48 protein-coding genes (1 of these 48 cut by a window edge) are annotated in these 57,671 nt (G+C 64.8%); 31 read left to right on the top strand and 17 right to left on the bottom strand.

Translation table 11 applies throughout. From position 1 onward, the window contains the following. Positions 1–2 precede the first annotated feature (2 nt). The 3 genes from LGN10_RS13870 to LGN10_RS13860 form a co-directional block, all read right to left on the bottom strand. Positions 3–605 carry a hypothetical protein gene (locus tag LGN10_RS13870; RefSeq protein WP_226223912.1) on the bottom strand — a complete coding sequence of 201 codons (603 nt, stop codon included), beginning with the start codon at positions 603–605 and terminating at the stop codon, positions 3–5. Continuing rightward, on the bottom strand, positions 602–1,147 hold the full coding sequence (locus LGN10_RS13865; RefSeq protein WP_226094224.1) for a hypothetical protein: 546 nt from the start codon (positions 1,145–1,147) through the stop codon (positions 602–604). The genes LGN10_RS13870 and LGN10_RS13865 overlap by 4 nt, the downstream gene beginning before the upstream one ends. A gap of 204 nt (positions 1,148–1,351) precedes the next feature. Further along, positions 1,352–2,422 carry an AraC family transcriptional regulator gene (locus tag LGN10_RS13860; protein WP_226223911.1) on the bottom strand — a complete coding sequence of 357 codons (1,071 nt, stop codon included), beginning with the start codon at positions 2,420–2,422 and terminating at the stop codon, positions 1,352–1,354. A 75-nt stretch (positions 2,423–2,497) separates the two neighbouring features. On the opposite strand from LGN10_RS13860, the gene LGN10_RS13855 reads away from it, so the two are divergent. Next, complete coding sequence (locus LGN10_RS13855; protein WP_226223909.1) at positions 2,498–4,531, top strand: NADPH-dependent 2,4-dienoyl-CoA reductase; 2,034 nt, start codon at positions 2,498–2,500, stop codon at positions 4,529–4,531. Positions 4,532–4,711: 180 nt separating this feature from the next. Here the strand turns inward: LGN10_RS13855 and LGN10_RS13850 are convergent, their stop codons facing one another. Next, positions 4,712–5,116 (bottom strand): DUF2471 family protein, encoded by a 405-nt coding sequence (locus LGN10_RS13850; RefSeq protein ID WP_059575323.1) that lies wholly within the window; start codon positions 5,114–5,116, stop codon positions 4,712–4,714. 137 nt (positions 5,117–5,253) lie between these two features. Then, entirely contained in the window at positions 5,254–6,147 is an 894-nt protein-coding gene (locus tag LGN10_RS13845) for a LysR family transcriptional regulator (protein ID WP_226223907.1), read from the bottom strand. Between the two features lie 86 nt (positions 6,148–6,233). On the opposite strand from LGN10_RS13845, the gene LGN10_RS13840 reads away from it, so the two are divergent. Further along, the gene (locus tag LGN10_RS13840) at positions 6,234–7,019 is read left to right on the top strand and encodes an NAD(P)H-dependent oxidoreductase (protein WP_226223905.1); all 786 of its coding nucleotides are present in this window, start codon (positions 6,234–6,236) and stop codon (positions 7,017–7,019) included. Positions 7,020–7,029: 10 nt separating this feature from the next. Here LGN10_RS13840 and tssE read toward each other — a convergent pair whose 3' ends face one another. The 6 genes from tssE to tssK form a co-directional block, all read right to left on the bottom strand. Further along, complete coding sequence (gene tssE / locus LGN10_RS13835) at positions 7,030–7,452, bottom strand: type VI secretion system baseplate subunit TssE (protein ID WP_226223904.1); 423 nt, start codon at positions 7,450–7,452, stop codon at positions 7,030–7,032. Then, on the bottom strand, positions 7,449–10,175 hold the full coding sequence (gene tssH / locus LGN10_RS13830) for a type VI secretion system ATPase TssH (RefSeq protein ID WP_226223902.1): 2,727 nt from the start codon (positions 10,173–10,175) through the stop codon (positions 7,449–7,451). The genes tssE and tssH overlap by 4 nt, the downstream gene beginning before the upstream one ends. A 139-nt stretch (positions 10,176–10,314) precedes the next feature. Next, a complete protein-coding gene (locus LGN10_RS13825) occupies positions 10,315–10,800 on the bottom strand; it encodes an Hcp family type VI secretion system effector (RefSeq protein ID WP_059575329.1) in 486 nt (161 codons plus the stop codon). A 96-nt stretch (positions 10,801–10,896) separates the two neighbouring features. After that, positions 10,897–12,672, bottom strand: coding sequence for an OmpA family protein (locus LGN10_RS13820; protein WP_413227147.1), 1,776 nt, complete (start codon positions 12,670–12,672; stop codon positions 10,897–10,899). Then, positions 12,669–13,424: a DotU family type IV/VI secretion system protein gene (locus LGN10_RS13815; RefSeq protein ID WP_226223899.1), complete on the bottom strand. Its 756-nt coding sequence runs from the start codon at positions 13,422–13,424 to the stop codon at positions 12,669–12,671. The genes LGN10_RS13820 and LGN10_RS13815 overlap by 4 nt, the downstream gene beginning before the upstream one ends. Further along, complete coding sequence (gene tssK, locus LGN10_RS13810) at positions 13,424–14,773, bottom strand: type VI secretion system baseplate subunit TssK (protein ID WP_226223897.1); 1,350 nt, start codon at positions 14,771–14,773, stop codon at positions 13,424–13,426. The genes LGN10_RS13815 and tssK overlap by 1 nt, the downstream gene beginning before the upstream one ends. Positions 14,774–15,335: 562 nt before the next feature. Here tssK and tssB point away from each other — a divergent pair. The 15 genes from tssB to tssJ all read left to right on the top strand — a co-directional run bounded on the left by tssB (position 15,336) and on the right by tssJ (position 36,155). Then, positions 15,336–15,848, top strand: coding sequence for a type VI secretion system contractile sheath small subunit (gene tssB, locus LGN10_RS13805; RefSeq protein WP_059575337.1), 513 nt, complete (start codon positions 15,336–15,338; stop codon positions 15,846–15,848). A 73-nt stretch (positions 15,849–15,921) separates the two neighbouring features. Further along, positions 15,922–17,472, top strand: coding sequence for a type VI secretion system contractile sheath large subunit (tssC, locus tag LGN10_RS13800; protein ID WP_226223895.1), 1,551 nt, complete (start codon positions 15,922–15,924; stop codon positions 17,470–17,472). Positions 17,473–17,551: 79 nt separating this feature from the next. Next, complete coding sequence (locus LGN10_RS13795; protein WP_226223893.1) at positions 17,552–19,903, top strand: type VI secretion system Vgr family protein; 2,352 nt, start codon at positions 17,552–17,554, stop codon at positions 19,901–19,903. Continuing rightward, positions 19,903–20,892: a DUF4123 domain-containing protein gene (locus LGN10_RS13790; protein ID WP_226223892.1), complete on the top strand. Its 990-nt coding sequence runs from the start codon at positions 19,903–19,905 to the stop codon at positions 20,890–20,892. Before LGN10_RS13795 ends, LGN10_RS13790 begins: the two co-directional genes overlap by 1 nt. Beyond that, on the top strand, positions 20,889–21,653 hold the full coding sequence (locus tag LGN10_RS13785; RefSeq protein WP_226223885.1) for a DUF3304 domain-containing protein: 765 nt from the start codon (positions 20,889–20,891) through the stop codon (positions 21,651–21,653). Before LGN10_RS13790 ends, LGN10_RS13785 begins: the two co-directional genes overlap by 4 nt. A 124-nt stretch (positions 21,654–21,777) precedes the next feature. Further along, the gene (locus tag LGN10_RS13780) at positions 21,778–22,542 is read left to right on the top strand and encodes a DUF3304 domain-containing protein (RefSeq protein WP_226223883.1); all 765 of its coding nucleotides are present in this window, start codon (positions 21,778–21,780) and stop codon (positions 22,540–22,542) included. A 124-nt stretch (positions 22,543–22,666) separates the two neighbouring features. Further along, entirely contained in the window at positions 22,667–23,452 is a 786-nt protein-coding gene (locus LGN10_RS13775) for a DUF3304 domain-containing protein (protein ID WP_226223878.1), read from the top strand. Between the two features lie 328 nt (positions 23,453–23,780). Further along, complete coding sequence (locus LGN10_RS13770; protein WP_226223877.1) at positions 23,781–25,691, top strand: DUF2235 domain-containing protein; 1,911 nt, start codon at positions 23,781–23,783, stop codon at positions 25,689–25,691. Between the two features lie 65 nt (positions 25,692–25,756). Next, entirely contained in the window at positions 25,757–26,014 is a 258-nt protein-coding gene (locus LGN10_RS13765) for a PAAR domain-containing protein (RefSeq protein WP_226223875.1), read from the top strand. A gap of 3 nt (positions 26,015–26,017) precedes the next feature. After that, on the top strand, positions 26,018–27,319 hold the full coding sequence (locus tag LGN10_RS13760) for a hypothetical protein (RefSeq protein WP_226223873.1): 1,302 nt from the start codon (positions 26,018–26,020) through the stop codon (positions 27,317–27,319). Continuing rightward, complete coding sequence (locus tag LGN10_RS13755; protein ID WP_226223870.1) at positions 27,297–31,085, top strand: ImcF-related family protein; 3,789 nt, start codon at positions 27,297–27,299, stop codon at positions 31,083–31,085. The genes LGN10_RS13760 and LGN10_RS13755 overlap by 23 nt, the downstream gene beginning before the upstream one ends. 8 nt (positions 31,086–31,093) lie before the next feature. Then, positions 31,094–32,677 (top strand): type VI secretion system protein TssA, encoded by a 1,584-nt coding sequence (gene tssA, locus LGN10_RS13750; protein ID WP_226223869.1) that lies wholly within the window; start codon positions 31,094–31,096, stop codon positions 32,675–32,677. A 10-nt stretch (positions 32,678–32,687) separates the two neighbouring features. Then, the gene (tssF, locus tag LGN10_RS13745) at positions 32,688–34,502 is read left to right on the top strand and encodes a type VI secretion system baseplate subunit TssF (protein ID WP_226223867.1); all 1,815 of its coding nucleotides are present in this window, start codon (positions 32,688–32,690) and stop codon (positions 34,500–34,502) included. Positions 34,503–34,567: 65 nt separating this feature from the next. Next, on the top strand, positions 34,568–35,623 hold the full coding sequence (tssG, locus tag LGN10_RS13740) for a type VI secretion system baseplate subunit TssG (protein ID WP_226223947.1): 1,056 nt from the start codon (positions 34,568–34,570) through the stop codon (positions 35,621–35,623). A gap of 13 nt (positions 35,624–35,636) precedes the next feature. Beyond that, entirely contained in the window at positions 35,637–36,155 is a 519-nt protein-coding gene (tssJ, locus tag LGN10_RS13735; protein WP_226223865.1) for a type VI secretion system lipoprotein TssJ, read from the top strand. A gap of 106 nt (positions 36,156–36,261) precedes the next feature. Here tssJ and catC read toward each other — a convergent pair whose 3' ends face one another. Genes catC through LGN10_RS13720 form a run of 3 tightly spaced genes read right to left on the bottom strand, consistent with a single transcriptional unit; the run spans position 36,262 to position 38,663 of the window. Then, the gene (gene catC, locus LGN10_RS13730) at positions 36,262–36,552 is read right to left on the bottom strand and encodes a muconolactone Delta-isomerase (protein WP_059573738.1); all 291 of its coding nucleotides are present in this window, start codon (positions 36,550–36,552) and stop codon (positions 36,262–36,264) included. 43 nt (positions 36,553–36,595) lie between these two features. Then, positions 36,596–37,498, bottom strand: coding sequence for a catechol 1,2-dioxygenase (catA, locus tag LGN10_RS13725; RefSeq protein ID WP_060311418.1), 903 nt, complete (start codon positions 37,496–37,498; stop codon positions 36,596–36,598). A gap of 31 nt (positions 37,499–37,529) precedes the next feature. After that, positions 37,530–38,663: a muconate/chloromuconate family cycloisomerase gene (locus tag LGN10_RS13720; RefSeq protein ID WP_226223859.1), complete on the bottom strand. Its 1,134-nt coding sequence runs from the start codon at positions 38,661–38,663 to the stop codon at positions 37,530–37,532. A 91-nt stretch (positions 38,664–38,754) separates the two neighbouring features. Here LGN10_RS13720 and LGN10_RS13715 point away from each other — a divergent pair, with 91 nt between their 5' ends. The 3 genes from LGN10_RS13715 to LGN10_RS13705 all read left to right on the top strand — a co-directional run bounded on the left by LGN10_RS13715 (position 38,755) and on the right by LGN10_RS13705 (position 42,084). After that, complete coding sequence (locus LGN10_RS13715) at positions 38,755–39,645, top strand: LysR family transcriptional regulator (protein WP_059573741.1); 891 nt, start codon at positions 38,755–38,757, stop codon at positions 39,643–39,645. Positions 39,646–39,995: 350 nt separating this feature from the next. Further along, on the top strand, positions 39,996–41,669 hold the full coding sequence (locus tag LGN10_RS13710; RefSeq protein ID WP_226223857.1) for a methyl-accepting chemotaxis protein: 1,674 nt from the start codon (positions 39,996–39,998) through the stop codon (positions 41,667–41,669). 118 nt (positions 41,670–41,787) lie between these two features. Further along, positions 41,788–42,084 (top strand): hypothetical protein, encoded by a 297-nt coding sequence (locus LGN10_RS13705; protein WP_226223855.1) that lies wholly within the window; start codon positions 41,788–41,790, stop codon positions 42,082–42,084. A 252-nt stretch (positions 42,085–42,336) separates the two neighbouring features. On the opposite strand, the gene andR is transcribed toward LGN10_RS13705, so the two are convergent. Next, positions 42,337–43,299: an anthranilate 1,2-dioxygenase regulatory protein AndR gene (andR, locus tag LGN10_RS13700; protein WP_059573743.1), complete on the bottom strand. Its 963-nt coding sequence runs from the start codon at positions 43,297–43,299 to the stop codon at positions 42,337–42,339. 213 nt (positions 43,300–43,512) lie between these two features. On the opposite strand from andR, the gene andAc reads away from it, so the two are divergent. From andAc to LGN10_RS13675, 5 genes are all read left to right on the top strand, one after another. Further along, positions 43,513–44,784 carry an anthranilate 1,2-dioxygenase large subunit AndAc gene (andAc, locus tag LGN10_RS13695; protein WP_034174903.1) on the top strand — a complete coding sequence of 424 codons (1,272 nt, stop codon included), beginning with the start codon at positions 43,513–43,515 and terminating at the stop codon, positions 44,782–44,784. 14 nt (positions 44,785–44,798) lie between these two features. After that, positions 44,799–45,275: an anthranilate 1,2-dioxygenase small subunit AndAd gene (gene andAd / locus LGN10_RS13690; protein ID WP_006479528.1), complete on the top strand. Its 477-nt coding sequence runs from the start codon at positions 44,799–44,801 to the stop codon at positions 45,273–45,275. A gap of 26 nt (positions 45,276–45,301) precedes the next feature. Further along, complete coding sequence (andAb, locus tag LGN10_RS13685; RefSeq protein ID WP_039344765.1) at positions 45,302–45,628, top strand: anthranilate 1,2-dioxygenase ferredoxin subunit AndAb; 327 nt, start codon at positions 45,302–45,304, stop codon at positions 45,626–45,628. Beyond that, the gene (gene andAa, locus LGN10_RS13680) at positions 45,618–46,838 is read left to right on the top strand and encodes an anthranilate 1,2-dioxygenase system ferredoxin--NAD(+) reductase (RefSeq protein WP_226223853.1); all 1,221 of its coding nucleotides are present in this window, start codon (positions 45,618–45,620) and stop codon (positions 46,836–46,838) included. The genes andAb and andAa overlap by 11 nt, the downstream gene beginning before the upstream one ends. A gap of 107 nt (positions 46,839–46,945) precedes the next feature. Beyond that, positions 46,946–48,232 (top strand): DUF445 domain-containing protein, encoded by a 1,287-nt coding sequence (locus LGN10_RS13675; RefSeq protein ID WP_089465445.1) that lies wholly within the window; start codon positions 46,946–46,948, stop codon positions 48,230–48,232. 48 nt (positions 48,233–48,280) lie between these two features. Here the strand turns inward: LGN10_RS13675 and LGN10_RS13670 are convergent, their stop codons facing one another. Continuing rightward, positions 48,281–48,580: an addiction module antidote protein gene (locus tag LGN10_RS13670; protein WP_059573746.1), complete on the bottom strand. Its 300-nt coding sequence runs from the start codon at positions 48,578–48,580 to the stop codon at positions 48,281–48,283. 3 nt (positions 48,581–48,583) lie between these two features. After that, positions 48,584–48,901 carry a type II toxin-antitoxin system RelE/ParE family toxin gene (locus LGN10_RS13665; protein WP_060163117.1) on the bottom strand — a complete coding sequence of 106 codons (318 nt, stop codon included), beginning with the start codon at positions 48,899–48,901 and terminating at the stop codon, positions 48,584–48,586. A gap of 399 nt (positions 48,902–49,300) precedes the next feature. Between LGN10_RS13665 and LGN10_RS13660 the strand changes: the two genes are divergently transcribed. From LGN10_RS13660 to LGN10_RS13635, 6 genes are all read left to right on the top strand, one after another. Beyond that, positions 49,301–50,941, top strand: coding sequence for an acetolactate synthase large subunit (locus LGN10_RS13660; protein WP_059639075.1), 1,641 nt, complete (start codon positions 49,301–49,303; stop codon positions 50,939–50,941). 29 nt (positions 50,942–50,970) lie between these two features. Continuing rightward, the gene (locus LGN10_RS13655) at positions 50,971–52,404 is read left to right on the top strand and encodes an aldehyde dehydrogenase family protein (RefSeq protein ID WP_059573749.1); all 1,434 of its coding nucleotides are present in this window, start codon (positions 50,971–50,973) and stop codon (positions 52,402–52,404) included. A 232-nt stretch (positions 52,405–52,636) separates the two neighbouring features. After that, a complete protein-coding gene (locus tag LGN10_RS13650; RefSeq protein WP_099317195.1) occupies positions 52,637–54,220 on the top strand; it encodes a Na+/H+ antiporter in 1,584 nt (527 codons plus the stop codon). A gap of 490 nt (positions 54,221–54,710) precedes the next feature. Further along, positions 54,711–55,844: a hybrid sensor histidine kinase/response regulator gene (locus tag LGN10_RS13645; RefSeq protein ID WP_059573751.1), complete on the top strand. Its 1,134-nt coding sequence runs from the start codon at positions 54,711–54,713 to the stop codon at positions 55,842–55,844. Positions 55,845–55,967: 123 nt separating this feature from the next. Then, on the top strand, positions 55,968–57,644 hold the full coding sequence (locus LGN10_RS13640) for a methyl-accepting chemotaxis protein (protein WP_226223852.1): 1,677 nt from the start codon (positions 55,968–55,970) through the stop codon (positions 57,642–57,644). Next, positions 57,641–57,671, top strand: partial view of a chemotaxis protein CheW gene (locus LGN10_RS13635; RefSeq protein ID WP_059573753.1) — the start only. It continues 482 nt past the right edge of the window; 31 of the gene's 513 nt are visible here — the first part of the coding sequence; it begins with the start codon at positions 57,641–57,643; the stop codon falls past the right edge of the window. The genes LGN10_RS13640 and LGN10_RS13635 overlap by 4 nt, the downstream gene beginning before the upstream one ends.

Below are 57,671 nucleotides of genomic sequence, written 5' to 3'. Positions count from 1 at the left end.
GGTCAGATGAAGCGTACGTGTCGGGTTTCTTCCTGCGTGAGCGACAGCGCTTGAGCTGCCGCGTTCATTTCGCGTTTGCCGCCCGGCTGCGCCAGTCTTCTGATTTCGGGCCACACGATCGCGCCGAACAGGATGCGCAGGATCGCACTCAGCACGCACAAGCCGATTACACTCGCGCTGATCAGCGCAAACACGTCGAACATCGAATCCATGCTGAGCGTCACCGCGGATACGATTCCGCTGACCACGGCCGCGGCGACCACGCAAATGAGCATGACGAAAAGATCGGCCCGGGCGCCGGCGACTTTGGCGGGGCGCAGCAGATAAGCCGAACCGTCGGTCATGTTGCGGATGCCGTAGACGATCTGGCGATCCTGGTCGTCGGCATAGGCGACGTTCAATCGATCGCCATCGGCGATGAACAGGCGGGTCGTCCGGTTGGTCCTGAACACGAGGGGGGACGCGAGCGAATCGAGTTGGAGTGTGATTTCCTCGATACTTTGCGTCGTCGCGCCCAGGTTGTTGCTCCAGATCTTCGTCTCGATCGATTGCTGGCCGATTGCCGTCACGCGGCCGGATACGGTCTGCATGTCGTGGTTCGTCATGGGCCGCTCCGCTCCGCGCTGAAACCGGACGGTTCGCCTAGCCAGCCATCCTGGGCTTCGCGTCGCTGCGGCTGGAAGATCAGGTCGGACAAGCCGCCGATGGCGACCACGTTGCCAACCAGACCGACAGTGGCCACGACGGTGGCCATTGCCGAGGTGAACGCCCAACCTGAATGGAGTGCCGCGGCAGCGATACCCAGACTCAGCACGAGCAGGCACGACGACCAGGCAAGCAGCGACAGGTTCCGTCGCTTTTGCGCGCGCACGTCGTACGGCGCGATGGCAAGGTTGCCGCTCCTGATCCACGCGATTCGGCGACGGCCGCGATGCTCGAATGTGCAGGCGCGCACCGACATGCCGGGCCTCAGTTTCTCGATCTGCTTGAATGCTTCTTCATCGACGTCGCTGGCCGTGACGAAGTAGCAGACGTTCTGCATCGTCAAACGGTATGGCGGGTTCTTCCTGACATCGGCCTTGACTCGGATGAGGTTGGTATCGACGCGGTCGATCGTGGCCTCGATCAGGGTGGTGCGATTGGGCATAGGTCGGAGAGGGCGTGGGGCCGCGCGACGTCGTTTTGATGTGGCGCCCATCATACGCCACAGCTTTCGGCGGGCCGTCCGGCATTGCCGGGCGAAAGGTTGGCCGGCGCGTGGCACTGAAATGCGCGCGCAGCCGCACCCGCACCCTGCCGCGAGCGGTCCGGCGTGATTCGCGCACCGGTGCCCGGGTCACCGCTGACGCGATTACCTCGCAGCCGCTTCCCGAAACGCGCTTGGCGTCTGCCCGGCCCAGCGCCGGAACGCGCGCGTGAAATTCGCCGGGTCGGTGAATTGCAGCCGCTCGGCGATCGTTTTCAGGTCGAGATCCGATGCGGCGAGCAACTGCTTTGCGTCGCGAAACCGCGCTTCGTCGAGCAATTGCCGATAGCTCGATCCCGCTTCCTCCAGCCGGCGCCGCAGCGTGCGCGTCGACACGAGCAGCGCATCGGCGAGCGTGTCCGGCCCCGGATAATCGCCGGCTGCGCGCGCCAGTTCCGCCCGCACGCGCTCGACCAGATCGCCTTCCTCCTGCCGCACCTGTGCATATTCGCGTTCCACCTGCACGAGCGCCTGCCGGTGCGCGACTTCATCGGCGAGCGGCAGCGGCCAGTCGAGCACGTCGTGCGCGACCCACAGCGCATTGGCCGCGCAGCCGAATTCGACCGGCGGCAACGTATCGCGGTAGCGCGCGAAATACGCGGGCTCCGGCCACGCGAATTGCAGCCTGATCGGCGGCGACGGGCGACCGGCCCATTGCGCGATGTTCTGCGCGAGCCCCGTCAGCACGAATTCGAACATCACGTGATGCTGCAGCACGGGATTCGCCTGCACGCCGTGCAGTTCGAGCGTCGCGCCGCGTTCGTCTTCCGCATAGGTCAGCCGGTACTGGCGATTGCGCATCCGGAAGTAGCGCTGCGTGACCGACAATGCTTCGCGGATGTCCCGCGCGGTCAGCGTCGCATAGCCGAGAAAGCCGTGCACGGTCGGCTTCAGCAGCAGCCCGAACGCGAGCCCGATGCCCGGATCGCCGCCGATCTCGATCGCGTTGAGCACGAGCCGCCCCCATTGCGACGGCGCGACGCGCGCATCCGGTTCGGCCAGCACCGCGTCGCGCAGGCCCGTGCCGGCACGCACGGCGGCCAGATCGACGCCGCGTGCGGCCAGCGCCTGCAGCAGCAGGCGCGTATAGGCGACCGGAATCGTCGGCCGGCGCAGCCCGAGGCGGTCCTTGCGAGACGGGGAGGTCATGTCGTTTTGGCCGGAAATGACAAGCATTATGGCTGTTTGCCCCCTCACGTTCAAGGCGCCGCCCGCCTACGATGGCAGGCATCGCTTACTGGCCGAATCATCATGACGACCCCCTTTCCCCACCTGCTCGCTCCGCTCGATCTCGGCTTCACGACGCTGAAGAACCGCGTGCTGATGGGCTCGATGCATACCGGCCTCGAGGACAGCCGCAAGACGCTGCCGCGCCTCGCCGAATATTTCGCCGAGCGCGCGCGCGGCGGCGTCGGCCTGATCGTGACGGGCGGCTTCGCGCCGAACGTGGCCGGCTGGACCAAGCCGTTCGGCGGCACGCTGATGACGTCGGCCGCCGTGCGCCGGCATCGCGAGATCACGGATGCGGTGCATGCGGAGGACGGCAAGATCGCGCTGCAGATCCTGCATACGGGCCGCTACGGTTATCACCCGTTCGCGGTCGCGCCGTCGAAGATCAAGTCGCCGATCTCGCCGTTCGCGCCGCACGAACTGAGCGCGCGCGGCGTCGAGCGGCAGATCCGCGCGTTCGTGCGTTGCGCGAAGCTGGCGCGCGAAGCCGGTTATGACGGCGTCGAGATCATGGGCTCCGAAGGCTACCTGATCAACCAGTTCATCTCGATGCATACGAACAAGCGCAGCGACCAGTGGGGTGGTGCGTACGAGAACCGCATCCGCTTGCCGATCGAGATCGTCGAGCGCACGCGCGAAGCGGTCGGCCGCGACTTCATCCTGATCTATCGGCTGTCGATGCTCGACCTGATTCCGGATGGCAGCGACTGGAACGAAACCGTGCAGCTCGCGAAGGCGGTCGAGCGCGCGGGTGCGACCATCATCAACACGGGGATCGGCTGGCATGAAGCGCGCGTGCCGACGATCGCGACGTCGGTGCCGCGCGGCGCGTTTGCGTGGGTGACGAAGAAGATGAAGGGCGAGGTCGGCATTCCGCTCGTGACGACCAACCGGATCAACCGGCCCGAAGTGGCCGAGCAGATTCTCGCGGACGGCTGCGCGGACATGGTGTCGATGGCGCGCCCGCTGCTCGCGGATCCCGAGTTCGTCGTCAAGGCGGCGCAGGGCCGGGCCGACGAAATCAACACGTGCATCGGCTGCAACCAGGCGTGCCTCGATCATGCGTTCAAGAACCGAATCGCGTCGTGCCTGCTGAATCCGCGTGCGTGCCACGAGACGGAGCTGAAATACACGCCTACGCCGCAGTCGAAGCGCATCGCGGTGGTGGGCGCGGGGCCGGCCGGGCTCGCGTGCTCGACGGTGCTCGCGCAGCGCGGCCATCAGGTCGACCTGTTCGACGCGGCGCCGGAGATCGGAGGCCAGTTCAACATGGCGAAGCGGATCCCGGGCAAGGAGGAGTTTCACGAAGCGTTGCGCTACTTCGGCCGGCAGGTCGAGTTGACCGGCGTGAAGCTGCACCTGAACCGCCGCGTCGACGCGAGCGACCTGATCGCGGGCGGCTACGACGAAATCGTGCTGGCGACCGGCGTCGCGCCGCGCGACCCGAAGATTCCGGGGCAGGACGGGCCGAACGTGCTCAGCTATATCGACGTGCTCGCGGGCAGGCAGCCGGTCGGCCGGCGGGTCGCGGTGGTGGGCGCGGGCGGGATCGGCTTCGATGTCGCCGAATATCTGGTGCAGGACGGCGAGTCGCCGGCCCTCGATCTGGACGCTTGGAAGGCCGAGTGGGGCGTGACCGACCCGGCCGCGACGCGCGGCGGCGTGACGCGTGCGCGGGTGTCGGCGCCCGCGCGGGAGGTGACGTTGCTGCAGCGCAAGGCCGCACCGCTCGGCAAGGGCCTCGGCAAGACGACCGGCTGGATTCACCGTGCGACGCTGAAGATGAAGCAGGTGAAGATGATCGGCGGCGTGAATTACGAACTGATCGATGCACGCGGATTGCACGTGTCGTATGGCGAGCAGCGCACCGATCACGAATTGATCGAAGCCGACACGGTCGTGCTCTGCACGGGGCAGGAGCCGCAGCGCGCATTGCTCGCGCCGCTGCAGGCGGCCGGGCGCTCGGTGCACCTGATCGGCGGCGCGGAACTGGCCGCCGAACTCGATGCGAAGCGTGCGATCGATCAGGGGGCGCGGCTGGCGGCGCGGCTGTAACGGGCGTTGCTGCGCCGTTCGCCCGGCGGCAGTCCCCCGGCGGTGATCCGCGGCGGGCGGGGCTTGTCGCGCGCTGCGCCGATGCGTCGAACCGCGGAAGCCGAACCGCGATGAGCGGCCGCGTCGACCGCGCTGCCACCCGACGTGCGGCAGAACGCAGCCGCGCAAGGCCCGCGCGGCTCAGGCCGCTTCGGCCCGTTCTTCCTCTTCCGCTTCGAGCATCGCCTTGACGATCAGATAGACGGCCGGCAGGTCGTCGTCGTCGCGGCGCCAGTCGACCGGCTCCTCGACGTCCGCGGCGACCAGCCGACTGTCGCGCAGCCGGATGAATGCATCGACGACGGCCGGCTCGTTGCGGCTCAGGAAACCGGCATTCGAGAATGCCAGCTCCTCGACGTTCAGCAACGCCTGCCAGCTCATCGTGCGGACGGCGGCCGGGTGGGTGCGGCGCCGCAGGCCGAGCGCCCGCTGGGCAGGGCCGCTGACGACACGCTGCAGATCGACGACCGCCCGCTGCGCGGCGCGCTCGAAATGGACGGGATTGAAGCCGGGTTGCTCGGGATCGAATGCGGATGACTGGAACATGGTCGCCTCACTAAAGACCGTCTCGGGATGATGGAATTCGGGTCAAATGACGCAGAAACACTGTAAATATATACAGTGATCGACCGACTTTCAAGCCCCCGGTGACAGCAGATGTCAGCCGCGTCATGACCGGCGTGTCAGACTGCCGCCGCGATCGTCTCCCGCAGCCATCGATGCGCCGGATCGCGATGCATGCGCTCGTGCCACAGCATCGACATTTCATAGCCGGGCACCTCGACCGGGGCGTCCACCACGCGCAGCGCGGGCACGTCGCGCACCAGCCGTTCGGGCACCATCGCGACGAGATCGGTACTCGCGACGGCCGACATCACGAACAGAAAGTGCGGCACCGACAGCACGACGCGCCGGGCGGCGCCGACCTTCGCGAGCGCTTCGTCCGTCACGCCGAAGAAGCCGCCGCCGTCGGGCGACACGATCACGTGTTCGAGCGAGCCGAACTGCGCGAGCGTGGGGCGCCGCCTCAGCTTCGGATGGCCGGCACGGCCGATCAGGACGTAACGCTCGACGAACAGCGGCAGGCGCCGCATGCCGGGCGGCGAGCCTTCGGTCGTGTGAAAAGCCAGGTCGATGCCGTTTCGTTCGGCATCCTGCTCGATGCGCGGCGGCACGAGCTCGACGACGGCGAGCCGCGTGGCGGGCGCGGTCGAGCGCAGCGTGTGCAGCGCGGGCAGCACGATCGTCGATTCGCCGTAGTCGGTCGCGGCCACGCGCCACGTGTTCGTCGCGGTTGCAGGGTCGAACGGCGTGGCCGGAACCACGGCCCGCTCGACGGCCTCGAGCGCCTCCCGCAACGGCTCGCGCAGCGCTTCCGCGCGCGCGGTCGGCCGCATCCCGCGGGGCCCCGGCAGCAGCAGCGGATCGCCGAACACGTCGCGCAGTTTTTGCAGCTGGACGCTGACCGACGGTTGCGACATGTTCAGTTTCTCGGCCGCCCGCGTGACGTTGTGCTCGGCGAGCAGCACGTCGAGCGTGACGAGCAGGTTCAGATCGAGCCTTCTGAGATTATTCATCGCTATACCTGGGATATCAGGAATTCATTTCAAATATACCGTTGGAGGCAGCATCCTGCAGTCATTCAATCCACGGAGTGACGAACATGAATGTGCTGATCGTGTATGCCCATCCCGAGCCGCGCTCGCTGAACGGCGCGCTGCGCGACTTCGCCGTCGCGCACCTCGAAGCGGCTGGCCACACGGTGCAAGTGACCGACCTGTACGCGATGAACTGGAAGGCGACGCTCGATGCGCACGACATGACCGGCCGTGCACCCGACGATCGCTTCGATCCGGCGCTCGATTCGAAGCGCGCGTTCGAGACGGGCACACAGCGCGACGACATCGCGCGCGAACAGGGCAAGCTGAAGTGGGCGGACACGGTGATTCTGCAGTTTCCGCTGTGGTGGTTCTCGATGCCGGCGATCATGAAGGGCTGGTTCGAGCGCGTGTACGCGTACGGGTTTGCTTATGGTGTCGGCGAGCATTCCGACACGCATTGGGGCGATCGCTACGGCGAAGGGTCGCTCGCCGGCAAGCGGGCGATGGTGATCGTCACGACGGGCGGGTGGGAACCGCACTACAGCCCGCGCGGTATCAACGGGCCGATCGACGACCTGCTGTTCCCGATCCAGCACGGCATGCTGTATTACCCGGGGTTCGACGTGCTGCCGCCGTTCGTGATCTATCGGACGGGCAAGATGAACGCGGCGCGCTTCGACGAAACGCGCGCGGCGCTCGGCCGGCGTCTCGACGATCTGTGGACCACGCAGCCGATTCCGTTTCGCCGGCAGAACGCGGGCGATTACGAGATTCCGGCACTGACGCTGAAGGACGGGATCGCGCCGGGGAAGGTTGGATTTAGTGCGCATCTGGCGCACGAGGGTTGATCGTGCGCGATCACGATGGGTCGATGCGCCGGACGACGTGCAGGCGGCCCGGCGGCTCGAAGTAGGTGCCGAAGCGTACGAGCCCGGCGTTCTTCAGATGGCAGGTCATCTCGAAGCTGACGAGGATGCCGGGATCGCGGTTGTCGACGATCGCGACGTCGATCGCGCGAATGCGCGGTTCGTATTTCAACAGCGTCGCCTCCATCTGCTGCTTGAGTAGATGCGCGGACGCGGGCAATGCCTTGTAGATGTTCGTCAGGTCGGGCAGCCCGTAGTCGGGTAGATGCTTGAGCGCGCCGGCTCGCGTATTGAGAATACGGCGGACGTTCTGCTGGACGCTCAGGCATTCAAGCGTGCGATCGTCGTAGGCGCCGATCGGTTCGCCGCCGATCTGGCCGACCAGCATGTCGTACAGCGACGGGCCGGCGGTCATTGTCGGCTCCATCGTTCGGTGCCGTCGTCGGCGGCCGTCGGTGCATCGACGAAATCGATCGTCAACGTGCCTTCGGCAGTCGCGGACAACGAGATCTGCCGTGGCGCGATGCCCGATGCCATCCGCGCAAGCAATTCGCGGGACACGACGGGCAGCACGCGCTGGTTCAGGAATGCATCGACGCTGCGTGCGCCCGATTCCCGCGATACGCAGTGCCGCGCGATCGAGTCGATCAGATCGTCCGCACACGTCAGTGTCACGCCGTGTTGCCGGAGCAGGCGCGCTGCGATCGTGTCTAGTTTGATGCGCACGATCGACGCGAGCGCCGCGGCATCGAGCGGCCGATAGACGAGCGTCTGGAACCGCGCGAGCAGTGCCGGCTGGAAATGCGCGACCAGTTGCGCGTGAATGACTTCCCGCAATGCCGCCTGCGTGATCGATGCGTCCTCAGCCGTCGCATCGTCGATTTGCGCACTGCCGAGATTGGACGTCATCACGATCACGCAGTGGCGGAAATCGATCTCGCGCCCTTCGCCGTCGCGCATCGTGCCCCGGTCGAATACCTGATAGAAGATGTCGAGCACATCGCGATGCGCCTTTTCGACCTCGTCCAGCAGCACCACGCTGTACGGCCGCCGACGCACGGCTTCGGTCAGCACGCCGCCGCGCCCGTAGCCGACGTAGCCGGGCGGCGAGCCCTTGAGTTGCGACACGGTATGCGCTTCCTGGTACTCCGACAGGTTGATGGTCGTCAGCGCGGCGTCGCCGCCGAACAACAGGTCGGCCAGCGCTCGCGCGGTTTCGGTCTTGCCGACGCCGGACGGCCCGGCCAGCAGGAACACGCCGAGCGGCGCGTGTTCGCTCTTCAGGCCGGCCTTGGCGGTGCGCAGGCTCTCGGCCAATGCCGCGATCGCATCGTCTTGTGCGACCACGCGCGTCGCCAGCGTCGCTTCGAGGGCGAGCAGGTTGCGCAGTTCGTCCTCGACGAGGTTGCCGACCGGTACGCCGGTCCATTCGGCGACGACGCGCGCGATGGACGGCGCGTCGACGTCGGCGGCAATCATCGGCGACTTGCGTTGAACGGCCGACAACGCATCGAGCGCATCCGACACGGCTGCCGGATCGACCATCTGATTCGTTACGTCGCGAAGGGCATGCACGACGCCGACGAGTTCGCGTTCCCGCGTGTACTGATCCAGCAGCCTGTCGGCCGCGCCGCGGGCGGTATCGTATTCCGTGTCGATCGACGCACGCCGTTCGGCGACAGCGGCGATCCCGGCGTGGCGGTCCGCGTCCAGCGCGGCGCGCTCCAGTTCGAGCGCCGCCAGCGTCGCACGCGCCTGCTGCAGTTCCGCGGGCGGCACGTCGAGTGACATGCGCACGCGTGCGGCGGCCGTGTCGATCAGGTCGACGGCCTTGTCCGGCAACTGTCGCGCGGGAACATAGCGGCGCGACAACCGCACGGCCGCGACGATCGCTTCGTCGCGGATATGCACGCCGTGATGCTTCGCGTAGCGGCTCGCGAGCCCGCGCAGCATCAGGCAGGCGGTGTCGTCGTCCGGTTCGTCGACCTTGATGACCTGGAAGCGCCGTTCGAGCGCGGCGTCGCGCTCGAAATACTGCTTGTACTCGGCCCACGTGGTGGCCGCGATCGTGCGCAATTCCCCGCGCGCGAGTGCCGGCTTGAGCAGGTTGGCCGCATCGGCGCCGCCCGTCGCGTTGCCTGCGCCGATCAACGTATGGGCTTCGTCGATGAACAGCAGGATCGGTGTTTCGGACGCGCGCACTTCGTCGATCACGTTCTTCAGGCGTTGCTCGAATTCGCCCTTGACGCCCGCGCCGGCCTGCAACAAGCCGAGATCGAGTGTCAGGATGCGCGTGTCGCGGATCGTTTCCGGCACGCTGCCTTCCACCACACGCAGCGCGAGCCCTTCGACGAGCGCGGTCTTGCCGACGCCCGGTTCGCCGACCAGGATCGGATTGTTCTTGCGACGGCGCGCGAGTACGTCGATCATCTGCCGGATCTCGCGGTCGCGGCCGAATACCGGGTCGATCTCGCCTCCGCGCGCCTTTTCGGTCAGATCGAGCGCGAAACGGGCGAGCGCATCGCCGTCGATCGCGCGCGCCGGCACGTGCGGCGCATGCGGGGCTCCGTTGCCGGTGGTGGTCGATGCCTCCGTCCCGGCGCCGCGCTGACTGCCGGCCGGGTTGGTCTCCCGCATCGATACCGTTTCGTCGCGCGCGTTTTCACACGAGCGCCGCCCGAGCCGGGGCAGCACACGCCTGATCTGCGTACTCGAAACCGACAGCAGCGGCCATGCCCGCTGGGTGCGCAGCACATGCGGTGCGTCGACGATCGCCTGTAGCAGATGCCCGGAGCGAATGGCGCCGTCGCGGTCGTCGGATACCGCCTGCGTCCATGCGTCCTCGATCACCGTGGCGAGCTGCCGTGACAACGCCGGCACGCCGCGCAGCGTGCGCGGCATGCGGTCGATCACGTCGATCAACGCGTCCCATACCGCATCGATATCGAGATCGTAGTGGCGCAGGAGCGCCGGAATGTCGCCGTCGTCCGCTTCGATCAGTTTCAGCACCCAGTGCTCGACCGCGATTTCGTCCGCGAGCCGGGTTTGGCACAGGCTCGCGGCGGCTTCGAGCGCGCGCGTGCAATGGGGGTTGAGGCGGCGAATGAGATGGGAGGCGTCCCGGAGAGGCGGCGTCATGTCGTTAGCGAGTCAGGAAGGGAGGCGGGCGTGCATTCGTCGATGCCCGTGCGAACCAAGGGGCGCGACTGCGAATCGGCGACCGGCGCAGCGGAATCCGGTGCGCGCACGCACCGGATTCCGCCGGCCGGTCAACACGTCAGGAACGTTCGTTCCACGTGTCCTTGTGGATGATGTTGCCGTCCTTGTACGACCACGTGATCGTCTCGTAGCGCAGTTCCACGTCTTCGAGATGGTTGTGCTTCTCGTAGTCGGGGTTCTTGATGTCGAGCATCTTCGGCTTCACCGCGACGATCTTCACGTTGTCGAGCTTCGTATTGAAGTATTCCTTCTCCTTGCCCGCGTCGTCGATCCGATACCATTTGATCTCGACCGACTTCAGCGTCTGGCCGCTCGTCACGGCCTTGTACAGGTACGGCGTCGACGCGTCCGTTTCCTTCGTCAGCATGATCGGCTTGTGCACGCGCGTGCCGGTGAGCTTGCCCGTATTGCCGTCGGTCGGGATGTGCACCCCGTGGTCGAACGCGACCAGTTCGACGCTGCCCTCGCGATCCTGGACGGTCACCGAGCCCTTGATGTCCGCGCCACCGTCGTCCTTGAGCCACATGTAGGCCGGAATTGCCATTTGTTCACTCCTTCTTTTCGTACTGCGAATCGCCGGAACGGCGTTCCGGCGCTGACAAGCCCGAGGCGTCGCCCCGGGACCCAAAAATGTTGCGTATTACCGCGCGGCGCTCGTCGGGACGGCCGGCGGCGTATCGGGAACGAGCGTGATTTCGACCCGACGATTCCTCGCTCGCCCCTGCGGTGTCGCGTTGTCCGCGACCGGCCGTGTATCGCCGTAGCCCTGGATCGCGAACTGCGTCGGCGGGATGCCCGATGCATCGACGAGCCAGTCACGCACGGCCGACGCACGATCGATCGACAGCTTGAGGTTCCGATCGGGCCGACCCCGATCGTCCGTGTAACCGGCGACGAGCACGCGCTTGCCCGGATGAGCCTTGATGAGGTCGAGCGCATCGACCATCGCGCGCGTGGTGCCGGCCTTGAGCCGCGCGTTGCCGCTGTCGAACAGCGACATGCTGTCCAGCGTGACGACGGCGGGCGGCGGCGGGGGCGGTTCGTAAGAGGCGATCGCGTCGTCGAGAAGCGGCAGTAGCTGCGCACCGCGATAGGTGCCGAACGACAGCCGCAGCGGAACGCCGACGCGGGCGTATCGGTCGAGTTGATCGCGGTCCGCTGCAAGAGACAGCAGCGCGTCGCGCTTCGCGGCGTCCTGCGTGACGGGGATGTGGTTGTAGCGCTCCAGATGCGCGCCGACGCGGGCCATCAGCGCTTCATTGTTCCGGGCGGCTGCGCAAATGGCGACGACCGCCGCGCACGCGACGATCGCAATCGCATGCGCGACTGCGGCGACGCGCGGCGATCGCCACGCGCGGCGCGGCATCGTATCGATCAGCGGTTGCGGAAAGGGCCACGGGAGCGGCGACGCCGGCAATGCGGCCGGCGTGATACCCGTCAGCGCGCGCACTTCGCGTTCCCATGGTTTGCCTGGGCCGGACGCCGGGCCGTGATCGATCCAGCCGGCGCCGAGCAGCGGCCACGGCGACGCGGGCTGACGTCGGTCCGTCAGCGTGTCGAACACGAGACGGCGGGTCCATCCGACGATCGATGCGATTCCGGCGGCGCGGGCCGAGAGGGCCGGATTTGCGTCGGCATGGAGTGCGTCCGACTCGGCCGCCGCGATTGCGGTGTCGAAGCCGTGCAGATTCGCGATGGCCGAGCCGGTCGACATGCCGTACCACTGCGCCGCCGATGCGCCGGCGGCAGCCTTCGTCGCCACGCTCGCATCCGACAGTCGCTGATAGACGGCGACGTAGCCCGGCAGCGACGCGCCCAGCATGCGACACGCATCGGCGACGGCCTGCCGGATCACGCGCAGGTTTTGCGACAACGTATCGTCGCTCGCATGGAGGCCGGGCGCGACCGACAGCACGACGCAATCGGGTGCACGGCCGTCCCGCCACTGACGGACGGCGACGGCGAGCCGGGCGAGATCCTGCGGGCGATCGGCGCGCAGCCAGATTGCGCCGTCGCCCACGTGAACGAAACGTGCGCGCGCCGTATCGCGATCGAACAAGGCCGACAGGCCGTCGCCGGTGACGAGCGCGAGCGGCATTTTCGTGCGCAGTGCGACGGGCAGGTCGGCGGTGGCCGCGCCGAGTTGCGCAAGCACGTGCACGTTCCGTTCGCGGGCACGCGTCAGCCGGCGGGAATGCAGCCAGACGACGAGCGCGGAAAGCACAGCGACGCTCGCCGTCAATCCCCACATGACGCCGCGATCGACGGCCAAAACCCATCCGATGATAGCCAGCGCGAGCGTCGCGGAAAGCGTGACGATCGTGCGCAGCGGATAGCCGAGACCCGACAGCGCCGCCTTTGCGGCATCGGATTCGACGTGGGTCGCCACCCGCGGGAGAGGGGTATCCGACGTCACGGCCGCTTCACTTTCTGGACGAGTTGCGCCAGTTCCGCGTCGAGAATGCGATCCCACGCGAACCATGCGAGTATCGCGATCACGCAGGCCGTTCCGGCGATCGCCCATGGCGACAGATGCCTGAGCCGGTCGATCAGTCGCGTGTTCGAACGATCGGTGACGAACCCCGGCCGCACGGCCGACCGTAATCGATCGATTTGCGCGACCAGCGCGGCCAGCAATGCCAGACGCGTTGCCTCGCCCTCGTGGGCGTCCGCCGATGAGCCCGCGCGAGCGGCGTAGCGGCCGCGAAATCCCAGACCGAAAATGGCCGCATAGCATTCGAGCAGATCGACGTTCGGCGAGGGTTCGCGCATCCGGTACTCGAGCCGCTCGTAAATGCGCGTGCCTGCGTCGTGCGTGCCGAACCGGTCGACCTGCAGCGGCCTGGATTCCCAGTTCGCCTTGTCGGCGGCGGGCAGATGCCGCAGCGCGGTTTCATCGATCAGCGCGCATTGCGCGACGAGCAAATCGTCCCGTATGTCGGCGGCAACCCCCTGTGCATCGAGTGCCGTCGCCAACTGCGCGACGAGCCGGGCGCACTGCTGACGCAGCCCTTCCGGGTTGTCGACCTCGCCGCCGCTCGACAGTTGCGCGACGAGCAGTGCCGTATCGCGCAGCAGCGCACGCATCGAAGGCCCGGCCGCGTGGCCGGACGACGGTTCCCGCGCCAGCAACGCGGAATCGTGACGTGTGGAGACGATGGCGTTCATCAGCGCAGCACCGCGTAGAGTTCGATCGATGCGTCGGGAATCGACGCCGGCAGATAGATCTGGCAAGCGCGCGCGGCCAGCATCCGCGCATGGGCGGCGTCGTGCGCATCCAGCGCGAAGTAATGGTTGTCCAGCCGCACCGGAATGGCGCCCGGCACGCGCTGCACGGCCTTGAGCGGAATCCCCGCCACCGCGGAATTGACGATGTGCTCGACGTCGTCCGGCGCACCGATCTTGCACAGGCGCGGGAACTGTTCGACGAGCTCGAACGCCGGTAGCGCCGCATTGACGGACAGGTACCAGTCCGCCGCGCCCTCGACGATCCGCTCGTCAAGGAACCGGCCGGCCCAGGTGGTCGGCGTTGTGTGCGATAGCCCGATCGACACGACCCGCGACGGGATGATCGCGTCGAGCAGATCGCGGATCAACGCCTCGAGCGTCGCGAACACCTCGTGTGCGCCGGCATGATCGTAAGGCGGGATGTCGGTCAGCGACACGTGTGTCGAGAAAGTGCTCAACGAGCCTGCCAATTGCGCGAGCACTTGGTACAGGCGATCCGTGGGCTGCGCGGGATGCGACGCGAGGAAGCGCAGTTGCGGCCACGCCTGATGAATGCAGTGCAGGAGCCAGAAGAGCTGGACGTCGGCGACGCCGTATTCGGCAACCTGTTCGATCCGTTCGCTGCGGCGCGCGCCGAGGAGCGCGCTCTTGGCGGCGAGGATATCCGCGAGCCGCCGGATGCGTTCGATATGCAGCGGATGACCCGACAGCGACAGACAGGGCGGTACATATTCGCGATCGATCTGAAACTGGCCGCTCGTCATGCGCGTCAGGCGAGCGATTGCGCACGTGGTGTCGTCTGCGTGCGATTCGTGGCCGAACAGCAAGCGGACGGCGTGGCGCTCGGCTGCGATTTCGGCTTCGCCCGCGCCGTTCAGGTCCACCACCTTCACGAACTCCCGATACGCGCGACGCGGACGGGCCAACGCCGTCTCGTCGAAACGGCAGTTGCCGCCGTTCGCATCGGGCAGCGCGAGTGCGGCGAGCACGTCGACGGTCTGGGTATCGGCGGGAATTTCGCGGCCGAGGTCACGCGCGGGCGGCAGTGCGTCGGCGATGGTCGTGTCGATCGGCGTGCCGTCCGGAAAGCGTAGCCGAAGCCGCGTGAGCTTCAGACGGCCGGACGCCAGTGCTTCTTCGTCGACATCGACGTTCAGCGTTCCCCACGGCGACGCGGCGACCGCCGACGCCAGTTGTTGCAGCGCGAACCCGTTCCAGCGGTCCTGCTGCTGGAAATGCTGCTGCGTGAGAATCAGCCCTTCATGCCAGAGCGGCTTTTCGATCCGCATGGTGTAGTCAATATCGATCAGAAGTTATGAGGCGCCGATTCTAACCATCATTTGCCGATTTCGTCACTCCGTCATCGGGTAATTTGTTGACGAATGTGTCATTTATATCGAGATAAGAGTGGGGTTGATTTTGAGATTGTGGTGTGAATTGTTTTTGTGATATACGGGAATTTGTGTGCGCTGATTTATCGAGATTTTTGCGAGTGTCGTTTGCTGAATTTCGTTATAAATATCAATGAGTTGTGGTGAGAATTCAGTTATTTGAGATTGATTTTGGTGTAGTTCATGTCTGCCTCGGGCGAGGGGGTGATATAGGACGAGTATTAATTGGTCCGTTTCTCGTTAGGTCGGATGTGATTTTTGATTTCTGTCTGTTTACTTTTCATGAAATTGCATGATATTTTCTGCCGTCTGAATCGGCACGTCATGCCGCGAATATCCGATTCGGTCGTGCGTCAATACGGGTTGCGATTTTCTACAAAAGTGACGTGAACGACGGTGCACTCGTGGTCCGGGGTGCATATCGCGGAATCTTCAAGCTTTCTGAGATAAGGAGAACGAATTGGATAGCTTTCAGCGAGAGATCCCGAAGAGCCGGGTGTCGATCACTCTCGACTTGCATACGGGCGGCGCGCAGAAGAAGGTCGAGCTGCCCCTGAAGCTGTTGGTGGCGGGCGACTTCAGCGCCGGCCGCGAGCAGGCGCCGCTTGCCGAGCGCAAGAAGGTGAACATCGACAAGAACAATTTCGATGCCGTGCTGGCCGACTACGCGCCGGATCTCAAGATCGCCGCGAACAACACGCTGGCCGGCGACGGTTCCGAGTTGCCCGTCAACCTGTCGTTCCGGTCGATCAAGGATTTCGAACCCGAGCAGGTGGCGCGCCAGATTCCCGAGCTTCAGGCGCTCCTCGCGATGCGCAACCTGCTGCGCGACCTGAAATCGAATTTGCTCGACAACGGGACGTTCCGTCGCGAGTTCGAGAAGGTGCTGAAGGACGACCGCCTGTCCGCGAAGCTGCGCGGCGAGCTCGCGCAGATCGCGACCGCCGCGACGCAGCCTGAAGGGCATGCGTGAGCGACGCCGGGCAAAACGCGCGTTCAGCGCATTCCGCAACTTCGTAGCCATTCGACCGCAGACAGGATCCGAGATGAAACCCACTGAAACGCAGCAGGCCGGCGCGACCGAGACCGTCGTGCTGGACGCCCCGCATGGGGATATCGACAGCGTCTACGCGTCGCTGTGCAGCAAGATCAACCTGAAGCCCATTAGCGAGGCGCGCCCGCTCGAGGCGTTCCGCGACAACGACATGCTGTCCGAGGCGTCGGCCGACGAGCGCATCGCGCGTGGGATGAGCGCGTTCCTCGAACTCGTCGCGAACGCGCGCCAGCCGGTGGACCGGCTCGACAAATCGCTGCTCGACTTCCACATTGGCCAGATCGACCGGCAAATCAGCCGCCAGCTCGACGCCGTGATGCACACGCCGGAATTCCAGGCGCTCGAAGCACGCTGGCGGGGCATGAAGATGCTCGTGAGCCGTACCGATTTCCGCAAGAACGCGCGCATCGAGGTGCTCGACGTATCGAAGGACGCGCTGCAGCGCGACTTCGAGGACACGCCGGAACTGATCCAGAGCGGCCTGTATCGCCTCACCTACATCGAGGAATACGACACGCCGGGCGGCCAGCCGATCAGCGCGATGATCAGCGACTTCGAGTTCGCGAATTCGCCGATGGACGTTGCGCTGCTGCGCAATATTTCGAAGGTCGCGGCTGCCGCGCACATGCCGTTCATCGGCTCGGTCGGGCCGGCGTTCTTCGGCAAGCGGTCGATGGAGGAAGTGGCGGCGATCCAGGACATCGGCAACTACTTCGATCGCGCCGAATACATCAAGTGGAAGAGCTTCCGCGATACCGACGATGCGCGTTACGTCGGCCTGACGATGCCGCGCGTGCTCGGCCGCTTGCCGTACGGCAAGGACACGGCGCCGGTGCGGGCGTTCAACTATGAGGAGGCCGTCAAGGGCCCCGATCACGACAAGTACCTGTGGATGAACGCGTCGTTCGCGTTCGCGGCGAACATGGTGCGCAGCTTCGTGAGCAATGGATGGTGCGTGCAGATCCGCGGGCCGCAGGCGGGCGGCAAGGTCGAGGATCTGCCGGTTCACCTGTACGACCTCGGCACCGGCTACCAGCCGAAGATCCCGACCGAAGTGCTAATCCCGGAGACGCGCGAATTCGAATTCGCGAATCTCGGCTTCATCCCGCTGTCGTTCTACAAGAACCACGACTTCGCGTGCTTCTTCTCCGCGAACTCGGCGCAGAAGCCGGCGCTGTACGAAACCAAGGAAGCGACCGCGAACAGCCGCATCAACGCACGGCTGCCGTACATCTTCCTGTTGTCTCGCATCGCGCACTACCTGAAGTTGATCCAGCGCGAAAACATCGGCACGACCAAGGATCGCCGGCTGCTTGAACTCGAACTGAACAACTGGATCAAGGGGCTCGTCACCGAGATGAAGGATCCGGGCGACGAGTTGCAGGCGTCGCATCCGCTGCGCGAGGCGAAGGTCACGGTCGAGGATATCGAGGACAACCCGGGCTTCTTCCGGATCAAGCTGTTCATCGTCCCGCACTTCCAGGTCGAAGGCATGGACATCGGGCTGTCGCTCGTGTCGCAGATGCCGAAGGCCAAGAACTGATCCGACGTGTGATGGCGAACCGCCGGGGTGACGATGGTTGCCCCGGCGGCACCGCCTGTTTGCGCAACCGAGAGAGTCGATGTCGATGATTTTGCCTACGCAGGCTTATGAATTGAAGCTGGCGCCGCATCCGGCGCCGTTCTCGATCCTGAAGTTCACGGGGCTGGACCGCGTGAGCCAGCTTTATCGGTACGAGATCGAATTCACAAGCCCCGTGGCCGGGATCCCGATGGACCAGGTGCTGGGCCGGCCGGCGAAGTTCGTTGCGGATCCGGTCGACCCGGACATGGATTACCTGCGAAAGATGTTCGGGGAGAACGCGGCTCGGTTCAGTACGAAGCCGGCGGCGTATACGGTTCATGGTGTGATCACGCAATTCGACGAGCTTGAGACTTCGGCGGACGAAACGCGTTACCGCGTCGTGCTGGAACCGACGCTCGCGGATCTCGATCGCGGCGTGACCAGCCGCTTGTTTCAGAAGCAGTCGGTCGAGGAGATTGTGACCGACACGCTTCGGCACTACGGTTATCGCGCGGGGGTGGATTTTCAGTTCCAGTTGCGCGGGCAGTACAAGCGCCGTGAATACGTGACGCAGTATCACGAGACTACGTTCGCTTTCATCCGGCGCATGTGTGCGGAAGAGGGGATCTGGTTTCGCTGGGAGCAGAAGAAGGATCGCGCGGTGGTGGTGTTCGGCGACGATCTCGATGCGTATGCGCGCAAGCAGCGCACGGTGCCGTATCGGCGTGATTCGGGGCTGGAGAGTGTCGGTGCGGATGCGATCAAGACGCTCGGGCGCGAGATGAAGCGCGTGCCGGAGGCCGTGCGACTGCATGACTACAACCATCGACAGGCCGGGGTGTCGCTGCTGGTCGAGGAAAACACGGCGCGCGACGACAACACGACGAACGCCGTCGATTATCGCTGGGGCGAGCATTACGAGACGCCCGAAGAGGGCAAGCGGGTGGCGCGGTTGCGGCACGAGGCCTATCTGGCCGGGCAGATCACGTTCAAGGGAACGGGCAATCCGTTCTCGCTCGAAGCCGGCGAGGTCATGCGCGTCGAGCCGAAGCCGGCCGATGCGAAACATGGGGTCTTCGTGACGTCGGTCGAGTCGCACGGCGGGCGTAACGAGTCGTACTGGGTGGCGTTCGAAGGGATTCCGTCGGATCGCGTGTGGCGCACGTCGATGGCCTCGATTTCGCGGCCGGTGGTCGACGGGATTCTGCCAGCGCGGATTACGTCGCCAGGCAACTACAAGTATGCGTACCTGACCGAGCAGGGCTGGTACGTCATCAAGCTGCCATTCGATCTCGATGAATGGAGCCCGGGTGGGACGAGCCGGCCGGTGCGGTTGGCGAAGCCGTATAGCGGTGGCGATTATGGGCATCACTTTCCGTTGATCGACGGGGCGGAGGTGGCGATCGTCCATACGGACGGCGATCCAAACCGGCCGGTGATCATCGGGGCGATGCATGACAGCGTGCATCCGGATCTGGTCAACAACCTGAACCATACGCGGAACCTGATTCGGACGGCTGCGCGCAATGAGTTGCGGATGGAGGATAGGGAGGGCGTTGAGCATGTCCACTTGACGACGCCGTTTCAGACCAGTGAGCTGAATCTCGGTCACATGGTCGATGAGAGCCGCAAGGAGCGCGGTAAAGGCGTTGAGCTACGTACCGATGGGTACCTTGCCGCGCGTGGTCCGAAGGGCATGCTGTTGAGTACCGAGGCTCAGGTTGGTGCGGCGGGGCACCAGCTCGACATGAAGGACGCTCAGGCGCAGTTGCAGCGGGCGATCGATCGCATGGAGTCGCTTTCCGAGGCGGTACGAGCAGCGGAGGCAACCGTCGCGGAGTTGCAGCAACAGAAGTCATTTTATGCGGAAGCACTGGATGGCTTGAAGCGTGCCGCAATTCTGGCGAGCGCCCCCTCGGGTATCGGCCTCACGTCGGGGGAGCATATGCAGGTTAATGCGGACCAGAACCTGATCGCGACGGCCGGCGGGAATTTCGACGTCGGCGTCATGCGCAACTTCACGGTTGCGGCGGGCAAGCAGGTATCGCTTTTCGCACAAGCCCAGGGTATACGGGTGACGGCCGCAAAACAGGATGTCGTCGTTCAGGCCCGCACGGGTGCGATGGCGTTGTCGGCGTCGAAGGATATGAACTTCACCAGCAGCGAGGGTGCGATTCTCGCGGCCTCGCGCGGTGCGCTGACACTGACCAGTGGCGGCGCCTATCTCAAGATCGACGGGGGCAACATCGAACTCGGATGCCCGGGGGATATCACGCTCAAGTGCGGAAATTTCCACTGGATCGGCCCTGCCTCGCTTTCGGCGCCTCTGCCGAGTATGCCTATCGGGCCATGCAAGGAGTGTTTGCTTGATGCGCACCGTGGTGTCGAAGCAATGACGGAGGTCGCTTGATGACCGGAACCGGACGTGTGACCCCAACCCGAGAGTCGGACGCGGCATGGGAGGCGTGGCGCGATCGATTGGTAGCGCAATTCGACACGTTCGATGCGGACGGCGTCGCGGCGTACCTGTACATACTCGCCGATACGCGCGCCAATCCGGGGCTCGACAAACTGCTCGTCCAGGTGCCGCGGCTCGAATGGGAGTCGCTGTGGGGCGGCAGCGTTCTCGAGTCGTATACGGACATCGCCCCGTATCTGATTGGGATCGATCGCTTTGCATTCGATGATTCGCGCGACCTCGGGAGCAGGCTTGTCCGGCGACTTTGGAGGGAGTCGAGTGGACGGCACATGCTGACGTGGATATGGTCTCCGTTTCCCATTCGGTCTCTGGCGGCGCATTTTCGATCGTTCTGCCGTTACTCGACGCCCGACAAGCGCGCGTACTTTCTGCATTTCTACGATAACCGGATTCTTGTTCGGTTACGCGGCGTCTGGAGCGCGCAACAGGCTCAGGCGTTTCTGTCGCCATGTGTCGAGATATGGCATCGCGATCGTGAGTCGAACGAGATCGTCTGGCGCAACGATGCCGGTGTCGCCGATGCAGTCGTCGACGCCGAGCAGGTGATGACGATCGAGCAGCATATGGCGTTGCTGTATCTCGGCCGTGCCGACAAGCTTGCGATGCAGTTGCGCACGATGTATGGCGCGATGCTCGACGATTTTACGGATCGGACGCTCTACCACCGTATTTCGGAACAGCTCGAACGTGCTGGTCGATACCGTATAGCCGACGATGACGATCTCTTGAACTACGTTTCAAAGGGTGTCGTCATTTCGTCGCGGTTCGATGAGCATCCGGTGATCCGGGGCAGGTTGGAGCGCGCGATGAGCGGCGAGCAGACGTTTCGGGAGGCATTGAGTGATATCGACGCGGATGTACTGCTGGAGGCGGCTCGCATCGCGTCGGATTCGGAGGTTGCTGGAAGGAACTTCACGTGATTGGTCGGCTTTTCATCCTATTGGCTCTAGCGCTGGCGCTGACCGGTTGCGACGCATTTTCCCCTGAACCCTCCTACCGTGGTGTGAGCATCATGGGACTCAACTACACGCCGTTCAATCTGAGCGAGTTCACGATTCGCGACAAGTATGGCAACAGAGCGGGCGGAGGGGGAGATTTGCCGCCGGGTACGGGCGCGGGAAGCCTCACGTGTTGCTACAAGCTGAAGGGGACGGAATTCACGGTTGAGTGGGAAGTCTACGACGCGGATGAAGCGATCAAGGATTTATACGCACCGATCAAGAAGATCCATAAGACGACCGAGGTGAAGTTTCCGCCGACGAAAGTCAAGGGTGGGGCGGGAGAGGACGTGCTGGCCGTGCATTTTTATCCGGACGATCACATCGAGTTCGAGATTCGGAACGACATGAGCGGGACGAGGATCGCCTATACAAAAGTGGACTATTTATTTCAGACCAAATACGGGAAGGCGGCGAACCCGGATGACGCCGACATGGCCGTCGCCTACAGACGCACGGCACGTATCGCGGCGCAGGGCTGGTTGAAGTATCGCCTGACCGACACGACAGATCTCGTGCAGTACGTGTACTACAGACAGATCGTTAATCCGAAATTCGATGAGCATCCCGTGGTGCAGCGGATCTTGAAGGAGACGAAGGGCAGGCCAGGTGCCTTTGGTGCTGCGATGCAGAGGTTGCCGGATACCGTCGTGCAACAGATCAAGCAAGGCAGATTTGATTAGGCATAGACGTGATCACGAGACAGGTTCTTCGACCGGCCTCCTGCAGAATCAGGTAAGCCGTGTTCGTGAATCGAAGTCCGTGTGTTACGTCGGATTGTGTCTTTGAATTTGAGGTGTTTCAGCAATGATTAAACGGGTTGTCGTCTTCCTCGCTGCCGCATTGACGTTGGCTGGCTGCGATGCATTTTCCTCCGAGCCGACCTACCGTGGTGTAAGCATCATGGGGCTTAACTACACGCCGTTCAATCTGAGCGAATTCACGATTCGCGACAAGTACGGCAACAGAGCGGGTGGAGGGGGAGATTTGCCGCCGGGCGCTGGCGCCGGAAGGTTGAGTTGCTGCTACAAGCTGAAGGGGACGGAATTCACGGTTGAGTGGGATATATACGACCAGGATGAATTCATGAAGGATCCGTACGCGCCCATCAATAAGATCCATAAGACGACCGAGGTGAAGTTTCCGCCGACAAAAGTCAAAGGTGGGGCGGGGGAGGACGTGCTGGCCGTGCATTTTTATCCGGACGATCACATCGAGTTCGAGATCCGGAACGATATGAGTGGGGCGAGAATATCTTATGCGAAAGTCTATCATTGGTTTCAAAAAAAATATGGAAAAACGGCTGACGGCGACGACGTAGATACCGCTGTCGCGTTCAGGCAGATAGCACGTATTGCGGCACAAGGAGTGGTTAAGTATCACCTAACTGATGCCGCAGACCTGGAACAGTATGTCTACTACGTGACACTCGTTAATCCCGAGTTTGATCGGCATCCGTCCGTTCGAAAAATACTGCTGGAGACGAAGGGCAAGCCAGGTGCCTTTGGTGCTGCGATACAGAGGTTGCCGGATACCGTCGTGCAACAGATCAAGCAAGGCAGATTTGATTAGGCATAGACGTGATCACGAGACAGGTTCTTCGAACGGCCCCCTGCTGAATCAGGTAAGCCGTGTTCGTGAATCGAAGTCCGTGTGTTACGTCGGATTGTGTCTTTGAATTTGAGGTGTTTCAGCAATGATTAAACGGGTTGTCGTCTTCCTCGCTGCCGCATTGACGTTGGCTGGCTGCGATGCATTTTCCTCCGAGCCGACCTACCGTGGTGTAAGCATCATGGGGCTTAACTACACGCCGTTCAATCTGAGCGAATTCACGATTCGCGACAAGTACGGCAACAGAGCGGGCGGAGGGGGAGATTTGCCGCCGGGCGCTGGCGCCGGAAGGTTGAGTTGCTGCTACAAGCTGAAGGGGACGGAATTCACGGTTGAGTGGGAAGTCTACGACGCGGATGAAGCGATCAAGGATTTGTATGCACCGATCAAGAAGATCCACAAGACGACCGAGGTGAAGTTTCCGCCGACAAAAGTCAAAGGTGGGGCGGGGGAGGACGTGCTGGCCGTGCATTTTTATCCGGACGATCACATCGAGTTCGAGATCCGGAACGATATGAGTGGGGCGAGAATATCTTATGCGAAAGTCTATCATTGGTTTCAAAAAAAATATGGAAAAACGGCTGACGGCGACGACGTAGATACCGCTGTCGCGTTCAGGCAGATAGCACGTGTTGCGGCACAAGGAGTGGTTAAGTATCACCTAACTGATGCTGCAGACCTGGAACAGTATGTTTACTACGTGACACTCGTTAATCCCGAGTTTGATCGGCATCCGGCCGTTCGAAAAATACTGCTGGAGACGAAGGGCAAGCCAGGTGCCTTTGGTGCTGCGATGCAGAACTTGCAGGACACCGTTGTTCAGGAAATCAAGAAAGGACGCTTTGAACGAGGTGTAGAAGGTGGAAAATAAAACCATCAAAACCGTCGTTGGACCGGAAGATCGAACTCCGGCGAAAGTGCGGGCTGCAATCGGGGAAAATAAGAAGGCATATCCGAATGATGAATGTATTCCGTGTGGAGCTGTAATACACATCGGATTCTTCTTTGATGGATTTGGCCGTCATCGCGACTACGATGCAAAGAATACTTCCCGGTACTCGAACATATGCCGCCTCTGGGAGGCTCACCGTGACAATGAAGAATCACGCCGGGACCCGGGGAGCAACCACTTTTGGTACCCCCTCTACTATTCTGGCCTGGGAACGGAGCTGAATAAGGAGGCTCGAGAGGGGCAAGTCGTGTCCGCAGCATTCAAGCTCGGAAAGCAGGGCGCCGATGCGGCCGCGTCGATTGCAGTTAGCGTCGGCGAGAACGTGACTGGCGTGAAACGGCTCCCCATCAGCCCGAAAGACACTATCACGGAAGGATTCAAGAAGGGTCTCAAGGAATTTTCGTATCGTCCAATCGTGAAGTCTTTCAAGGATCTGGTCGAGTCGGTCGAATCCGCGCCGCGCAATATCGGTCGAGTGTTGGAACTGCAGCGAAATAACCGCTGGGTTCGACGCGGTCGCGCCGCCATTCGCGAAATTCTCTACGACTCGAAGAAGAATTTCCCGTCGATAGCCTGGAGTACGGCGGAGTCGGTGTTCTCTGGCGTCGTGCTTGATTCGGTTCCGTGGTTTCGCGACAACCGCGCGATCGCCCGCGTGTTTGGCACTGGCGTCGAGGATCGGCTGGCGGCCGCGATGAAGCAGTTCGAGATCTCGATCTACGACGCCAAGCAGAAAATGCCGAAAGTCCAGCGGATCCAGGTATCCATCTTCGGCGCCGATCGAGGTTGTGTTCTCGCCCGGGTGCTGGCGAATGAACTGACCCAGCGCTACAAGCACCCGAGCGATACGACGCTGGCCTTTGTGGATCCGAAAGATCCGAACCAAACGGCCGTTCCGATCGAAATCAAGTTTCTTGGCCTGCTCGACGCCGTATCTTCGTTGATGGAGGAGAACAAACTTCTGGGGATCGTGCCTGTCCTTGGCCTGCTCAAACAGAACTACGGCGACCGCAATCTGGCGGTACCGGCGTCCGTGCAGCGATGCGTACATTTTGCCGCCGCCCATGAGCTGCGCTTCTATCAGCGGCTCGATAGCCTCGAGAACACGCGGGGCCTGCAATATCTTTATCCGGGAACGAGCGAAGACATCACCGGCGGAGCGCCACCAGGAACGCTTGGAGCGCGAACGGAACTTCAGCGCGTCGCGTTGCGCGACATGCTCAATGAAGCAATCGCGCACGGTGTAGTGCTCGATTCGATGGAAGATCTATTCAAGTTCAAGGGTGAGACGTTCGCGAAATTCACTCTAGCCAACCCCATCCCCGACGGCAAAGCATCCTACAAAATCGGAGAATTGATCAACGCCTACCGTGAGATGGTTCCCTACGCCGCACGCCTGAATTTTCTCGACCATATGCAGATATTCCTGCGATGGATGGCGGTTCGTTACCAGTCACCTGCGTTTCGCGCAACCGTGACGAGTCGCTTCGACGATCTCGCCGCCCGGCACCGGGAGCGTTTGAAGGAGCGCAACGACGCGGAGGCAGCGTATGTCGCACTGCGTAACCAGCGGCCGCCGGTGGATAGTGTGACGCTCAACAAGGCTTTGGCTCGTTGGCAGGATTCGGTCATGCCGGAGATGGTTTCCAATCGAGATGCAGGTGTCGAGAAAGCACGTCCTTCCGTCGGTGTTTGGGAGCGCATCCAAAGCGAATCCGAAGAGCTGATGCGGCGTGAATCTCGACAAACCGGGCTGCGCAAATCGGCAGATCGCATACGTGAAATGGCCCAAGACGGCTCATTGCCATGGGACGCCGACCCGGAGTCGAGTGCGACGACGATCGAAGCCATGATGATGACGCCAGAACAGGAAGCGCTGATCCAGGCATGGAAGATGGGCCTGAGCGGAAAGAACCCGCTGCCGCCCAAAGTCATGGCGCTATTCGATCTGCTGGTTCACGACACGATGCTGACGAGTTGGCATGACCACGTGCTGTCGTCGACTCTGTACTTCCAGACACGCGCTATCGACACATTCGGAAGCAGCGATTACGTCGAGGAGGACAAGAAGCGCAAGCGCGACGAAAAGCACGGCGAGCGCGTCAGGCAGGCCAGCGAGGCGATGACGCCCGCTGCCCGGTTGCCGGGGCGTTTATAGCCCAATATCAACCATCCACTGTCAAGTTGCAGTGACGATGTCAGTTTATTTGGAGGATACACATTATGGCGGGCATCATTCGCGTCGGAGACGGTCACACCGGCGGTGGCCATGTAACGGCCGGATCGGAGGCGCGCTTTTTCATGGGACGTCCGCTTGCTCGGCTCCGCGATCCCGTGGCCTGTCCGCGGCATGGCGACAACCGTATTGCAACCGCCACCTCGGGTGCATTCGACGATGGCCGCGAAGTCGCTCAGCACGATGACTTGTGCGAGTGTGGTTGTCGTCTGATTTCTTCTCTTCCAAATAGCGGGCGCCGCTAGGCAATGGCGCTGGATTTCTCGTCCCTTCCGCGTGAGAAGCCGGTTCCTGATAAATCGCCGTCGCGGATTCTCTGGGCTTCGGTGTTCATCGTGCTGACGGCTGTCGGCGCATTGGCCGTGCTGATGCTTTGGCCGGAGGGCGAACCCACTCGCACGCCATGGTTCTGGATATGCGTTTCCGTATATCCGACTGTTTTTTCCGCCTTCGTCGTGTCCCGGCGCTACAGGGCATACGAACTCGAATGCGCGAAAGTTCGGGCCTGGAACGATGCATGCAGGAAGTACAACGCGCAGGCTTTTGCACGAGAGAGCGTGCCGATGCTTGTCCTGGCGGCTGTTGCACGTGTAACAGCAGACGATACGGAAAATGGTATCGATCAGATCGTCGGTGGAACGATGAGGTTGCATGCGAAGGCTTCGAAGCACGAGGCAAACGAATCGGTTTCGGCGCGATGGTTCGAGCCGATCGAAGCGCGTCTCGCCGCTGACGACGAGGAGCGTCACGATCGGGTTCTTGAATGGCTGTACGAGCGACTGCTGAACGACCTGAAGGCAACCTTGAACGCGCTTCCTGCGGATCTGCCGCTGCGCGTTTTGCTCGATGTTCCCGGGCATGTCGGTGAGTCCGACGTGGTCGAGCAATGGCGGAAGGAATGGAGGCGTCATGGGTTGCGCTTCGCGAGAACGGACCGGGCGCCCGAAGCACTTGATTTGATGACGGTTGATTCCTGGCTTGACGATAGAAACGGGCCGTTGCATCGGCATGCGGTGTTGCTCGTCTCCGTGGCGCTGAACAGAGTAATCGCCGCGCCGCCGGCGTCCGGTTCCGCGGAGGCCGGAGTTGGATTGTTGCTGGTTTCCGACGCGCTTGCTTCACGCTTCGGATTGCGGCCGATCGCTGCGTTCCACCGTCCCCGGCGAGCGGGCAATGACGATCCTGGCCATGCGCTGACCTACGGGATCCGCTGGGGCGGCGCTACGCCGGATGAAATCGGAGCGCTGTGGATGACCGGATTCGACGGGCAAGCGGCCGGCTCCGTGCGCACGGCGTTGGGTGCGGGCACTCCCGAAGCGACGCCCGAAGAAGTGGTGACGGAGTTTGAACTCGATCGAATTGTCGGCAAGGCAGGCGCATCGGCCGGATGGCTTGCCGCAGCTTGCGCAGCATACACGGCCGATCGATCGCCGAAGCCGCAACTGGTTGCACAGCGCGACGAAGGCCATATGTTCGTCGCTGTCGTGACGCACTTGGATAACGCATCAACAACGCAAGCACTTCCGCATGAATCGGATATTCAAACTTGATCTGTTCGGATCCCTTGTTTTTGTCGTCCTTCCCGGGCTGATCATATGGATTCGACCGCACTGGATGGGCCTAACCGACGCAGATCGAGGATTGGCGCTCGTCATTCTGTGTGCCATATTCGTGGCGCTCTTGTTGATTTTCAGCTTCAGTGATTCGTCTCGGCCGGTCGATGGCTGGCGCGCCGTGAAGAAATGGGTCAACGGCCATACTCCACGCGTGCTGGCTTCATCGGGAAGCGGCACGACGGTGAATGCCGCGACTCGAGCCGAATCGCTCAAGCAAGCGCAGAGGGAGAGGCACGGTTGGCGGTGGCGCTATCGCGATCGATGGGTGCTGGTCGCCGGTGACTATCCGCTCGTTCGGCGGCTCGCGCCTGGGTTGGCCGATACCGGCTACGCGATTCTCGGCAATACGGTCGTGCTGTATGCGCGGAAAATTGACGAAAGAATCGACACCGAATGGCTCGATCAGATTCGTCGTCTGCGTCGTTCTCGCCCGATCGATGCGATCGTCGCCGTTACGCGTCATCGAAGTTCGAGGGATGGATCGTTCGACGTCGATGAACTCGCCGTGCGGCTCGCGCGCCACGCACGCGCGTTACGCTGGGCCGCGCCGGCCTATCTTCTGGACTTGACGGATTGCGGTAGCGGGCAGCCTAGCCCGGACGAAGCGATGGGCTTCACGTGCGCGAGCACGCGCATGACCGAAGAGCTGATAGACGAATCGCTGCAAAACCTCGTCGACGATCTGTCGGATGCGGGTGTCGGGCGCCTCGCCGTGAATGCCAATGATCGTTACCCTGCTGAACTGGCGCAGCATGTTTCCAGGTTGCGCGGACCATTATCTGACCTGCTGCGTCGAACCGCTGAATCCACCGTTTCGAGACATGCGCTTCACGGGTTGATGTTTGCGCCGCTATTCAAAGAACGAGCGCCGATATCTCCGGATTTCGATTTGCCGGACGATGATTCGGATGATGGCGATGCGCCGCTCGATTCCCACCACCGCACCATCTGGCAAACCGTCGCCGCCCACAGCCGCAACGTACACGGCCGCCGCATCGGCTTTTCTCTATCGACCACGGCGGCGTGGATGGCGACCGTGCTGATCGGCTGCTGGCTCGTCGGCACGATGCTGTCCGGGTTCGGCAACCGTGCAACGATCTCGAGTACAACGGATACGGTTGCGAAGCTCACTCGCGCCTTGAACCCGGCACAGTCGCTGCAAACGCTCACCGACCTCGATCGCCAGATCGACACGCTCGAAATCCGTCAGCGCACCGGTGCGCCGTTGATTGCCCGTTTCGGCCTGAATCGCGACGAAGCGTTGCTCGACGCCCTTTGGCCGCACTACGCCGATGCCGCGAACCGTATCCTCATCGGTCCGATCCGCCGGAAGCTCGAGGCGAGACTGCATCAACTCGCGTCGCTGTCCGACGCGGAAATCGCGAGCGGCGGCGAAGCCCAGGTGCAGGCCGCTTACGACACACTCAAGACGTACCTGATGCTTGCCAGGCCCGAGCAGGCCGTGGCCGCGTTCCTGGCGCCGCAACTCGTCGCGACGTCCGCGCCGGAACGCCCGGCCAGCTCGCAACTGTCGCGCGGCAAATGGGAAGATATGCGTCAGCACGCGATCACGTTCCTCGCCAATCACATCGGGCACGGAGCCGGAGCGGACCGCACCGCGCCGGCGATTGTTCCGGACGGCGCGCTGATCGCGTCCACCCGCCAGACGATTGTCGGCGTGCGCGGCATTCAGAACTCGGGAGATGCGATCTACCAGCAGATCGTCGACGAAGCGACACCGAAATACCCGCCGCTATCACTCGCGACATTGCTCGGCGACGCGGCGTCGCAATCCTCTGTCGGTGGTGCAACGAGCCGGGGCCTGTTCGGCACGACCGCCACGGTACCCGGCGTATTCACGCGTGCAGCATGGGAAGAACGCATCTCGAAGGCAATCGACGAAGCCGGCGAACAACGCGATGTGGCAAGCGACTGGGTACTCTCCGACACCAAGGTTGCCAATGCATCTCCGTCGACATTGAAGGCCGAACTGCGTCAGCGCTATTTCGACGATTACGCGCGGGCATGGGGGCTATTCCTCAACAGTCTGCGTTGGCAACCCGCACCTACGCTATCAGCCACGGCCGATCAACTCACGCTGCTGGGCGACCCGCAGCGCTCGCCGCTCATCGCGCTGATGAATGCGATCGTCTATCAGGCGGGAACGGGAGCCAACGCACAGTCGCTGTCCGATACGCTGATCAGCAAGGCGCAGCAACTGGTCGGCGCCGACGAGAAAGATCCGTCGAAGCAGGCAAAACCACAGCTTGCGCCGCTCGCCGCGGCATTCGGACCGATCTTGCGTTTGACCGGTAGCGATCTCGTTTCCGGCGCGGCACCCAGCGGCAAGGGAAGCACTCCGACGGCCGCAACCGGCGACCTGAGCCTCGCACGCTATCTGGAGCGCATCACGGCGATGCGCCTGAAGACGTCGCAGATCGTCTCCAGTCCGGATCCGGATTCGATTGCGCGCGTGGCCGCGCAGTCCGTGCTGCAGGGCAAGACATCCGATATCGCCGACAGCCGCGATTACGCGAGCCGCGTCGCCGCAAGCCTCGGCGAGCAATGGTCCGGATTCGGCGCATTGTTCCGTGCGCCGTTCGATCAGTCGTGGCAGGTCATCGTGCAGCCGGCCGCTGCAAGCCTGAACGAAATCTGGCGTACCGCGATTCTTGCCGACTGGAACAGGACATTCGGCGGCCGTTATCCGTTTGCGGATTCCGACAACGATGCGTCGCTGCCCGAGATGGCGCGCTTCATGCGTCCGGACAGTGGCGTGATCGCCCAGTTCGTGACGTCGCAACTGGCCGGTGTCGTCGAACGGCATGGCGATCGATGGGTGGCCTCGCAGGGCGCGGACTCCGGCGCATTGACGATCGATCCGGCTTTCCTCAACGGCTTGAACAAGCTCGCGCGCACGGCGACGGTGCTGTTCCCGTCCGGCGATGCGCGGGTGCGCTACGAGCTGAGAGCGGAGCCGACACCGGGCATCACCGACATGCGATTCGTGCTGTCCGGCCGCGAACTGCATTACTTCAACCAGAAGCAGGAATGGACGCCGTTCGAGTGGCCGGGGCAGTCGCTTGAAAATCTGTCGCACATCGAATGGCAGACGGAGCAGGGCGGCTTGCGCACCGCGCTCGATTCGCAGGGGCGCTTCGGTCTCATCCGGCTGCTGGAGCGCGCGAAGGTCGCGCAGCAGGACAACGCGCGCTATCTGCTGACCTGGACGCCGGATACGAGCCAGGGTATGCCGCTCAGGGTGCAATTGCGCAGCGAAGCCGGCGCCGGCCCGCTCGACGTGCTCCAGTTGCGTCATTTCGCGTTGCCGGCACGCGTGTTCGTGACGGCGGCAGCGAACGCAGGGGCGCGCGGTTCGGCGAGCGGTCCGCCGCCGTTGCCGACGTCGGCGATCGAGGCCGCGAAGCATGCGGCCGTGCCGCTGCCGTCGGGGCTTCCGGGCAGCGGCCCGTTGCCGGACGAGGCGAGGTGGGCGGCGTCGGAGAAGGTATCCGGCCGGAATGCCGGTCTCGAACCGGCTCGAGCGTCGGCACGAACGACCACGGCCGTCCCGACGACACGAACGATGCCGCCGAAGCCCTCGATCTCGCGCGTGGTGACGACGTCGGCGCTTTCGGATCCACCCGCCAGCCCGTTCCGGCACGCCCTCACGCTGCTGGGCGACGCATTCGTTTTTTGAGACCAGCGATGACGCTAGCCAATTTTGTGAAGACCCTTGTAGGCGGACCGCGCGTCGATTCGCTCCAGCGGGCGCGGACGGATACCTGGGCCGCATGGATCGCACCGATACCGGGCGAGCATGCGTGCGGGCGCGATCCCGGCTACGAAGAAGCGTTCTTCGAAATGAAGGACGAAGCCGGCAAGCTGTCGGGAATCGACGACGGGTTGATCGCCCGCGCATGCGAACACCTGCTGAAGGAAACCGGCAAGGATTTGCGCGTGGCCGGCTACTACGCGTTCGCGCGCCTGCGGCAGGACGGCCCGGCCGGTTTCGCCGACGGGCTCGAACTGGCCGCGGCGCTTGTCGACCGGTTCGGCGAGGCGCTGTTGCCCGCCCGCCACGAAGCGAAGAAAGCCGCGCTGGAAATGCTCGCCACCGCGCGCGTGATCGACGCGCTGGATCGCCACGGCGATTTCGCGCCGGCCGATCTCGAGCGTGCGCTTGCAGCACTCGGCGTGCTCGTGACGTGCACGCAGGCGTGGCCCGACGCCGCCCGTCCGAATTTGCAGCCGCTCGTGTCGCGCTTCGATAAAAAGGAAGCACCGGCACACAGCGCCGATTCCGGCATGGCAGTGCCGTCAGCAACTGCTCCGGGCAAGACGTCAATCGGCTCGATCGCGTCGACGCGCGATCTGCTCGATCAGGCACGTGCAATGTCGGCGTGGCTTCGGGATCAGGAAAACGGCTACTTGCCGTCGGTGCGCGTCGTGCGAAACATCCGATGGGACACGTTGCACGACGTGCCGCCGTCGGATGCCGCGTCGCATACGCGGCTGGCGCCACCCCGCGCCGAGTTGCGCCAGCAGATGAAACGCCTTGTGCTGCAAAAGCACTGGCACGAGTTGCTGGAGCGGGTCGAAGGCGCGTTCATGGAGGGCGTGAATCACCTGTGGTTCGATCTGCAGTACTTCCAGCATGTGGCGCTCGATCACGTCGGTACGCCGTACAGCGCGTGGCGAGCAGTGCTGCGCGCCGACTTCGCGCTGTTCCTCGAACGGTTGCCGGGCATCGAGCGGCTCGCGTTCAGCGACGGCACGCCGTTCGCCGACGATACGACACTCGAATGGATTGCCCGGCACGCGGTCGTGCGCGACCTGGAAGCGGGCGAGGCGGTTGCGCCACTGCCCGTCTCCGCGGATAGCGAAAGCGACTCAACCGGCGACTGGCCGGAGATCGAAGCCCAGGCCCGTGAACTGGCCGCGCGCGAAGGCATCGAAACGGCCTTCGCATGGCTCGACGCGCTCCCGGGCATGAAAACCGATCGACATCGCTACTTGCAGCGGCTCGTGATGGCCCGGTTGGCCGACCACGCCGGCCGTCACGATGCAGCGCTCGCGCTCCTGGTCGAACTCGACGCAACATCCCGCTCGCTGCCGCTGATGCGCTGGGAGCCCGCGCTGACGTTCGAGGTCAAGCAACAACTGGTCAAGGCACTGAAGGCGATGAGCAGCCGCAAGGATGCCGACAAGCCGGCGCTCGCGCGCCGGATCGGCGAACTGCATGCGGAACTCATGGTCCTCGACCCCGCGCGCGCATTGACTCTTTCGTAATGGATTTTTCATGGACAACGACGATCCCATCCTGCGCTACTACGAAGCGGAAATGCGGTACTTGCGCGAATCCGGCAAGGAATTCGCGAAGGCGCACCCCGATCGGGCGCGCCTGCTCAATCTCGACCGCGTCGGCGATCGTGATCCGTACGTCGAACGCCTTTTCGAAGGTTTCGCATTCCTGACGGGCCGGCTACGGCAGAAACTCGACGATGAATTGCCCGAGCTGACCGAAGGGCTCGTCAGCCTGTTGTGGCCGCACTATCTGCGGATGATTCCGTCGCTATCGATCGTCGAGCTGACCCCGTTCGCGGAGACGCTTCAGAAAACGATCGTCGTGCCGGCCGGCGTGCCGGTGCGTTCCGCGCCGATCAACGTGCCTTCTCCTGACGGCGCCGGCGGCGTGGCGCCGCGCACGGTGCAATGTCTGTACCGTACGACGCAGGCCGTCGCGTTGCAGCCCGTGTCGCTCACGCATGCCGGGCCGGCCGTGCGTCACGACGGCCGTTCGGTGATCCGCCTGGGCTTCGCGTTGCACGGCTCGGCGCTGCGCAAGGAGACGGATCTGTCGCGGCTGCGGCTGCACCTGAACGCCGATCTGCCGACCGCATTTGCGATGCATCTTGCGTTGACGCGCCAGGTCGATGCGATTCACTGGCGCGTTCCGGAAATACGCGACGGAGAAGCCGTGCCGCTGCCGGGCATCACGATCGAGCCGGCCGGCTTTTCGACGGAAGAACGGCTGTGGCCCAAAGCCGATGCGGCATTCTCCGGATATCAACTGCTGCTCGAATACTTCACGTTCCGCGAGAAGTTTCTGTTCGTCGATCTGTGCGGGCTGGACATCTCCACGCTTCCGGAAACATCGACCCGCTTCGAGCTGGAGATAGTCCTCAAGGACGCGTATCCGTCGGACCAGCGCTTCAACGCGGAAAACGTGCGGCTGTTCTGCTCGCCGGTGATCAACCTGTTCGAACTCGATGCCGAGCCGATCGAGATCGATCATCACGAAACCGAATATCGCGTGGTGCCGGCCGGCCATCAGGGCGAGCATGTCGAGACGTATTCGGTCGATGCAGTCGCGACGTTCGATCACGATACGGCCGAGCGATACGAATACGTGCCGTTCGCGACGTTCCGGCACCGCGGCGGCATGCTGCGGCACGAGGCGCCGGAGCGCTATTTCCACACGCGCGTGCGTTCGGGCGTATCGGGGTTGCACGAAATGTGGGTGATCCTCGGCGGGCACGCGTGGGAGTCGATGGACACGCTGCCCGAGGAAAGCCTGTCGCTGCGCGTGACGGGGACGAACGGGCTGCTGCCGCGCAAGGGGCTGCGCGAGGCGAGCCTCGACGAGCTGGCGGCCAGCACGCCGAACGTCGGGGGTGTGCGCAATCTCGTCGCGCCGACGTTGCCGCTGTATCCGCCGACCGAAGACCGCTTCCAGTGGCGCGTGCTGTCGCATCTCGCGCCGAATTTCCTGTCGATGATGAACGCGGAGGTATTGCGCGGCGCGTTGGCGCTGTACGACTGGACGAACGAGGAGCTGAATCGGCGGCGGCTCGCCGGCATCCTGCATGTATCGCAGGACATGCTGGAAGAAGTATCGGGCGGCGCGGTGGAGCGCGGTGTGCTGATCGAGATCACGCTCGATTCGCACGCGTTCTCCGGCGAAGGCGACGTGATGCTGTTCGGCGAACTGCTGCATCGGTTCTTCGGCGCGTATGCGGAGATCAATCTGTTCACGAAGCTGGCGATCGTCAGCCTGCCGTCCCGGTCGCGGACGGAGTGGCCGCGCAGCAAGGCTCGGCGGGTGCCGCTATGACGGCTTCGATCGATCGGACGGTGGCCGAAGCTGCCGCGTCGAAGGGGGTGCCGACGGTTGTCGGGATGCTGTTCCAGCGAGCGCCGAAGATGACGTTCATGCAGTTCTGTCGGCTGCTGGAGGCGTGTGCGCCCGAACGCGCCGGGTTCGGTACGCGCGATACGCCGGAGCACGAGCCGGTGCGGTTCCGGCCGCGTCCGCGGTTGGGGTTTCCGGCGGGCGAGATGGCCGCGGTCGAATTCGACGACGAGCACCCCGAGGCACCGCCGACCGTGCGCACGACGTTCATGGGGCTTTACGGCGTCGATGCGGCGATGCCGTCGCACATGATCGACGAGATCGTACTGCGAGAGGAAGGGCATGAGGCGGTCGAGGCGTTTCTCGATCCGTTCAACCACCGGATGGCGACGCTGCTGTATCGCGCATGGAAGAAATATCGTTATCCGGAGCGTTTCCAGGCCGGCGGAGTCGACGATTATTCGCGCAGCCTGTTATGTCTCGCCGGATTCGGATGGGGCGACAAGCCCTTGCGTGCGGGTTTGCCGGATTCCCGGATGCTTGCCCTGCTGGGGCTGTTGATCCAGCGGACACGCACGTCGGAAGGGCTGGCCGGCGTGGTGGCGCTCGCCGCGCCGGGAGCCGATGTTCGGGTGGACGAATTCTGGGCCGTGACGACGAGTAGCGGTCGGCCAAAGCCGTTGACGTCGGCGAAGCCGGATGCGGACGCGCTGTCGGACGGGAAGCGCGGCGGGCTCGGCGGCGGTTACGTGCTCGGCAGGCGTCTCGCGTATCGCAGCCGCGCGGTGCGCGTGACATTGCGGCCGGTCGACGAACGGCAGGCTCAGGACCTGTTGCCCGGTGCGTGGCTGCATCGAGAGGTGATGGCATTCATCCAGCTGTATGTCGGCGTCAAGGCCGATGTGCATTTGCGGATGGAAGTGTCGTCAAGGTTCGTTCCGCATCCGACCGTCGGCGTCGAACATGCCGGCCCGGCGCCGCGTCTCGGCTGGACGACGGTGCTGCCGTCGGTCGATGAACGCATGATCGGCATCGCGCTTGGCGTGTACGAGGCGTTTCCCGTACCGCAACCCAACCCGCATCTCGTGCCGCGCACGATCTGATTCCGGAGTTCCCATGTTCTATCGAATGAGTGGTGCCATCGCTGTCGCCGTCTTGCTGCTGTCAGGTTGCGGTGCCTGGCAGTCCGTGTCGGACGCGTCGTCGAATGCGTATCGCGCCGTGTTTTTCAAGCAGGTGAAGGTGCTTGACGTCGATCTGGTCGCCCGTGCCGAACTGAACCCCGACGACGCAGGGCGGCCGACGTCGGTGGCCGTTCGCGTCTACCAGTTGAAGGACCGCAAGATGTTCGACGGAGCATCGTACGACGATCTGTTGAAGAACGACCGGACGGTGCTTGCTCAGGATCTGCAGGCCGATATGTCGGCCGTCGTGAACCCCGGAGCTTCGTCGAGCTTGTCTCAACCGATGCAACGCGAGACGGAGTATGTGGCGATCGTCGCGTTGTATCGCGTCCCGGACGCAGCCGGCGGCTGGAAGCGCGTCATCGAGAAAAGGAAGCTCGATCCGGACAAGCCGCTACGCGTCGGTTTGACGTCGACCGGATTGCAGATGGCGGGGGATAGATCGAAGTGATCGCACTGCTGTCGGGGGCGAGAAAGAGACCGCGCTGACGCAGGCGACTTGAACTGAAAATGCGGCCCATGCGCCGGTTGCCCGGCGATGATGGGCCGCAAGGGCATCACCGATCGTCGTCCCGTACCGAAGACGGATGCCGGCACAGCGCCCGCACGTCCATCTCCATGTACGGAAACAGCGGCAACTGGCTCAGCACGTCGTGCAGTTGCTGCACGCTCTCGACGTCGAAAATGCTGACGTTCGCATACTGCCCTGCGATGCGCCACAGATGGCGCCAGACGCCTTCGTTCATCAGCCGCTGGCACATCGCCTTTTCCTCGGCCTTCAGCGTGGCCGCCTTGACCGGGTCCATGTCCGCCGGCAGGCGAACGGTCATTTCCACATGAAACAGCATCCTGCACTCCTTGCGTTGTCGATTCGTCGAACGGGAAGGGCGCTCACGCCTGCGCGCGGGCCCGCTCGACTTCGCTGCCCGGCACGTCCTGCTTTTCCTTGACCAGCGAGAAGTCGAAGTCGATCAGCGCGAACTGCCCGTCGACGCCGTACGGCTTGCCTTCCGCGCCCTCGGCCTGCCTGACCGGCGGGATCAGCCCGTCGCGCGTCGCGAACGCGAAGTCGTCCCACAGATGCGGATCGCCATCGATGTTGATCTGCGTCGTCAGCTTACGATAACCGTCCGCGGAAACGAAGAAGTGAATGTGCGCCGGACGATGGCCGTGGCGGCCGAGCTGGTCGAGCAGTTGCTCGGTCTTGCTGCCCGGGGGCACGCTGTAGCCGACCGGCAGCACGCTGCGGAAGCTGTAGCGGCCTTCGGCATCGGTGCGGATCGAGCGGCGCAGGTTGAACGCGGGCTGCGACGGGTCGAAGTACGAGTAATTGCCCAGATGGTTCGCATGCCACACCTCGACCAGCGCGTTCGCGAGCGGTGCGCCATGCTCGCCGAGCACCTGGCCGCGCATGATCAGCGTCTGGCCCGGATCGGTGCCGTCGTCGAGGCGCGCGTGGCCGACCGATTCCGGCGCGCCGGCGACATACAGCGGGCCTTCGATCGTGCGCGGCGTGCCGCCCTGGATGCCGGCCTTTTCCTCGGCTTCGTCCATCCGCACGTCGAGGAAGCGCTCGAGGCCAAGGCCCGCGGCGATCAGCCCGAATTCGCGGCCGGCTTCGTTCAGGAAGTTGAGCGCCGTCCAGAATTCGCTCGGCTGCACGTCGAAGTCCTCGATCGTGTAGCAGATGTCCTTCACGATCCGGTTGACGATCGCGCGCACGCGCGGGTTGCCGGGCTTCTCGGCCGCGTCGTCGAAGGTCTTCAGCAGGGCGTCGATGGCTTGCTTGTTCATCTGTGTCTCCGGTTTCGGTTGTCGTGTGGGGTCAGCGGGCGCCGCGTCGCATCCGTTCGATGCGGGCCCAGTCGAAGGTGATGCCGAGGCCGGGCGCGGCCGGCAGATGCAGCTTGAAATCCTGGTAGCGCAGCGGCTCGACGAGAATCTCCTCGGTGAGCAGCAGCGGGCCGAACAGTTCGGTGCCCCATTTCAGCGAGTCGAACGTGCTGAACAGTTGCGCGGACGCCATCGTGCCGGCCGCGCCTTCGAGCATCGTGCCGCCATACAGTTCGATGCCGGCGGCCGCCGCGATCGACGCGACGCTCGCCGCGCCCTGCAGGCCGCCCGATTGCGCGATCTTCACCGCGAACACGTCGGCCGCGCGATCCTGCGCGAGCGCGAACGCATCGACGGGACCGTGCAGCGCCTCGTCGGCCATGATCGGCACCTGCGCGAGCTGCGTGAGGCGTTTCAGCCCCGCGCGCTTGATCGCGGCGATCGGCTGCTCGACGAGGCTCACGCCGGCGTCGGCGAGCCGCGCGCCGGCCCAGATCGCATCGGTTTCGCTCCAGGCCTGGTTCACGTCGACGCGCACGTCGCCGCGCTCGCCGAGCGCGCGCTTGATCGCGACGACGTGCGCCACGTCGTCGGCGACCGCGTTCGAGCCGATCTTCAGCTTGAACGCGCGATGGCGGCGTGCGTCGAGCATCGCTTCGGCTTCCGCGATGTCACGTTGGGTATCGCCGCTCGCGAGCGTCCACGCGACATCGACCGCATCGGTCCGGCGCCCGCCGAACAGCTCGGACAGCGGCACGCCCAGGCGCCGCGCCTGCGCGTCGAACAGCGCGGTCTCGAGCGCGCATTTCGCGAAGCGGTTGCCCTGGAACAGCTTGCGCGCACGCGCCATCGCGGCGCCCGGGCGCGTCGCGTCCATGCCCCGCAACAGCGGCGCGAAGTAGGTATCGATGTTGACCTTGATGCTTTCGGGGCTCTCCTCGCCATAGGCGAGGCCGCCGATGGTCGTCGCCTCGCCGACGCCTTCGATACCGTCCGTGCATCGAACGCGGACGAGCACGAGGGTCTGGCAATTCATCGTCGCGACCGACAACTTGTGGGGCCGGATCGTCGGCACGTCGACCAGCAGCGTCTCGATGCGTTCGATGGTGGCGGCAGTTGCTATCATGCGATTCCTCCTGTTGGTGCACATGGTAGGAATTCCCGCCCCGCGTCGTCCAACACTCTTTCCGACTACTTCCATACCTTTGAGGCATGAAATGGAATTGCGTCAGCTCCGTTACTTCATCGCCGTCGCCGAGGAAATGAACATCACGCGGGCCGCGGAGCGGCTGCACATGACGCAGCCGCCGCTGAGCCGCCAGCTCCAGGCGATCGAGGAGGAGATCGGGCTGCCGCTGTTCGAGCGCGGCGCGCGGCCGTTGAAACTGACCGATGCCGGGCGCGTGTTCCATGCGCAGGCGAAACGTCTGGTCGACCAGGCCGACGAATTGGGGCCGCTGACGCGGCGGCTCGCGCAACTGTCGGAGCGGATCGTGATCGGTTTCGTGCCGTCGACGCTGTACGGCGCGCTGCCGGACGTGATCCGCGCGTTTCGCGAGGCGCAGCCGGACGTCGAGCTGTCGCTGATCGAAATGTTCACGCTCGAACAGCTCGGCGCGCTGAAGGGCGGGCGGATCGACGTGGGGTTCGGCCGCTTGCGCTTCGACGACGACCAACTGGTGCGCGAGGCGCTGATCGAGGAAAAGCTGATCGCGGCGCTGCCGCTCGGGCATCGGCTCGCCGATCCGGCACGCCCGCTGACGCTCGCGGATCTCGCGGACGAGACGATGATCGTCTATCCGAGCACGCCGCGGCCGAGCTTCGCCGATCAGCAGTTGTCGGCGCTGCGCGACGGCGCGGTCGTGCCGGCGGCCGTGCACGAGGTGCGCGAGTTGCAGACGGCGCTTGGGCTCGTAGCCGCGCAGGTGGGCGTGTCGCTGGTGCCGGAAAGCGTGGAGGGCGTGCGCGTGAAGGGGGTGGTTTACCGGCGGCTGCCAGAGCCGGCCGCGACGTCACCGATCATCATGAGCCGCCGGCTGCACGGTGAGAGCGCGGCCACGGCGGCGTTCTGTGCGATTGCACGGCAGATGTTCGTGCCGGTGACGTGACGTGACTCGAGCACGAATCGCAACTAACGGCCTATTTTGACGCGCTCCTCCGAGGGGGAATTGGGCTTGTCGCCGCGGCTTCGTGCCGTCGACCGGGCGCCGGCCTCCCTATTAATGAGATAACCGGCCGGCGAAACAAGCGTCTCTCAGGCTGCGCCCAATTTAATGTATTAAAAAAAAATAAACGTAATAATGAGATAATGGGTGGCGTCGCATATTGATTCTTACTGTGTGCGGTTTTAATTATTGCAATATCGAATCATAAATAATCTGATTTTCTCCCCGTAAACCAGGGTCATGAAGCGGCACTTTTCATTCATTGCCGACCTGGAAAACCGGAGGGGAACGAGGTGAGTCGATTTGCGAAAAGCATAAAGTTCAGGATTTTTGCCACCCTTGCGGTGTGCGTCGCGTTGATGGTCGCAATTGGCACGTTCGGTGTATTCGGCTTGTCCAGACTGAATTCGAATCTCCATCGCGCCTATACGGGCAATACGGTGCCGATCGTCGAATTGACGGAAATCAGTGCGCTCGCGTTCAACATACGGTTGCAAATGCGCCGGCTGCAGGCCGAGCATGACCCCGTGCTCATGCGCAGCGCGGTCGACGACATTCGCACGCAACAAAGCCGCCTCGATACGATCTGGGGCCGTTATTACGGGGAATCGATCACGAGCGACAAGGAACGCATCATCGCCGAGCGCATCCGCAGCGTGCTGCCGCAGTTCCGGGCCGGGGTGAACGACGTGGCCGCGGTGATGAACGGCGGCGATCCCGACGCGGCCAAGGCGGTGATCGAGCGGCTGTCGCCGACCGCGAACCTGCTCAGGCAGGCGCTCGAGGACGACATCGCGCTGAACGTCGAGCAGGCGAAATCGTTCGTCGACGACAGCGAGTCGACCTTCCGCAACATTCTGTGGATCGCGATCGGCCTGATCGGTGTCGGCCTGCTGGTCGCGGTGTGGGCGTCGGCGCATCTGCTGCGGCATATCTCGACGCCGCTCGGCAAGGCCGTGCGCGTGGCCGACGAAATCGCGGGCGGCCGGCTGGACAACCGGATCGACATCGACTCGCACGACGAATTCGGCCAGTTGCTCGGCGCGCTGGAGACGATGGACCGGCAGCTCGGCACGACGGTGCGCGGCATCAAGCGCAGCGCGGAGTCGGTCGCGATCGCTTCGCACCAGATCGCGAGCGGCAACGCGGATCTGTCGGCTCGCACGGAGGAGCAGGCCGCGTCGCTCGAGGAAACCGCATCGAGCATGACGCAACTGACGGAGACCGTGAAGCAGAACGCCGACAACGCGCAGCAGGCGAACACGCTCGCGACCCGCGCGACGGACATCGCGGACGCCGGCCACGACGCCGTGCAGCACATGGTCGCGACGATCGAGCAGATCAGCGATCGCTCCAGCCAGGTGTCCGACATCACGGGCGTCATCGAGGGAATCGCGTTCCAGACCAACATTCTCGCGCTCAATGCTGCGGTGGAAGCGGCGCGCGCGGGCGAACAGGGGCGTGGTTTCGCGGTGGTCGCGAGCGAAGTGCGCAACCTCGCGCAACGCTCCGCGAGCGCCGCGAAGGAGATCAAGGAACTGATCGGCGCGTCGGTGTCGATGATCCATGACAGCGCGCAGCAGGCCGCGGACGTCGGCGCGACGATGGGGCAGGTGAAGCAGGCGATCAAGCAGGTGTCCGACATCGTCGCCGAAATCGCGGCCGCGTCGCGGGAGCAGAGCCGGGGAATCGAGCAGGTCAACGTGGCGATCGGGCAGATGGAGGGCGTGACGCAGCAGAATGCGGCGCTCGTCGAGCAGGCGGCCGCGGCGTCGCATTCGCTCGAGGAGCAGGCCGGCCATTTGCAGGCGGCGATGTCGGCGTTCCGGCTGGCGGAGGCCTCCCCGGACGAGCCCGCCGCGCCGGCGGTTGCGCCTGCGGCGCGGGTGCAGCCTCCGGCGGCGGCGCGGCCGCCGAGCGTGCCGGTAGCGGCAGCGGGTGGGGCCGCCGAGTGGCACGCGTTTTGAACGCCACGCGGTCCGCGCTTGTGGCGACGTGCTTGCCGGTGCGCCAGACACGCCGGCGCGCGCGTTCGCCGTTCACTTTCACGATCCGTCCGCGGCGATGCGGGCGGTGGATCTGTTCATGACGCTCATGACGAACCCGACTCAGGCAGTACTGACGCTCGACGCGCTCGTCGACACGTGCGCGCGTTTCGATCCGTCCGACGCGGATCAGCGGCTGATCGTGCGCACGATGGTCGTGCCGATGCTGGCGCGGCGGCTGAAATGGCTGGAATTGCTGCTGCGCGCGTGCCCGCATAGCCCGGCCACGCGGGCGATGTTCGAACAGGTGGAACGCGCGCTGGCCTGCGCGTCGTCGCGACTGGATGGCTCGCGATTGCCGCCCGCGGGCGCTGCCGACACAGCGCAACCGGCATGACCGGCGCAAACGGCCCAGGCATGGGCACCAGCGGCACTAACCGCTGACGCCGTTGACGCCGTTGACGCCGCTCGCGCTGCGCGCGCCATCGCAGCAACCGGTGCCGGAGACGGCCGCAGCCACCGAAGCGGTCGGCGCCGCGCGGTACCGCAATGATCGTCGGCCCGCTTGTCGCCGTGCGCGCGTGCCATGCAACAGGCAACCGCCCGTGCTGCCGCGGGCGCGTCCGCCCGAAAGCGCGCGGACGTGCGCTCAGCGCAGCCCGTCGAGCGTCTCCGACGGCGATTCGCCGAACTTTTCCCGATACGCGATCGCGAACCGCCCGAGATGGGTAAACCCGCAGTCGAGCGCGATATCGGCGATCCGCCGGTTGGATGCCGCGCCGCGCAGCAGTTCGCGCGCGTGCGCGAGCCGCGTCGCGCGCAGGTATTGCATCGGGCTCATGCCGCGGAATTGCAGGAACGCGTCGCGCAGCGTCCGTTCGGGCACGTTGGCGGCCTGGACGATATCGGCGAGCTGCAGCGGCTGCGCGTAATGCGCATCGACGAACTCCTGCGCGCGCCGCACGAAGCCCGGCGCCGGGTCGCGGTGCGATGCGTGCGGCACGGACGACGGCGGATGGCCTTCGATCAGCAGGTCGATCAGCAGATGCTCGAGCTGCGACGCGACCCGCGGGTTCGCGTTCGCGCGTTCGAGCAGCTCGGGCGAGCGCGCGACGAGCATCAACTGCTGGCGCCACGCGGCGAGCGCGGCGTCGCTGACGTGCAGCACGGGATCGAGCGTCGCGCGCGGGTCGCCGGTCAGCGAGCCGACGGTCGCCGCGTCGATGCGCAGCACGAATTGTTCGCAATCGGCCGACAGCACCGCGTCGAAGCGCTCGCCGGGCGCGCACAGCACGCCGGTCTGGCCGTCGACGCCGAGCCGACGCCCCATCGCATGGACTTCCGCGTGCCCGGACAGGCAGAACATCAGCAGGTAATAGCCGTCGACTGCGTCGACCTGCACGCGCATCGCGTCGCCGAACGCGATCGTGCCGATCCCGAGCCCGCCCAGCCTGACGAAATCCATGTGCGACGCCCCGTGCACGCGGCCGTTCGGCAGCAGCGCGTGCGGCTGCATCACGCGCGAGATCCGCTCGCGCGTCTCGTCGAGATCGCGGGATTCGAACAGCCGGTGCGCGCGCAGCGCGAGCGGCTCGAACGACGTTGGGGACATGGGCTTCAGCCTTGGTATGGACGGCACGCGCTTCGATCCGGCGAACGGGGGCGCGATCGTGCGCCAGCCGCGTGTGCCGTCATGCTAGCGCAGAAATCCGCCGAAAGTGGATATTGCGCCGCCGCAATCGCACTTTCCGGATAGACGCCGAATATTAGCTTTTCAAAAATCGGCTCCATGCATTCAACGCAACGGATCGACAAGGAGTCCGACATGGAGCAGACAGAATCGCCCGTCGTTTTCGCCGCACGCGGCGACGCATCCGACGTGACTTTCCCGCACGACGACGGCTCGCGCGTGCCGTACAAGGTGTTCAGCTCGCGGGCGGTCTACGATCGCGAGCAGGAACGCATCTTCCGCGGGCCGACGTGGAATTTCGTCGCGCTCGAAGCGGAGATCCCGAACGCCGGCGACTTCAAGAGCACGTTCGTCGGCGACACGCCGGTGGTCGTCACGCGCACCGAGGACGGCGCGCTGTCCGCATGGGTGAACCGCTGCGCGCACCGCGGCGCGCAGGTGTGCCGCAAGTCGCGCGGCAACGCGAGTTCGCACACGTGCGTCTATCACCAGTGGAGCTTCGACAACCAGGGCAACCTGCTCGGCGTGCCGTTCCGGCGCGGCCAGAAGGGAATGACCGGGATGCCGGCCGATTTCGATCCGAAGCAGCACGGGCTGCGCAAGCTGCGCGTCGACAGCTATCGCGGGCTCGTGTTCGCGACCTTCAGCGACGAGGTCGCGCCGCTGCCCGACTATCTCGGCGAGCAGATGCGCCCGTGGATCGACCGGATCTTCCACAAGCCGATCGAGTATCTCGGCTGCACGCGCCAGTATTCGAAGTCGAACTGGAAGCTGTACATGGAGAACGTGAAGGACCCGTATCACGCGAGCATGCTGCACCTGTTCCATACGACCTTCAACATCTTCCGCGTCGGGATGAAGGCGCGCTCGATTCCCGATGCGAACCACGGGCTGCACAGCATCATCACGGTGACGAAGACGGGCGACGATACGTCGGCCGCGTACAAGCAGCAGAACATCCGTTCGTTCGACGAGGGCTTCCATCTGGAAGACGAGTCGATCCTCGATCTCGTGTCGGAATACGACGAGGACTGCACGAACCATATCCAGCCGATCTTCCCGCAGCTCGTGATCCAGCAGATCCACAACACGCTGGTCGCGAGGCAGATCTTGCCGAAGGGGCCGGACAACTTCGAGCTGATCTTCCACTTCTTCGGCTATGCGGACGACACGCCCGAGCTGCGCGCGCTGCGCATCAAGCAGGCGAACCTGGTCGGGCCGGCCGGCTATATCTCGATGGAAGACACGGAGGCGACCGAGCTCGTGCAGCGCGGCACGGTGCGCGATGCCGACGCGACGTCGGTGATCGAGATGTCGCGCGGCAATCCGGACCAGCAGGACACGGTGATCACCGAGAGCCTGATCCGCAAGTTCTGGGTCGGCTATCAGAAGCTGATGGGCTATTGAGGCGGGAGCAAGAAATGACGGAAGACATGAAGACGTGGTTCGAGATTTACATGCTCCAGAACCGCTACATCGGGCACCTCGACAACGACCGGCTCGAACATTGGCCGGAAATGTTCACCGAGGACTGCACGTACGAAATCGTGCCGAAGGAGAACGCCGATCTCGGGCTGCCGGTCGGGATCGTCCACTGCACGAACCAGCGGATGCTGCGCGACCGCGTGGTGTCGCTGCGGCACGCGAACATCTACGAGGAGCATACGTACCGGCACATGACGTCGGGCCTGACGATCGTCGCCGAACGCGACGGCGAATTCGATACCGAGAGCAACTACGTGGTCGTGCAGACGCGCAGCAACGGCGAATCGAACGTGTACCAGGCCGGCAAGTACTACGACACGGTGGTCCGCACGCCCGACGGCTTGCGCTACAAGACCAAGCGCGTGATCTACGACACGTCGCGCGTGCAGACGCTGCTCGCGACGCCGATCTGACCGCTCCGACGAAGCAAGGAAACGACATGACCGAAGCAACGCTGGCCGAGTGGCATCCGCTCGGCGCTTTCGACGAATTCTCCGAAGACGAACCGGCGGCGCGCGTCGCCGGCCAGAAGCCGATCGCCGTGTTCCGGATCGGCGACGAACTGTTCGCGATGCACGACCTCTGTTCGCATGGTCACGCGCGCTTGTCCGAAGGCTATGTGGAGGACGGCTGCGTCGAATGCCCGCTGCACCAGGGGCTGATCGACATTCGCACGGGCGCGCCGAAATGCGCACCGATCACCGAGCCGGTGCGGACCTATCCGATCCGGATCGTCGACGGGCAGGTGGAAGTCAATGTCGGCTGATCCGGTCGTGATCGTCGGCGCCGGCCACGCGGCGCGGCGCACGGCCGAAGCCCTGCGCGCACGCGATGCGGCGGCGCGCATCGTGATGATCGGCGCGGAGCGCGAGCTGCCGTACGACCGGCCGGCGCTGTCGAAGGACGCGCTGCTGAGCGATGGCGGCGAACAGCGCGCGTTCATCCGGGATGCGGCGTGGTACGACGCGCAGCGCATCGCGCTGCGGCTCGGCACGCGCGTCGAGGCGATCGAGCGCGATGCACGGCGCGTGCGCCTCGACGACGGGACGACGCTGCCGTATGCGCGACTCGTGCTCGCGACGGGTTCGCGGGTGCGTGCGTTCGGTGGTCCGGTCGACGCGGGCGTCGTGCCGCATTACGTGCGTACCGTTGGCGATGCACGTTCGTTGCGTGCGCAACTTGCTGCGGGGCGTCGCGTGGCGGTGCTCGGCGGCGGCTTCATCGGCCTCGAGGTCGCGGCGGCGGCGCGCCAGCTCGGCTGCGACGTGACGGTGATCGATCCGGCGCCCCGGTTGCTGCAGCGCGCGTTGCCGGAAGTGGTCGGTGCGTTCGCGCATCGGCTGCACGATGCGCGCGGCGTGAGCTTCCGGTTGGCGACGCTGCCGCGCGCGATCCGTCGCGCGCCGGGCGGCGGCGCGATCGTCGAAACCGATCGCGGCGACGTGCCGGCCGATATCGTCGTGGTCGGCATCGGCGTGGTGCCCAACGTCGAGCTCGCACAGGCGGCCGGGCTCGACGTCGACAACGGGATACGCGTCGATGCGGGCTGCCGCACGGCCGATGCGGCGATCTTCGCGGCGGGCGAGGTGACGATGCACTTCAATCCGCTGCTCGGGCGGCATGTGCGGATCGAATCGTGGCAGGTGGCCGAGAACCAGCCGGCCGTCGCGGCCGCGAACCTGCTCGGCGCCGACGAGCGCTATGCCGAGCTGCCGTGGCTGTGGTCCGATCAGTACGACTGCAACCTGCAGATGCTCGGGCTGTTCGGCGGCGAACGCACGATCGTCGTGCGCGGCGATCCGGCGAGCGGGCCGTTCACGGTGTTCGGGCTCGGCGACGACGGCAGGATCGTCGCGGTGGCCGCGGCGAACCTCGGGCGCGACATCGGCGCGTCGCGCCGGCTGATCGCGGCAGGCGCGGCGCCCGATCCGGTGAAGCTGGCCGATCCGGCGGTCAGCCTGAAGGCGTTCATGTAGCGGGGCACTCGCGGCGCGCATGCGCCGTGTGTGCGACGCCGACCGCGGGTTTGTCGGCTGCGGCGAAATCGGGGATATTAACGACATCGCCGATCCGCCCGTCCTCCATGACGCCAGACAAAGCCCTCGAACTGAAACGAAGCAAGCGCCGTGCGCTGTGGCTGCTGCTGGCGGCCGTCGCGGTGTTCGTCACGACCATCCTGCTGCCGCGCGGCCCGTGGGTCGACGGTTTCAAGGCCGTCGCCGAAGCCGCGATGGTCGGCGCGCTCGCCGACTGGTTCGCGGTCGTCGCGCTGTTCCGCCGCGTGCCGATCCCGTTCGTGTCGCGCCACACCGAGATCATCCCGAAGAACAAGGACAAGATCGCCGACAACCTCGCGGTGTTCGTGCGCGAGAAATTCCTCGGCCCCGACGCGCTCGCCGCGCAGATCCGCCAGCACGACCCGGCGCGGATGCTCGGCGCGTGGCTCGGCGAGCCGGCGAACACCGACGCGCTCGGCGGCTACGTGACGAAGCTGATGAGCTTCGCGCTCGACATGACCGACGACGCGCGGATCCAGTCGTTCGTCCACGATGCATTCCGCGCGGTGATCGACCGGGTCGACCTGTCGCAATCGGCCGGTGCGATCCTCGACACGCTGACGAAGGACGGCCGCCACCAGGCGCTGCTCGACGACGCGATCGAACAGGTGGTGGACGTGCTCGGCAAGGAAGAGAACCGCGAGGTGATCGCGGGCTTCATCGTCGAATGGCTGAAGACGCAATACCCGAAGGTCGAGAAGATCATGCCGACGCAGTGGTTCGGCGAGAACGGCGCGCGGATGCTCGCGAGTGCGGTGAGCCGCGTGCTGGAAGGCGTGGCGGCCGACCCGGAGCATGAACTGCGGCAACGCTTCGACCGGACGGTCGTGCGGTTGACCGAGCGGCTGAAGCACGACCCCGCATTCATCGCGAAGGGCGACGAGATCAAACGCTACATCCGCGACGGCGACGCGTTCAACGACTATGTGCGCGACTTGTGGGGCCAGTTGCGGGCCTGGCTGAAGGCCGATCTCGCGCGCGCCGATTCTGCGCTGCACCGGCAGGCCGCGACGCTCGGCGGCTGGCTCGGCGCGCGGCTCGCCGAGAGCCCGGCGCTGCGCGCGTCGCTGAACGAGCATATCGAGAAGGCCGTGCACGAGATGGCGCCCGATTTTGCCGATTTCCTGATGCGTCACATTCGCGACACGGTGCGCAACTGGGATGCGCGCGAGATGTCGCGACAGATCGAACTGAACATCGGCAAGGATCTGCAGTACATCCGCATCAACGGCACGCTGGTCGGCGGGCTGATCGGACTCGGGTTGTATCTGGTGTCGCTGGCGCCGCGCTGGGCGGCCGGCTGGCTGCACTGACGCGGGCACGGGCGTTGCGCGCATGACGCGACGCCGCGCGCCGCCGGATCACGCGGACGCCTTGGCGCCGTGCAATTGCAGGCCGAGCGCCTTGATGACTTTCAGGATCGTGCCGAAGCTCGGATTGCCGTCGTGCGACAGCGCCTTGTACAGCCCTTCGCGCGACAGGCCCGCATCGCGCGCGACCTGCGACATGCCGCGCGCGCGGGCGATCACGCCGAGCGCGTGCGCGATGAAGGCCGGATCGTCGCCGGCCTCCTGCAGGCAGGCGTCGAAGTAGTCGGCCATGTCGTCTTCGGTTTTCAGGTGTTCGGCCGAATCCCACGGCCGCGTCTTGATCTTGTCCATCGATCACTCCATGTCGAGGTGCGCGAGCATTGCGTGCGCGGCGCGTATGTCGGCCTGTTGCGTCGATTTATCGCCGCCGCAGAGCAGGATCACCCAGATCGTCCCGCGCCTCGCGTAGTAGACGCGATAGCCGGGCCCATGATCGATGCGCATTTCGACGACGGGCGAGCCGGCGGATTTCCAGTCGCCCGGATTGCCCATCGACAGGCGGTCGATGCGCGCCTGGATGCGGCGCCTGGCGATGCGATCGGGCAGGCCGGCAAACCAGGCGTCGAAGACGTCGGTGGTCCGGATGCTGAATGCAGGAGGACTGTAGGGCATGAATTGCAGTGTGTCAACCATGGTTCACATGTCTGTTGAATGGAACATCGTTGCCATTACAGCCCGGCCGGCGCGTCGGCGGGTGTTGACTGGCCGTCAGACCGATCTTTCCGCTGGCGGAGCCGGCCATCCGGTCGAAGCCGGAATTTCAGGAATCCGTCTACAATCGAAAACGTCTTTGCCGTTCGCGCGAGCTGCCGCGCGCGGGCGGATCCGTTCGTCCTCCATCATCCGGAGGCGCCGCCGCGCATCGCGCATCACGCTCCGGCATCGCGTGCCGCGCGGCGAGCAGTGCCGTGGTTTGTGTCCAGCAGGTAAGGCGTCCGCGTGCCGTAGGCCGGCGCGCGTCCTGAACGCCGCGTGTCCGTAGGCCGGGCAGGCGGCATAACCGAGAGTCCCATGAAAGCATCGGATCTGTTCGTGAAGGCGCTGGAAGCCGAAGGCGTCGAGTACGTGTTCGGCATTCCAGGCGAAGAAAACCTCGATCTGCTCGAATCGCTGCGGCGATCGAAGATCAAGCTCGTGCTGACCCGGCACGAGCAGGCGGCCGGGTTCATGGCCGCCACCTACGGCCGCCTCACGGGCCGCACCGGCGTGTGTCTCGCGACGCTCGGGCCGGGTGCGACGAACTTCGTGACGGCCGCCGCGTATGCGCAGCTCGGCGGGATGCCGATGCTGATGATCACCGGGCAGAAGCCGATCAAGTCCAGCAAGCAGGGCCACTTCCAGATCGTCGACGTGGTCGACATGATGCAGCCGCTCACGAAGTTCACGCGGCAGATCGTGTCGATCGGCAACATCCCGTCGGCCGTGCGCGAGGCGTTTCGCCGCGCGGAGGAAGAGCGTCCGGGCGCCGCGCACCTCGAACTGCCCGAGGACATCGCGCACGAGGAGGGCGACGGCAAGCCGATCCCGCGCAGCTACAGCCGGCGGCCGGTGGCCGAGGAGAAGGCGGTCGCGCATGCGGTCGACGCGATCCAGGCCGCGCGTCATCCGCTGTTGATGATCGGCGCGGGCGGCAACCGCAAGACCACCTGCAAGATGCTGCTCGAATTCGTCGACAAGACGGGCATTCCGTTCTTCACGACGCAGATGGGCAAGGGCGTGATCGACGAGACGCACCCGCTGTGGCTCGGCAACGCGACGCTGTCCGACGGCGACTTCGTGCATCGCGCGATCGAGCATGCGGACTGCATCATCAACGTCGGCCACGACGTGATCGAGAAGCCGCCGTTCTTCATGCGCACCGACGACAAGACCGTGATCCACGTGAACTTCCTCGGCGCGCAGGTCGACCCCGTCTATTTCCCGCAGATCGAGGTGGTCGGCGACATCGCGAATGCGGTGTGGCAGATGAAGGAGGCGCTGACGCCGCAATCGCACTGGGATTTCGAGCGCTTCAGGATGATCAAGTCGCATTTCGACGCGCATCTGGAAAAGGGCCAGCACGATCCGCGCTTCCCGATGTACCCGGTGCGGATCGTGAACGACCTGTACAACGCGTTGCCGGTGGACGGCATCGTCTGTCTCGACAACGGGATGTACAAGATCTGGTTCGCGCGCTACTGGCGTGCGCACGAGCCGAACTCGCTGCTGCTCGACAACGCGCTCGCGTCGATGGGCGCGGGCCTGCCGTCGGCGATCGCGACGAAGATCGTGCATCCGCAGCGCAAGGTGATCGCCGTGTGCGGCGACGGCGGCTTCATGATGAATTCGCAGGAACTCGAAACGGCCGTGCGGCTGAAGCTCGACATCGTCGTGATGATCCTGCGCGATGACGCGTTCGGGATGATCCGCTGGAAGCAGGAGAACATGAACTTTCCCGATTTCGCGATGACGCTGCAGAACCCCGATTTCGTGTCGTACGCGCAAAGCTACGGTGCGCACGGGCATCGCGTCGAGTCGGCCGACGATCTCGAGCCGCTGCTGCGCGAATGCTTCGCGTCGCCGGGCGTGCACGTGATCGACGTGCCGATCGACTACTCGGACAACGAGCGCGTGCTGAACCGCGAGATCAAGCGCCTGTCGGCGCAACTCTGAATGCCCCGTTCACAGGAAGGAGTCGTTCCATGTTGAAGGAAACCTATCCGTACTATCTCGCCAACGAAGCCGTCTACGCGAACACCGATCTGGAGGTGACCGACAAGTTCAGCGGCAAGGTCGCCACGCGCGTCGCGCTGGCCGACGCGAAGGCGATCGACGCGGCGATCGCCGCGGCAGTCGACGCCACGAAGCCGATGCGCGAGATGCCGGCCTACAAGCGGCAGGCCGTGCTCGATCATTGCGTCGCGCGGTTTCGCGAACGTTTCGACGAGCTGGCCGAGGCGCTGTGCATCGAGGCCGGCAAGCCGATCAACGATTCGAAGGGCGAAGTCACGCGGCTGATCGACACGTTCCGCGTCGCGTCCGAGGAATCGGTGCGCATCGACGGCGAGATCGTCAATCTCGAGATTTCCGCGCGGGCGCAGGGCTATACGGGCTACACGAAGCGCGTGCCGGTCGGCCCGTGCTCGTTCATCTCGCCGTTCAACTTCCCGTTGAACCTCGCCGCGCACAAGGTCGCGCCCGCGCTCGCGGCCGGCTGCCCGTTCGTGCTGAAGCCGGCGAGCCGCACGCCGATCGGCGCGCTGATCATCGGCGAGGTGCTTGCGGAAACCGACCTGCCGAAGGGTGCATTCTCGGTGCTGCCTGCGCATCGCGACGGCGCCGACCTCTTCACGACCGACGAGCGCTTCAAGCTGCTGTCGTTCACCGGTTCGCCGGCGGTAGGCTGGGCGCTGAAGGAGAAGGCCGGCAAGAAGAAAGTCGTGCTGGAACTCGGCGGCAACGCGGCCGCGATCGTCGATGCCGACCAGCGCGAGCGGCTCGACTACGTGGTCGATCGCCTCGCGTTCGGCGCGTACTACCAGTCGGGCCAGAGCTGCATCGGCGTGCAGCGGATTCTCGTGCATGCCGACCTGTACGACGCGCTGCGCGAGAAGCTGATCGCGAAGACGCGTTCGCTGAAGATGGGCGATCCGAAGGATCCGTCGACGTTCGTCGGGCCGATGATCTCCGAATCCGAGTCGCGCCGGCTGTCGGGCTGGATGGACGCGGCCGTCGCGGCGGGCGCGAAGATCGTCGCGGGCGGCAAGGTCGACGGCGCGATGTTCGAGGCGACGCTGCTGGAGAACGTCGGGCGCGAGCAGGACCTCTACCGGAAGGAGGCGTTCGGCCCCGTCGCGATCCTCGAGAAGTTCGACCGCTTCGACGACGCGCTCGCGCGCGTGAACGACAGCGACTTCGGGCTGCAGGCCGGCGTGTTCACCGATTCGCTCACGCATGCGCAGCGCGCGTGGGACGAGCTCGAGGTGGGCGGCGTCGTGATCAACGACGTGCCGTCGTTCCGCGTCGACAACATGCCGTACGGCGGCGTGAAGGATTCGGGCCTCGGCCGCGAAGGCGTCCGCTACGCGATCGAGGACATGACCGAGCCGCGGTTGATGGTCGTGCGGCGCCGGTAACGCGCGGCAGGCGGCGCGGCGCCACGGCGGCACGCGGGCGGGCGATCGGGCCGGCCCGCGTGCCGTTCTTCATGGCGCGTCGCGAGCGCGGTGCGGCGCCGCGCGTGTCCCGCGCGCCGAACTGCCCGACACGGGCTCGACGATGGGCGTCGCCTCGTGATGTAATCGCGCGAAACTGCCGACCGGGGTACGACGCCGGAACGCGCGAATTCATTCTTCACGAGGTCGATTCATGTCCCCCGTCTCGGCATTCAAGCTGGTTCTGTTGTCATTCCTCGCGATCGTCGCGCTCGAATGCATCGCCAAGCGGCTGCGGTTGCCGCCCGCGGCCGCGCTGCTGATCGGCGGCATCGGCATCGCGTTCATCCCCGGCCTGCCGCCGATCGATCTCGATCCCGAGCTGGTGCTGCTGGTGTTCCTGCCGCCGCTGCTGATGGACGGTGCGTACTTCTCCGTGTGGGAAGAATTCAAGCGCAACGTCGGCGGCATCCTGATGCTGGCGATCGGCGCGGTCGTATTCACGACGTTCGCGGTCGGCTTCGCCGTGCACTGGGTGGTGCCGACGCTGCCGTGGGCCGCGTGCTTCGCGCTCGGCGCGATCGTGTCGCCGCCCGATGCGGTGGCCGCGAAGGCCGTGCTCGAACGCGTCGCGCTGCCGCGCCGGCTGATGGTGCTGCTCGAAGGCGAGAGCCTGCTGAACGACGCGGCCGGCCTCGTGCTGTTCCGCTTCGCGGTCGCGGCCGCGCTCACCGGCGCGTTCAGCCTCGAGCACGCGGTCGTGCGCTTCGCGGAGCTCGGGCTCGGCGGCGTGGTGGTCGGCTTCGTGGTCGGCAAGCTCGTCGTGTGGTTCCTGAAGCTGCTCGACGACGACTATCTCGTGATCACCGTCGCGGTGATCGCCGGCTGGATCGCGTACATCGCGGGTGAAATGGTCGAGGTGTCGGGCGTGATCTCGACCGTCACGGCCGGCATGATCGTCGGCTGGCATCAGCACGAAGTGTTTTCGGCGGCCGTGCGCACGCGCGGCACCGCGTTCTGGCAGGTCATCGTGTTCCTGCTCGAGGCGCTGGTGTTCGTGCTGATCGGGCTGTCGCTGCGCGGCGCGATCCATCGGCTCGGCGGCTTCGAGCAGGTGCTCGGCACGATGGTGCCGCCGGTGCTCGCGGTACTGGCGGCGGTGATCGTGTCGCGCTTCGTGTGGATCTACGCGGTCGAGGCGCTGAAGTGGCCGGTGCGCGGCCTCGCGGGCCGCGGCGAGGCGCCGGACTGGAAGGCCGCGACGATCATGAGCTGGGCCGGGATGCGCGGCGTGGTGACGCTGGCGATCGCGCTGTCGCTGCCCGAGGCGCTACCCGGCCGCGACGTGATCCTGGTCGCATCGTTCGCGGTGATCCTCGTCACCGTGCTGCTGCAGGGCACGACGATCGGCCCGCTGATCCGGCTGCTGCGCCTGCCGCCGCGCGACGAGCGCGCCGCGCACCACCTGACCGAGCCGCAGACGTGGGCGTACGTCGAGGCCGCGCAGCTCGCGGCGATCCAGCCGCTCGTGCGCGACGAGAACGGCGTCGTGATCCATCCGCGCCTGCTCGAGCAGTACACGTATCGCGCCGAGTTGACCGAACGGTCGAAGAACGCGCCCGCGTATCCGGTGGAAGTGCGCACCGCGCACTACGACGTGGTGCTGGCCGCGATCCGGGCCGGGCGCGCCGAGCTGTTGCGCCTGCACCGGTCGGGGCGCATTCACGACGAGATGCTGCACACGCTCGAACGCGACCTCGACCTGCAGGAAGTGTCCGCGCAGCACGCGCGCGGCTGATCGGCCGCGGGCTCACGACTCACACCCACGGGGCCGGCGTCCTGCCGGCTCCCCGCCGGTTCTCATACGCATGCGGATCGAGCGTCGCCCGCCGCGCGATTTCCCCTCGCACGGCCGATTTGACTCGCCACGATCAGGCCCCAATACGACCGATCCCGCAGCCTTGCACGACATGCAAGCCTTATGGCGCGGGTCTCGCAAACGTTATCGTGCGTCGAATCCGGAAATGATCCGATTTATCCGTTGCCGTCTCTTTCTGCATATTTGGCAAAACTAAACCGGAAGGAGATAGATGCTGTGTTCTAATTTCATTTAGAATCAGCCGGTTATGTTTATTGAGAGAAAGAATGCGGAGGTAATGCGGTCGTCGACGGGGAAACAACGGCGCCTGAAGCCCCGCAAGGCAGTGCCGACAGGCCTAATCGGCGGAATCAGGCGGGTTTTTCAACTGCCAATATAAGATGGCGTCCCAGTCGGATAAACAACTCCTATGAAAGAATCGTTTGGAGATTCGGCGTTTGAAACTGGATTTATGAAAGAATCGAGTAGTGATAATGCCTCGGATTGCCTCGAATCGGGGTTATCGGTCCTCCTTGTGGACGACCAGCCATTCGTCGGCGAGGTGATCCGCCGCGCGTTGCGCAGCGAGCACGACATCGACCTGCACGTGTGCACCGACGCACATCGGGCAATGGCGGTCGCGCGCGACGTGAAGCCGACGGTCATCCTGCAGGATCTCGTGATGCCGGAGATCGACGGCCTCGATCTCGTGCGCGCGTGGCGCGCGGACGCCGGCACCGCGCGCGTGCCGATCATCGTGCTGTCGGCGAAGGAAGAGCCGATCGTCAAGCGCGAGGCGTTCATTGCCGGCGCGAACGACTATCTGGTGAAACTTCCCGACGCGATGGAGCTGACCGCGCGCATTCGCTACCACTCGAATTCGTACCTGATGTCGCGGCAGCGCGACGAGGCGCTCGATTTCCTGTCGCACGACATGCGTTCGCCGCAGACGTCGATCCTCGCGCTGCTCGACGTCTACCGGGCCGAACACGGCGACATGCCGGCGATCATGGAGCGCATCGCCGGCCATGCGCGGCGCGCGCTCGCGCTCGCCGACGGCTTCATCCACCTGACCCGCGCGCAGTCCGAGCGCCGCGCGCACGAAGTCGTGAGTCTCAACGAGATCGTGGTCGACGCCGTCGACCAGCTGTGGGAGAAGGCGGCCGGGCTCGGCTGCCGGGTGATCGCGCACGTGCCCGACGGCGAGTGCGTGACGATGGGCGACCGCATGATGCTGACGCGCGCGGTCGCGAACCTGGTCGACAACGGGCTGAAATACGGCCCGGCCGGGATGGACGTACATTGCACGCTGGGCGGCGAGGACGGCGCCTGGCTGATCGGCGTCGAGGATGCCGGCGCCGGCATCGCGCCGGAGCAGCGCACGGCCGCGACCGAGTCGTTCGTGCAGCTCGAATCCGCGCATGGCGCGGCGCGCGGCGGTTTCGGCCTCGGCCTCGCATTCGTCCGCGCAACGGCGGCGCGGCATCGCGGCCAGATCCTGATGCGCAATACGGCGCGCGGTTTCATGGTCGCGCTTCGGCTGCCGGCGCAGGCGGAGCGGTGACGTCGCGGCGCGGCCTGCCGCCGCCGCGCCGCCCGAGAGACCTCGATGCGCTCGTGGCGCGCCATTCGGCGCGCACGCGGGCGCGGTTTTTTCAACGCTGAATTTAGAAAGCCCATAACGAACATGGCCACCGTGACGCCCCGCGCGACCAATGAAAGCCTGCATCCGACGATCGGCGCCGCCCGGCTGACGCTCGGCAATCGCATCCTGCTCAGCTTCGGCGTGCTGTTCGTGCTGATGCTGGTGACGGCCGGCGTGTCGTACGAGCGACTGCGTGCGATCAACGCCGAAGCCGTCAGCATCGAGCGCGACTCGCTGCCCGGCGTCTACCTCGCGTCGACGCTGCGCGGCGCGGTCAACGAATCGTTCACGCTGCTGCAGCGCGCGATCTTCGTCGAAACCGATCCCGACGCCGCGCAGCGCGATCTCGCGAAGATCGCCGACGCGCTGAAGGAGGTCGAGTCGCTGACGGTGGACTACCAGAACACGACGTTTCGCGACGACGACCGGCAGCGCTTCACGGCGTTCCGCGGCGCCTACGATCACTACGTGCCGTTGCTGAACGAAGCGGTGCAGAAGGGCCGCGCGTCGCGCGAAGACGCGGTCGCCGCGTACGCGAAAACGCTGCCCGCGTGGACCGAGGTCGTGCGCAACGCGAACGTGCTGGTGCAGGAGAACCGCAAGTTCGCCGAGCAGTCCGCGAAGCTGATCCGCGAATCCGTGCAGGACACCGAGATCGTGCTGGCGACCGCGCTGGCGTTCATGCTGCTGTCCGCGCTCGGGCTCGGCTACATGCTGTACCGGTCGGTCACCGTGCCGATGGCGCGGCTCGTCGAGGTGCACGACGTGATGCGCACCGGCAACCTGACACATCGCCTCGACCTGCGTCGCCGCGACGAGTTCGGCACGCTCGAGACGGGCTTCAACCGGATGGCCGACGAGCTGGCCGAGCTGGTGTCGCGCGCGCAGCAATCGTCGCTGCAGGTGACGACGTCGGTGGCCGAGATCGCGGCCACCTCGCGCGAGCAGCAGGCGACCGCGAACGAAACCGCGGCGACGACGACCGAGATCGGCGCGACCTCGCGCGAGATCTTCGCGACGTCGCGCGACCTGCTGCGCACGATGAACGAGGTGGCCGGCGTGGCCGAGCAGTCTGCGACGCTCGCGGGCGTGAGCCAGAGCGGGCTCACGCGGATGGGCGAGACGATGCGCAGCGTGATGGACGCGGCCGGCTCGGTGAACGCGAAGCTCGCGATCCTCAACGAGAAGGCGCTGAACATCAACCAGGTGGTCGCGACGATCACCAAGGTGGCCGACCAGACCAACCTGCTGTCGCTGAACGCGGCGATCGAGGCCGAGAAGGCCGGCGAGTACGGCCGCGGCTTCGCGGTCGTCGCGACCGAGATCCGCCGCCTCGCCGACCAGACGGCGGTGGCGACCTACGACATCGAGCAGACGGTGAAGGAAATCCAGTCGGCCGTGTCGGCGGGCGTGATGGGGATGGGCAAGTTCTCCGAGGAAGTGCGCCGCGGGATGCTCGACGTGCAGCAGGTCGGCGGGCAGTTGTCGCAGATCATCGCCGAGGTGCAGACGCTCGCGCCGCGCTTCCAGATGGTCAACGAAGGCATGCAGACGCAGGCGAACGGCGCCGAGCAGATCACGCAGGCGCTGTCGCAACTGTCGGAGGCCGCGCAGCAGACGGCCGAATCGCTGCGCCAGTCGTCGCAGGCGATCGACGACCTGACGCTCGTCGCGAACCAGTTGCGCACCAGCGTGTCGCGCTTCAAGGTCGACGCGTGACGCGCGCCGATCCGCAGAACGGCGCGC

This window comes from Burkholderia sp. AU32262 (genome assembly GCF_020419985.1).
GTDB classification, from domain to species: domain Bacteria; phylum Pseudomonadota; class Gammaproteobacteria; order Burkholderiales; family Burkholderiaceae; genus Burkholderia; species Burkholderia semiarida.
This window is presented reverse-complemented; position numbering and strand designations above follow the sequence as displayed.

Excerpts from the sequence above, each read along its gene's own strand:
- LGN10_RS13870 (WP_226223912.1), bottom strand. The coding sequence starts at position 605 with ATGACGAACCACGACATGCAGACCGTATCCGGCCGCGTGACGGCAATC.
- LGN10_RS13865 (WP_226094224.1), bottom strand. The coding sequence starts at position 1,147 with ATGCCCAATCGCACCACCCTGATCGAGGCCACGATCGACCGCGTCGAT.
- LGN10_RS13860 (WP_226223911.1), bottom strand. The coding sequence starts at position 2,422 with ATGCTTGTCATTTCCGGCCAAAACGACATGACCTCCCCGTCTCGCAAG.
- LGN10_RS13855 (WP_226223909.1), top strand. The coding sequence starts at position 2,498 with ATGACGACCCCCTTTCCCCACCTGCTCGCTCCGCTCGATCTCGGCTTC.
- LGN10_RS13850 (WP_059575323.1), bottom strand. The coding sequence starts at position 5,116 with ATGTTCCAGTCATCCGCATTCGATCCCGAGCAACCCGGCTTCAATCCC.
- LGN10_RS13845 (WP_226223907.1), bottom strand. The coding sequence starts at position 6,147 with ATGAATAATCTCAGAAGGCTCGATCTGAACCTGCTCGTCACGCTCGAC.
- LGN10_RS13840 (WP_226223905.1), top strand. The coding sequence starts at position 6,234 with ATGAATGTGCTGATCGTGTATGCCCATCCCGAGCCGCGCTCGCTGAAC.
- tssE (WP_226223904.1), bottom strand. The coding sequence starts at position 7,452 with ATGACCGCCGGCCCGTCGCTGTACGACATGCTGGTCGGCCAGATCGGC.
- tssH (WP_226223902.1), bottom strand. The coding sequence starts at position 10,175 with ATGACGCCGCCTCTCCGGGACGCCTCCCATCTCATTCGCCGCCTCAAC.
- LGN10_RS13825 (WP_059575329.1), bottom strand. The coding sequence starts at position 10,800 with ATGGCAATTCCGGCCTACATGTGGCTCAAGGACGACGGTGGCGCGGAC.
- LGN10_RS13815 (WP_226223899.1), bottom strand. The coding sequence starts at position 13,424 with ATGAACGCCATCGTCTCCACACGTCACGATTCCGCGTTGCTGGCGCGG.
- tssK (WP_226223897.1), bottom strand. The coding sequence starts at position 14,773 with ATGCGGATCGAAAAGCCGCTCTGGCATGAAGGGCTGATTCTCACGCAG.
- tssC (WP_226223895.1), top strand. The coding sequence starts at position 15,922 with ATGAAACCCACTGAAACGCAGCAGGCCGGCGCGACCGAGACCGTCGTG.
- LGN10_RS13795 (WP_226223893.1), top strand. The coding sequence starts at position 17,552 with ATGTCGATGATTTTGCCTACGCAGGCTTATGAATTGAAGCTGGCGCCG.
- LGN10_RS13790 (WP_226223892.1), top strand. The coding sequence starts at position 19,903 with ATGACCGGAACCGGACGTGTGACCCCAACCCGAGAGTCGGACGCGGCA.
- LGN10_RS13780 (WP_226223883.1), top strand. The coding sequence starts at position 21,778 with ATGATTAAACGGGTTGTCGTCTTCCTCGCTGCCGCATTGACGTTGGCT.
- LGN10_RS13775 (WP_226223878.1), top strand. The coding sequence starts at position 22,667 with ATGATTAAACGGGTTGTCGTCTTCCTCGCTGCCGCATTGACGTTGGCT.
- LGN10_RS13765 (WP_226223875.1), top strand. The coding sequence starts at position 25,757 with ATGGCGGGCATCATTCGCGTCGGAGACGGTCACACCGGCGGTGGCCAT.
- LGN10_RS13760 (WP_226223873.1), top strand. The coding sequence starts at position 26,018 with ATGGCGCTGGATTTCTCGTCCCTTCCGCGTGAGAAGCCGGTTCCTGAT.
- LGN10_RS13755 (WP_226223870.1), top strand. The coding sequence starts at position 27,297 with ATGAATCGGATATTCAAACTTGATCTGTTCGGATCCCTTGTTTTTGTC.
- tssA (WP_226223869.1), top strand. The coding sequence starts at position 31,094 with ATGACGCTAGCCAATTTTGTGAAGACCCTTGTAGGCGGACCGCGCGTC.
- tssF (WP_226223867.1), top strand. The coding sequence starts at position 32,688 with ATGGACAACGACGATCCCATCCTGCGCTACTACGAAGCGGAAATGCGG.
- tssG (WP_226223947.1), top strand. The coding sequence starts at position 34,568 with ATGCTGTTCCAGCGAGCGCCGAAGATGACGTTCATGCAGTTCTGTCGG.
- tssJ (WP_226223865.1), top strand. The coding sequence starts at position 35,637 with ATGTTCTATCGAATGAGTGGTGCCATCGCTGTCGCCGTCTTGCTGCTG.
- catC (WP_059573738.1), bottom strand. The coding sequence starts at position 36,552 with ATGCTGTTTCATGTGGAAATGACCGTTCGCCTGCCGGCGGACATGGAC.
- catA (WP_060311418.1), bottom strand. The coding sequence starts at position 37,498 with ATGAACAAGCAAGCCATCGACGCCCTGCTGAAGACCTTCGACGACGCG.
- LGN10_RS13720 (WP_226223859.1), bottom strand. The coding sequence starts at position 38,663 with ATGATAGCAACTGCCGCCACCATCGAACGCATCGAGACGCTGCTGGTC.
- LGN10_RS13715 (WP_059573741.1), top strand. The coding sequence starts at position 38,755 with ATGGAATTGCGTCAGCTCCGTTACTTCATCGCCGTCGCCGAGGAAATG.
- LGN10_RS13705 (WP_226223855.1), top strand. The coding sequence starts at position 41,788 with ATGACGCTCATGACGAACCCGACTCAGGCAGTACTGACGCTCGACGCG.
- andR (WP_059573743.1), bottom strand. The coding sequence starts at position 43,299 with ATGTCCCCAACGTCGTTCGAGCCGCTCGCGCTGCGCGCGCACCGGCTG.
- andAc (WP_034174903.1), top strand. The coding sequence starts at position 43,513 with ATGGAGCAGACAGAATCGCCCGTCGTTTTCGCCGCACGCGGCGACGCA.
- andAd (WP_006479528.1), top strand. The coding sequence starts at position 44,799 with ATGACGGAAGACATGAAGACGTGGTTCGAGATTTACATGCTCCAGAAC.
- andAb (WP_039344765.1), top strand. The coding sequence starts at position 45,302 with ATGACCGAAGCAACGCTGGCCGAGTGGCATCCGCTCGGCGCTTTCGAC.
- andAa (WP_226223853.1), top strand. The coding sequence starts at position 45,618 with ATGTCGGCTGATCCGGTCGTGATCGTCGGCGCCGGCCACGCGGCGCGG.
- LGN10_RS13675 (WP_089465445.1), top strand. The coding sequence starts at position 46,946 with ATGACGCCAGACAAAGCCCTCGAACTGAAACGAAGCAAGCGCCGTGCG.
- LGN10_RS13670 (WP_059573746.1), bottom strand. The coding sequence starts at position 48,580 with ATGGACAAGATCAAGACGCGGCCGTGGGATTCGGCCGAACACCTGAAA.
- LGN10_RS13665 (WP_060163117.1), bottom strand. The coding sequence starts at position 48,901 with ATGCCCTACAGTCCTCCTGCATTCAGCATCCGGACCACCGACGTCTTC.
- LGN10_RS13660 (WP_059639075.1), top strand. The coding sequence starts at position 49,301 with ATGAAAGCATCGGATCTGTTCGTGAAGGCGCTGGAAGCCGAAGGCGTC.
- LGN10_RS13655 (WP_059573749.1), top strand. The coding sequence starts at position 50,971 with ATGTTGAAGGAAACCTATCCGTACTATCTCGCCAACGAAGCCGTCTAC.
- LGN10_RS13650 (WP_099317195.1), top strand. The coding sequence starts at position 52,637 with ATGTCCCCCGTCTCGGCATTCAAGCTGGTTCTGTTGTCATTCCTCGCG.
- LGN10_RS13645 (WP_059573751.1), top strand. The coding sequence starts at position 54,711 with ATGAAAGAATCGTTTGGAGATTCGGCGTTTGAAACTGGATTTATGAAA.
- LGN10_RS13640 (WP_226223852.1), top strand. The coding sequence starts at position 55,968 with ATGGCCACCGTGACGCCCCGCGCGACCAATGAAAGCCTGCATCCGACG.